Origin of the sequence: Gordonia sp. McavH-238-E (assembly GCF_022348225.1) — a bacterium.
Lineage (GTDB): Bacteria > Actinomycetota > Actinomycetes > Mycobacteriales > Mycobacteriaceae > Gordonia > Gordonia terrae.
The window spans coordinates 57,672-100,315 of sequence record NZ_JAKRFE010000018.1 but is presented as its reverse complement, the minus strand read 5'-3'; the positions used below and the strand labels follow the sequence as shown (position 1 = coordinate 100,315).

Here is a 42,644-nt window from a genome sequence, read left to right as displayed (position 1 = left end):
TGGCTGCCGGCGCGCGCGGGGCGGGGGAGTGCCGGGTTCACCGGGACGCTGGTCGGAGCCGCGGGGGACCCCGCGGCCGTCGGGTCCACCGTCGTGCGGGGGCCGCACCGGGCGTCGCCGGGCACCGGGCTGCTCCGGGCCGCGCAGATCGCCGGGCATCGGCTGACGCCCATCCGGACCCGGCCCCGCCGGACGGCGCGTCTGCGAACGCCGGCGCGGGCCGTCGGGTGGTGAATCCACTGGTGAACGGTCCCTTTCGAGGTCGACACATCGCGACGGGACGTCGACGCGACAGGGGTCACGCCTGAGGATGCCGATGCTGATGTGCAGGACGAGTCAGGTGTTGTGTGCTCTCGTCAGGCTACTGAAGTGATTCCGGAATTCGAGAACGCAACGCCGGGCGGGCGAGTAGCCGTCGTCACGTACGCGATCCGGGCCGGGTGGAGGACGTTCCCCGGGTCCGGCACGATGGGGCCCATGCGTGTCACGCCGAGCAACCCCACCGTGTACATCGTCGGCGCCGGCGGACAACTCGGAACGGCCCTGCAGGATCGCTCGGCGGGGGTTCCCGACACCGTCGTGCGACCGCTCACCTCGGCCGACATCGACATCGCCGACCCGACCTCGGTGGCCGCCGCGCTCGGCGACCTCGCCCCCGACGACGTGGTGGTGAACTGCGCGGCCTACACCGACGTCGACGGCGCCGAGTCCGACACCGATGGCGCGCGCCGCGTCAACACCGCCGGGCCCGAGGTCCTCGCCGCCCGGACCGCCGATGCCGGCGCGTGGCTGATCCACGTCTCCACCGACTACGTGTTCCCCGGAACCACCGACGAGGGAGGCCGGCCGTCGGCGGGCGACGGATACGAACCCGACGACGTCTCCGGCACCCCGGCCACCGTGTACGGCCGCACCAAACTGGACGGCGAGCGCGCCGCTCTGTCGGCGGACCCGCAGACCACCGTCGTGCGGACGGCGTGGGTCTACACCGGCGGACCCGACAGCCGCGACTTCGTCGGCACGATGCGACGGCTCGAACAGTCGCGGGAGACGGTCTCGGTCGTCGACGACCAGCTCGGGTCACCCACCTACTCGCACGACCTCGCCGACGGACTCTGGGAACTCGTCGCCGGCGGGGCGCGGCCCGAGGTCGCCGGCGCCGTCCTGCATGCGACGAATTCGGGCAGCGCCACCTGGTTCGCCGTCGCACGCGGGGTGTTCGAGGAGATCGGAGCGGGGCCCGACCGGGTCCGGCCCACGACGACTGCCGAGTTCCCGCGCCCGGCGCCGCGCCCGGCCTACTCGGTGCTGTCCGGACGGTCCTGGACGGCTGCCGGACTCACCGCGCTCCGTCCGTGGCGACACGCGCTGCACGCGGCGATCGCCGCGTCGGACGCCGGCACCGGTTCGTTACCCTGAGCGGCGTGTCTGTTCAGCCAGCCGTGGTGACGGTGACCTATTTCTCCGGCGATCACCTCGTGACCTTCCTGCGTAGTCTCGCCGCGGTCACCGACGTCATGCCGCAGGTCGTCATCGCCGACAACGGTTCGGAGGACGGCGCGCCGGAACGGGCCGAGCAGGAGTACGACACGGTCACCCTCGTCCGGACCGGCGGCAACATCGGATACGGCGGCGCGATGAACCGCGGTGTCGCCGAGATCGACCCCGATGTCGAGTTCATCCTCATCTCCAACCCCGATGTCGAGTGGAAGCCGGGTGCCATCGAGGAGCTGATGGCCGCGGCGCAGCGGTGGCCGCGCGCGGGCTCGCTCGGTCCGCTGATCCGCGAACCCGACGGGTCGATCTACCCGTCGGCCCGCCGGGTCCCCGACCTCGTGTCGGGCACCGGACACGCGATCCTCGGCACGGTCTGGAAGTCCAATCCGTGGACCGCGGCCTACCGTGCCGACGACGAGACCCCGTCGGAGCGTGCGGTGGGGTGGCTGTCGGGTTCGTGTCTGCTCGTTCGGCGCGAGGCGTTCGACGCCATCGGTGGCTTCGACGCCCGCTACTTCATGTACATGGAGGACGTCGACCTCGGCGACCGGCTCGGCAAGGCGGGCTGGCAGAACGTGTACGTGCCCACCGCGGAGGTCGTACACACCAAGGGGCACAGCGCAGGTCGGCATCCGGAGAAGATGCTGCCCGCGCACCATCGAAGTGCCTACCGGTTCCAGGCGGACCGCAACCCGGGGCCCTGGCGCGCGCCGCTGCGACTGGCCCTGCGGATCGGGCTGGGCGTGCGATCCCGGCTGGCCGTTCGTGCGGCGCGCCGCGCGTCGGCGAGCGAAAACGACGGCTGAGTGTTGAAGTGAACACCGAACGTCAGTGAACACCGAAGGCCGGAGTGGCCTCCGGTCACCTCGAGGAAGGAACCGATCCAGTGGACAACTACACCGTGCGTGAGTCGGTGGAAAGACAGTCCGTGGGGGGATCGGACGACATCAGGGAGGACGTCGAGGCCGTCATCCTCGTGGGCGGCAAGGGAACCCGTCTGCGTCCGCTCACCTTGTCGGCGCCCAAGCCGATGCTGCCGACGGCCGGACTGCCCTTCCTCACCCACCTGCTGTCGCGTATTCGCGCGGCGGGGATCCGCGACATCGTGCTCAGCACCTCGTTCAAGGCCGAGGTCTTCAGCGAGTACTACGGCGACGGTTCGAAACTGGGCCTGCGCATGCGTTACGTCACCGAGGACGAGCCGCTGGGCACCGGCGGCGGCATCCGCAACGTGCTCGACGAACTGACCGCGAGCACGATCGTGGTGTTCAACGGCGACGTCCTCGGTGGCACCGATGTCGGTGACGTCATCGACAGTCATCGTGCCGCCGACGCCGACGTCACCATCCATCTCGTGCGCGTCAGCGACCCGCGCGCGTTCGGCTGCGTGCCCACCGACGGCGACGGTCGGGTCACCGCGTTCCTGGAGAAGACGCAGGACCCGCCGACCGACCAGATCAACGCCGGCACATACGTGTTCAAGCGCGAGGTCATCGAGTCCATCCCGTCCGGACTGCCGGTCTCGGTCGAACGTGAGGTGTTCCCCCGACTGCTCGCCGAGGGCGCTCACGTCCATGCGCATGTCGACCACGCCTACTGGCGGGACATGGGTACGCCCGAGGACTTCGTCCGCGGCTCGGCCGACCTCGTCCGCGGGATCGCGCCGTCACCGGCCCTGGGTGACCGTCGCGGCGAATCCCTCGTCCACGAGGGCGCGGGCGTCGGCCCGGGTGCCCTGCTCATCGGCGGAACCGTGGTCGGTCGGGGCGCCGAGATCGGCCCGCGTGCCCGTCTCGACGGCGCGGTCATCTTCGACGGCGCGGTGATCGAGGCCGGCGCGGTCGTGGAACGGTCGATCATCGGCTTCGGTGCCCGCATCGGGCCGCGCGCGCTGGTCCGGGACACGGTCATCGGCGACGGCGCCGACATCGGCGCGCGCTGCGAGTTGTTGCGCGGTGCGCGGGTGTGGCCGGGTATCGAGATCCCCGACAACGGGGTCCGGTTCTCGACGGACGTCTAATCCGGCCGGTGAGTCCGCCTAGCGGATCTTCGCGGCGGCGAGCACTCCGGGCCCCAACGGGATGACCACCGGCAACAGCTGTTCGTCGTCGGCGATCAGCAGTGCCGCCTCCCGGGCGGCCGCCGTCGGCGGCTCGGTACGGGCGGGATCGCCGACCGTGCCGTCGGCGGTGGCGTTGTGGACGACCACCACCCCACCCGGGCGGAGCATCCGGACCGCCTCACGGACGAATCGGGGCAGGTCGAGCAGGGGCCCGTCGACGAAGACCAGATCGTAGGACGCGTCGGACAACCGCGGCAGGACCTCGACGGGGGTGCCGTTGATGAGCCGGGTACGACCGGGGGCGATGTCGGCGCCGGCGAAGGACGCCCGTGCGGCCCGGTGGTGTTCGGGTTCGGGATCGATGGTGGTCAGCACGCCCTCGGTCGACATGCCGTTGAGCAACCAGAGGCCGCTCACCCCGGTGCCGGTCCCGATCTCCACGACGGCATGTGCGTCGGCTGTCCGGGCGAGCAGGGCGAGCAAGGCGCCGACCGCCGGGGAGACCGGCGTCGCGCCCAGTTCCTCGGCGCGGGCGCGGGCGGCGATGACGGCGTCGTCCTCGACGATGGCCGACTCGGCGTAGGCGATCAGGTCGGGGCGCGCGGACGGCGTTGACTCGGTCACGCGTCGAGGTTAGTCCGAGCCCGCGGCCGAACCGGACGCGGCACGCCAGACCTGCACGAATCCGCTCGCAACCGGACGGCCGACGCATCCTCAGGCAACACTCAGGCGCCTCATACGGCGGCCACACTCGGATAGGAGAGGGTGAGAGCTGTTCCGGTTGGGACAGTTCCCGGGAGGTCGGTGTGAACGCCCGGCAGTTCGGGAATACCCAACCGGAGTCACCTGTTCGACTTCGGTGAGTGCTTGGGTCACCGGGTGCGTGTTCACGAGAGAGGAACCGACCACCGACCATGATCGATCCCCGCGAATCCGCCGATGCCGTGCCCGCGGGCACCGCAGGTTTCGACGCCACCGGCGATGAACTGCTCATGCCGTCCTGGGACGACCTGGTACGCGAACACGCCGACCGCGTCTACCGTCTGGCCTATCGCCTGTCGGGCAATCAGCACGACGCCGAGGACCTCACGCAGGAGACCTTCATCCGGGTCTTCCGCTCGCTGTCGAACTACCGTCCCGGCACATTCGAGGGCTGGTTGCACCGCATCACCACCAACCTGTTCCTCGACATGGTCCGCCGCCGCAGCAAGATCCGCATGGAGGCGTTGCCCGAGGAGTACGACCGCGTGCCGGCCGACACCCCCGATCCGCAGCAGATCTTCGACGCGACGAACCTCGATCCCGACCTGCAGCGCGCCCTGGACACGCTGGCGCCCGACTTCCGCGCCGCCGTGGTCCTGTGCGACATCGAAGGGCTGTCCTACGAGGAGATCTCGGCGACGCTCGGCGTCAAGCTGGGTACCGTGCGCAGCCGCATCCACCGCGGTCGGCAGAGCATCCGCGACGCCCTCGCGGCACAGGGCCACACGAGCAGCCGGTCGGTCGCGATCGGCTCGCATTCCTGAGTTCGGTGTCGCGCCGCCGCGCGTCCCGGGAACCCTGCTCCGCCCAGCTTCGTTGTGAGTCTCGGATAAGCTGAGATGTTGCCTGTGCCGCTGCGCACAATGCCGACGACGTCCCCGGTCCGCCGAGGAGTGCGCGTTCGGCGGACGGCATCGGATGCCGCCGGTCGGTACCGTGGCAGAAGAGCAGCAGGCCCAGTGGCAACACAGGATTCATCGTGCGGCGGTTTCGTCGTGGAGAGGGGTGAACGACGATGATGGACGGCGATCGCGGGCGTCCGACCGGGAGTGGCGGTGTCGAACCACCTACCCCCAACCTCCGTCGTCGGCGGTCTTCCTGGACTCCCAGCAGGTGGAACACCTGGAGTCCGGCTCCCTCGTCATTCCTGCCCAATCGGGGCTACCGTGCGCCGGGAACGGCCGGCGGGCGCGGCTTCGCACCCACCGAGCACCTGGCCCCCGAGGCGGTCGCGGCCTTCGTCGACGGTGAACTCGGCATGTCCGCGCACGCGCGCGCCGCTCACCACCTCGCGCTGTGCCACGAGTGTGTGGCGGCAGTGGAGGCGCAGTCCCTGGCCCGCACCCGTCTGCGCGAGTCCGGCCGCGTGTCGATCCCGGACTCCCTGCTCGGTCAGCTCTCCCAGATCCCCACCCGCGAGATCGACATGACCTCCGGACGACCCCGCCCGACGGAGTTCGGGCCGACGGTGTCGCCCGACGCGCCGACCGACGGCATCCCCGCGGCCCGTGGCCGCGCCTTCCGCCGCCGGGGCCGGTGAACGTGGCCCCCAACGCCGATTCTCCCGACGCCGACTCTCCCGATCCCGGTGACGCGCAGTTCGCGCGTCGGGCCGAACCGCCCGAGTCGCAACGGCTGACGCCGTCGAGGCCGCGGCACGCACCCGTCTCGCCGACGACCGCGCAGGTGTTCGGCCGGCCGTCGGGTGTGCGTGGTTCGTTCGCCACCTCAACGGACGGTCGGTCGCCCGAGCCCCAGGTCGCGGCCCCGGACCCGGTACTCGCCGAGGCCTTCGGTCGGCCGGCGGGGTCGACCGAGACCCTGCAGCGGGATCCGCTCGCGACCTACGGGCAGACCGAACAGCCCCGGACGCCGGACGACCCGTGGCGCGACCCGGAGAGTCCGGCCCGGCTCGACGCACCTGCGCTGGCCACCGGGGCACCGGAGACCCCCACCGACGCCGGTCCGAAACTCGGCGTTCGCGACATCCTGCTCGGCAAGCGCCTCAGCTGGGTGGCCCTGGCGACGCTCGCGGTGATCGCCTTGCTCATCGGACTCGTCGGCGGCCTGATGGGCCGGTACACCGCGGAAGTGGCCGCGCCGCTCACCAGCGACACGGTCGAGCTGTCCACCGACGACACCGGCGGCGACGCCGGGCCGCGGTCGTCGGTTGCCGAGGTGGCCCGCGCCGTGGAGAAGTCGGTCGTCGCGATCGACGTCCGCGCCGCCGGTGCCTATGCGACCGGGTCGGGATTCGTCATCGACAAAGAGGGTTACATCCTCACCAACAATCACGTGATCTCGATGGCCGCGAACGACAAGAGCGCCAAACTCGAGGTCGTCTTCTTCGATCGCCAGCGCGTCCCCGCGCGGATCGTCGGACGCGATCCCAAGACGGACCTGGCGGTGCTGAAGGTCGACAATGTCGAGAACCCGACGGTGTCGGTCCTCGGCAGTTCCGGCGACCTCCAGATCGGTGAAGAGGTCGTCGCCTTCGGATCGCCGCTCGGACTCAACCGAACCGTGACCAGCGGCATCGTCAGCGCGACCGATCGTGCCGTGGCGCTGACCCCCGATGCGGAGTCCGACACCGACGCGGTGATCGACGCCATCCAGACCGACGCCGCGATCAACCCGGGCAACTCCGGAGGCCCCCTGGTCAACGCCGAGGCCCAGGTGGTCGGGATCAACACCGCGGGACGCCTCGGCGCAGGCGGCGGCAACATCGGGCTCGGTTTCGCGATCCCGATCGACGAGGCCAAGCCCATCGCGGAAGCGCTGATCCGTGACGGCCGCGTCAACCATCCGCAGATCGGGGTCAACGCGAGTTCGGTCCGCAACGAACGGGTCCTCGGAGCGCAGGTCCGCAACGTCGTGGCCGGCAGTCCTGCCGAACGGGCGGGGGTCCGCGAGAACGACGTGATCACCTCGTTCAATAACCGCCCCATCGAGAGCGCCGACGAGTTGAACGTCGCGATCCGGACCGCGAACATCGGTGAATCCGTCCCGTTCCAGTACTGGCGGGCGGGTCGGACGTTCAGCGGTACCATCACACCGGCGAGCGACTAACCACACCAGCGCACAAGTCAGGACGAGGCACATGTTCAGCAGCATCGGATGGGGCGAGATCGCGATCCTGGTGGTCGCGGCGCTGGTCATCCTCGGCCCCGAACGCCTCCCCGGTGCCGTCTCGTGGACGATGCAGTCGCTCAAGAAGGTCCGCGAATACGCGACCGGTGCGAGCGCTCAGCTCAAGGACGAGCTCGGTCCCGAGTTCGACGATCTGCGCAAACCGCTGGCCGATCTGAACGAGCTCCGGGGTATGACGCCGCGTTCCATCGTCACGAAACATCTTCTCGACGGCGACGATTCGCTGTTCCGTCTGAACGAGAGCGCGACGACGGTCAATCGGAACACCACCCCGGCGGCGCCGGAGATCAAACCGGTCTCGGCGCCGCTGTCGTTCGAGAAGCAGGATTCCGCCGACAGGTCCGACTCCGCGACGGGCAACCGCGCCGCCCCGGACCGCACGCCGCGCACGGGGTCGCGTCCCGCCGCAGCGGACTGGGACGCGACCTAGGCGAACCGGTCAGGCGTTCCGGATGGTGTCGAGTCCCAGACTCATCCCGGCCAGACCGCGCTTGCGCGCCGCCAGCTTGCCGGCGATCGCGCGCAGTGCGGACCCCGAGGCCGATTCCGGCGCCGACAGCACGACCGGGACCCCGGCATCGCCACCTTCGCGCAGGGCGGTCTCGAGCGGCACCTGACCGAGCAGGTCGACCTGAGCGCCCACGGCACGCGTGAGGCGTTGTGCCACCTGCTCACCGCCGCCGGACCCGAACGGTTCCATGCGGCTGCCGTCGGGCAGTTCCAGCCACGACATGTTCTCCACGACACCGAGGATCTTCTGCCGCGTCTGCAGGGCGATGGCCCCGGCGCGCTCGGCGACCTCGGCCGCGGCCTGCTGCGGGGTCGTCACGACCAAGATCTCCGCTCCAGGGATGAGCTGGGCGATGGAGATGGCGACGTCGCCGGTGCCCGGCGGCAGGTCGAGGAGCAACACGTCGAGGTCGCCCCAGTACACATCCGCGAGGAACTGCTGGAGAGCGCGATGGAGCATCGGGCCACGCCACGTCACCGGGGTGTTCCCGTCGGTGAACTGTCCGATGGAGATGAAGCGGACCCCGTGGTTGATCGGCGGCATGATCATGCGCTCCACCTGGGTGGGCTTGGCGTCGCTGCCGAGCATGCGGGGAACCGAGTGACCGTAGATGTCGGCATCGAGGACGCCGACGCTGAGCCCGCGCTCGGCGAGTGCTGTCGCGAGGTTGACGGTGACACTCGACTTGCCGACGCCGCCCTTGCCCGACGCCACCGCATAGACGCGGGTGAGCGAACCGGGTTGGGCGAACGGGATGACCGGTTCGGCCTTGTCCCCCCGGAGCTTCTTGCGCAGTTCGGTGCGCTGCTCGTCGTCCATCACGTCGAGTTCGACGCGGATCGCGCCGACGCCCGGGACGTCGGCCACGGCTGTCTCCACGCGCTGCGAGATCTCGGTGCGCATCGGGCAGCCCGACGTCGTGAGGTACACGCCGACGTCGACACTCGCGTCGTCGTTGACGGTGACCGACTTGACCATCCCGATGTCGGTGATCGGCTTGCCGATCTCGGGATCCTTGACCTTGCCCAGAGCGGCGCGAACTGCCGATTCCGTGGGCGCGACTCCTGTTGTCATCTGGTCCAGACTACCGGCGGCACCGACGACGCCCGGCGGAGGTCCTCCGATCGCGGTGTCAGCGAACCGGAACCGGCGCGCCGGAAGCGCCCGGCCGGTTCGGTCCGGCGTTGCCCGCCGGGGCCTGCTTGGTGGCCGGAGCGTCCTTCTTGGTCGGCGGGGGTGCGGGCTGGCCCGGGAACAGCGGCGGGATCGACGGCAGGCAGACGATGATGCACGGCTGCGGCGGCGGGCTCGGCCGACGCGAGGAGGACGACGAGGACGACTCGGACCCGGGTGTGCTCGGCGTGCTCGGCTTGCTGGACTTGCTCGAGCTGCTCGACGGCTTGCGCTTCATCTCCGGGATGGGGTTCGTCGGCATCACGCCCGTCGCATACGCCCCGGCCCAGCCGAGCACGTTCGCGACGTACTCCATCGAGCGGTTGTAGCGCAGCACCGCCGAGACCCGGGTGCGCTCGTTCATGATGTCGGTGACACCGGCGCACAGGTACCGGCCGGCCGAGTAGGTGGCGTCGAAGATGTTGTTCGGGTCGGGTTTCCCGTCCCCGTTGGCGTCGGAGCCCCACGCGGCCCATGTGCTCGGGATGAACTGCATCGGGCCCATGGCGCGGTCGTGTCCGGCGTCGCCGTCGATGCGCCCGCCGTCGGTGTCCTTGATGACGGCGTTGCCGGCCAGGGAGCCGTCGAGGACCGGGCCGGCGATCGGATTGATGGTCGTACCGTACTGATCGACCGAGCCGTTGCTCGCGTGATTGGACTCGATCCGGCCGATGCCGGCGAGCAGGAACCACGGGAGCTTGCACTGGGGGCTCTCGGCCGCGACGCGGTTCGCGGCCAGCTTGTAGGCCTGGAGGACCACGCCGGGGATTCCCAACGGACCCGACGGGAGATCGGCGGCGAGCCGGAACTGTGGTGCCGGCAGGGCGGTCGCGGGCTTCTCCGGCGGAGGTGCGAAGCCGAGCAGGGCGACCGGTGAGCCGGCGACGACCTCGGCCAGCACCGCGGGGGCAGCCGGTTCGGAGACGGGTGCGGCGACGGTGCCACCGGAGGCGCTCGATGTCGCGGTGCCCAGCACCAGCGCACCGACCAGGCCACCACCCACGGCGAGAGTCGCGGCGCGGCGGGGGAAAGAGGACGGACGACGCGGTCCGCGGCGGCGGCGGACGATGTCGAGGGGCCTCATCGACGGCTCCCGTCGCCCGACACGGCCCCGGGACGCTGCCCGGTCATGTCCACTCCGTTGTCAACACACACATCTGCCCCCGAGAACGCGGCGATCACCACCCGCGGCCCGGTTCGAGAGCCGCTCGCATGGATGCACCGGACGAATCCGTCGTGTCGTGGTCGACACCGGGATCCGGTCCGAACTGTGACCCACCATACATATGGGTCTGACGTCCCAGACACGAACTCCACTTTTGGTGTCAGTGAACCCATCGCGCCGACGGGCTCCGGGTGTTACGTCGGGGCCGGTGCACTCCGGAGTCAGCGCGAGCGGTCGCGCGGACCCGTACCGGCGGGCGGCTCGTCGTCGGACGTGGCGCCGAGTCGGTCGGTGAGTTCGTCGAGCAGGTCGTCGAGTTCCTTGCGCAGGTAGTCGCGCGTCACGGTGTCACCGACCGCGAGCCGGACGGCGGCGAGCTCACGTGCGAGGAACTCGGTGTCCGCCTTCGTCTGGGCGGACCGCAGCCGGTCCTCCTCGAGCGAGACTCGGTCACGGTTCTCCTGCCGGTTCTGGGCCAGGAGGATCAGCGGGGCCGCGTACGCCGCCTGGGTGGAGAACGCGAGGTTGAGCAGGATGAACGGATACGGGTCCCATCTGATCGACACCGCGACCAGGTTGAGCGCGATCCACACGATCACGACGACCGTCTGGATCGCCAGATAGCGCCCGGTGCCCAGGAACCTGGCGACCCGCTCGCTGTACATCCCGACGACGTCGGAGTCGAGATTGAACGAGATCGTGCGACGGGTGCTGGGGGTGTCGAGTTTGCGTCCCGGTTCGCTCATCGGATGACGTCTCCGACGGGCTCGACGGCGTCCTCGGGCTCGGTCTCGCGCCAGTCGCGCGGCAGGATCTCGTCGAGGAGGTCGTCGACACTCACCGCGCCGAGCAGGTGCCCGGCCTCGTCCACGACGGGTCCGCAGACCAGGTTGTAGGTCGCGAAGTATCTCGTCATCGTCTCCAGGGAGTCCTCGGGGTGGAGTTGGACGAGGTCGGTGTCCAGGATGCCGCCGACGAGATGGGCGGGGGGCTCCCGGAGCAGGGCCTGCAGGTGTACGCACCCGAGGTACTTCCCGGTCGGCGTCGCCGTCGGCGGGCGGACGACGAACACCAGGCTCGCCGCGGCGGGCGTGAGGTCGGGATTGCGGACGCGGGCGAGCGCCTCGGCGATGGTGGTCGACGGGGTCACCACGATGGGCTCGGAGGTCATCACACCGCCGGCGGTGTCGGGGGAGTGCAGGAGCAGGCGCCGGAGCGGTTCGGACTCGACGGGGTCCATCTCCTCCAGGAACGCCTCGGCCTCGGTGTCGGGCAGTTCGCCGAGCAGATCGGCCGCGTCGTCGGGGTCCATCGCCTCGAGGATGTCGACGGCGCGGTCGCGACCGAGCGCGGCGAGCACCTCTTTCTGGTCGTCGGGCGGTAATTCCTGCAGCACGTCGGCGAGCCGTTCGTCATCCAGGGCCGAGGCGATCTCGTCGCGCCGTTTCGCGGGCAGTTCGCGCAGGGCGTTGGCGACGTCGGCCGGCCGCATGCCCTCGAACTGCAACAACGCCTGTGCCACTCCCTGTCCCGGGAGGTTCAATGCGCTCTGGGTGATGCCCTGCACGCTGGACCACTCCACGACCTGGGTCTCGTGGCGGCGTCGGAGACCGCGGCGGCCTGCGCGGATCGCGACGCGGGAGACGACCCAGTCGCGGGTCCGGGTCTTCTCGATGCCGAGGTCGATCACCGTCACGTCGGCGTCGGCGAGTTCGGGTAGGTCCGGATCGACGACCCGGACGTGGGTGTCGAGAACCTGCCCGATCGCCAGCGCCTCGCCGGGCCGCAGATGGAGCCGGCGGAGGCTGACGGTGCCGGTGTTGAGGGCAACGGCCTGCGGCTCGATCGCCGTCACGCGCAGCATGGGAACGAAAATCCTACGCCGGGTGGTCAATTCGACCGCCAGACCGAGGACGCGCGGTTGTTGTCCGGACATGCGGATCGAGATCACCACGTCGCGGACGCGACCGATCGATTCACCGTCGGGACCAAGGACGGCCAACCCGACTAATCTGGCCACGAACACCTTGCTCACCGACGACATGGGAGTAAGGGTAGTGCCATCGGTTCCGTGGAGGCCGACGGCAGACACCGAACGCCCACCGGTGGGAGACGAGTCTCACGGTCGAGTCCCACCGCAGCAGTCGCACAACAGGGAAGGCCCCGACATGACCAATCCCATGCGCCCGAGCCGCGAGACGCCGGGCCTGCCCACCCCGCCGAAGGGCTGGCCGATCGGTTCCTACGGAACCTACGCCGAGGCCCAACGCGCGGTGGATTTTCTCTCCGACGAGAACTTCACCGTGCAGGACGTCACCATCGTGGGCGTCGATCTCATGCAGGTCGAACGAGTCATCGGCCGGTTGACATGGGGCAAGGTGATCGGCGGCGGGCTGGTGTCCGGTGCCTGGCTCGGCTTCTTCTTCGGCTGCCTGGTGGCGCTCGTGTTCACCGGTTCGCCCATCGCGCCCATCCTCGTGGGCATCGTCGGCGGCATGGTCTTCGGTGTGATCTCCGCGACCATTCCGTACGCGGCCACGCGCGGCCAGCGTGATTTCGCCTCGACGATGCAACTCGTCGCGGGACGCTATGACGTGCTGTGCGACCCGAAAAGCGCAGAGAGGGCACGCGACATGCTCACCCGTCTGACCTTCTGAGCCGACGTCCCCCGCTCGGACACGGTGGGATCACAATCGCTCGCGGAGTGGCACGCCCATGCCGAATGTGTTGCATGTCACGAATCCTCACGTATAGCGTTGCACTTCGGACGCTCACGGCGGAGCACCTGGTGCGCCCGCCGCGTACGACATCGAGGAGGCTGCGTGCGGAGCAGGGTCAGGACTGACGGATCTACCAGACGCGTGAGACGGAAGGTCCTCGCCGCGGCGGTGGCAGCGGCGGCCATGCTGCCCGTGCTGTCCGCATGCGGCTCGGGATATGAAGCGGGCGTACTCAATTTCTATCCGCCGGCCGACGGCGCGGACACCTTCGCCGAGATCGGCGACAAGTGCTCGGCCGATTCCGGCGGGGCGTACAAGGTCGTGACGACTCCGCTGCCCAAGGGTGCCGACGATCAGCGTCTGCAGCTCGCACGACGCCTCGCGGGCAACGACAGCGGTCTGGACCTGATGGGTATGGACGTCGTGTGGACCGCCGAATTCGCCGACGCGGGCTGGATGGTGCCGGTGCCCGACGACATGGCGGCGGAGATCTCGGCACGAACCCTGGGCGGCCCGCTCGACACCGCGGTGTGGAAGACCGACGACGACGAGCGTGAACGGCTCTACGCCATCCCGTTCTCCACCAACACCCAATTGCTGTGGTACCGGCCGGATGTCCTCGCCGAGGACGTCGACCGACGCCGCCCGGCGTCGACGTGGAACGGCATGCTCGAGGACGCGCTCGTCAGCGGGCGCAACGGCGGCCCGACCTACATCATGGTGCAGGGCAGGCAATACGAGGGCCTGATGGTGTGGTTCAACTCGGTGCTCGCGAGTGCCGGCGGCCAGATCGTCGATCCGCAGGACCCCGACAAGGTCACCCTGAACGACACCCCTGAACACCGCGCCGCCACGGTGCGCGCCCTGGAGACCCTCAAGCGCGTGGCGACCGCACCGGGGGCCGATCCCTCGCTGACCAACTCCGACGAGGGCGCCGCGCGACTCGGGATGGAGAGCGGAGAGGCTCTGTATCAGGTCAACTGGCCGTTCGTCTTCGCCGGCATGCGCGAGAACGCCGTCGCCGGAAGCGTCGCCTTCCTCGACCTCACCCAGTACGCGAACCTCTACGCCGACACCGCGAACCCGCCGACGGCGGCGCAGGTCGTCCCGCTGAACCGGGAGATGCGGCGGGTCTTCGACTTCGCGCCCTACCCGGGCTTCGAGGGACTCCCCACGAAGACGACCCTGGGCGGCATCAACATCGCCGTCGCCAGCACCTCGAAGCAGCAGGATCTCGCCTTCCAGGCCGCGGAGTGCATCACCAGCGAGGCGGGGCAGAAGGCGTTCTCGTTCAGCGCCGGACCGCCGCCGGTCATCGAATCCATCTACGACGACGCCGATTTCCGGCTCGCCTACCCGATGGCCGACGAGATCAAGCGGCAGCTCGAACCCGAACACGCCGCGCTGCGCCCGAAGTCGCCCGATTACCAGGCGATCTCGACGCTGCTGCAGGCCAAGTTGAGTCCGGTCGGCGCCTGGGAGCCGGAGGCTCTCGTCGACGAACTCGCCGAAGCGGTCCAGAAGGCCATCGACGGGGAAGGGCTGATCCCGTGAGCGACAACACGACACCCGGAGACGACGAACGGACCGGCGACCGGCCGGGCCGTGATGTTTCGGGCGAGGACACGCGGTTCCGCGCCGGACGTCATGCCCTGCCCGACGACGCCCCGCCGCAGACCGGCCCGATCCCGATCGTCGGTGACACGCCGCCGGTGCAATCCGACCAGGTGTGGACCCCGCCGCCGGGCGGACGGCACGACGCCGCGCCGGTGAGCGGTCCGGCGGGCGCACCCGCTCCGGCCGCCGGTCCGGCTGCTGCCACCGCAGCCGGCACGACGGCGGTCGCCGAGCGTCCGCGAGCCGACGACGCACAAGCCGCACCGCGCAGGCGCAGCGAGGGCAAGGCCGCCGAGCGTCGACTGGCCTTCTGGCTCGTCGCGCCGGCCGCGCTCATGATGATCCTGGTCACCGGTTACCCGATCGTGTACGCGGTCTGGTTGTCGCTGAACAAGATGAGCCTCTCGGCCCCCGGCGAACGCGAGTTCGTGTGGTTCGCCAACTACGCGACCGTCCTCACCGACAACTACTGGTGGACCGCCTTCGGTGTCACGGTCGGCATCACGGTCGTGTCGGTGATCATCGAGCTCGTGCTCGGCATGGCCATCGCGCTCGTGATGCACCGAACGATCTTCGGGCGCGGCACGATTCGTACCGTCGTCCTCATCCCGTACGGCATCGTGACGGTGGCAGCGGCGTTCTCGTGGTACTACGCCTGGACACCCGGCACCGGATATCTCGCGAATCTGCTGCCCGACGGCAGTGCTCCCTTGACCGAGCAATGGCCCTCGCTGGCGATCATCGTCCTGGCCGAGGTCTGGAAGACGACCCCGTTCATGGCCCTGCTGCTGCTGGCCGGACTCGCGCTCGTGCCGGACGATCTGCTCAAGGCGGCCCAGGTGGACGGTGCCGGAGCGTGGACGAGGCTGTGGCGCATCATCCTCCCGCTGATGAAGCCGGCGATCCTGGTGGCGCTGCTGTTCCGCACACTCGACGCGTTCCGCGTGTTCGACAACATCTATGTCCTCACCAGCGGGTCCAACAACACCTACTCGGTGTCGATGCTGGGTTACGACAATCTGTTCGGCGCCTTCAATCTCGGCGTCGGTTCGGCGATCTCGATCCTGATCTTCATCTGCGTCGCGATCATCGCGTTCGTGTTCATCAAGGGGTTCGGCACCGCCGCACCGGGTTCCGACGACGAGGGGAGGTAAGCCGTTGAATACGAGCGGAAAGTCCAAGGCCTGGTGGTCGATCGCCAACATCCTGGTGATCCTGTACGCGCTCATCCCACTGCTGTGGATCATCAGTCTGTCGTTCAAACCGGCAGGCAGCGTGACCGACGGGCGATTCTGGCCCAGTGAGTTCACACTCGACAACTACAAGAACATCTTCGAGACGAGCGCGTTCACCTCGGCGTTGATCAACTCGATCGGCGTCGGACTCATCACGACGGTCATCGCGGTGATCCTCGGGACGATGGCGGCCTATGCGGTGGCGCGCCTGGACTTCCCGGGCAAGAAGCTCCTGATCGGCGCCGCTCTGCTGATCGCGATGTTCCCCCAGATCTCGCTGGTGACCCCGTTGTTCAACATCGAGCGACGACTCGGGTTGTTCGACACCTGGCCCGGCCTGATCCTGCCCTACATCACGTTCGCGCTGCCGCTGGCGATCTACACCCTGTCCGCGTTCTTCCGCGAGATCCCGTGGGAGCTGGAGAAGGCCGCCAAGATGGACGGCGCCACGCCGTGGCAGGCCTTCCGCAAGGTCATCGCACCCCTCGCGGCGCCCGGCGTCGTGACCGCGGCGATCCTGGTGTTCATCTTCGCCTGGAACGACCTGCTCCTGGCGTTGTCCCTGACGTCGACCGAACGGGCGATCACCGCGCCGGTGGCGATCGCGAACTTCACCGGAAGTTCGCAATTCGAGGAACCGACCGGGTCGATCTCGGCCGCCGCGGTGGTCATCACCATCCCCATCATCATCTTCGTGCTCTTCTTCCAACGTCGAATCGTGGCCGGCCTGACCTCCGGCGCCGTGAAGGGATAACCCATGGCAGACATCGTTCTGGACAACGTCTCCAAGCAGTATCCCGACGGCTCGACGGCCGTACACGGGGTCGACATCGAGATCGCCGACGGCGAGTTCGTGATCCTGGTGGGACCGTCGGGCTGCGGCAAGTCGACGACGCTCAACATGATCGCGGGACTCGAGGACATCTCGGGGGGTGAACTGCGGATCGGCGGTGAGCGCGTCAACGAGCGCGCGCCGAAGGACCGCGACATCGCGATGGTGTTCCAGAGTTACGCGCTGTACCCCCACATGTCGGTCCGCGAGAACATCGCCTTCCCGCTGACCCTCGCGAAGATGCCGAAGGATCAGGTGGCCGCGAAGGTCGACGAGGCCGCGCGCATCCTCGACCTCGGGCAGTACCTAGACCGCAAGCCCGCCAACCTCTCCGGTGGTCAGCGGCAGCGCGTCGCGATGGGACGCGCGATCGTGCGGTCGCCCAAGGCGTTCCTGATGGACGAGCCGCTGTCGAATCTCGATGCGAAGCTCCGCGTGCAGATGCGCACCGAGATCTCGCAGCTGCAGCAACGTCTGGGCACCACCACGGTCTACGTGACCCACGACCAGACCGAGGCCATGACCCTCGGCGACCGCGTGGTCGTCCTGCGCGGCGGGTACGTGCAGCAGATCGGCACACCGCAGGAGCTGTACAACAATCCGACCAACGTGTTCGTGGCCGGCTTCATCGGTTCGCCCGCGATGAACTTCCTGTCCGGTCGCCTTGGCTCCGACGGCATCGAGACCGCGATCGGCACGATCTCGCTCGACGACCACCGTGCGGTGGTGTCGCGTGCCGGCGACGTCGGCAGCGGCGGGGACGTGCTGATCGGCATCCGCCCGGAGCATCTCGAGGACGCGTCGCTCGTCGATTCGACGACCCGCGGTCAGGGGGCGACGTTCACCGCGAACATCGATGTCCTCGAGTCGATGGGGTCGGACATCTACGCCTACTTCAGCGTTGGCTCGAGCCGGGCGTCGAGCGATGCCCTCGCGGAGCTGTCCGCCGACTCCGGAACCGATCTCGGCGGCAATCAGCTCATCGCACGACTGTCCCCGGACTCGAAGGTCACCCGCGGCAGTTCGGCCGAACTGTTCTACGACGCCTCGAAGATCGCGGTGTTCGATCAGAGCTCGGGAGCATCGCTGCGGGTTCGCTGAGCCGCGTCCTCCCGGCGGAGGGTCACCGCTTGCGCCGCCGGGAGTGGTCGAGCAGCTCGTCGAAGACGTGCTCGTCCCAGATGTGCCTGCGCACGAGGCGATAACGCTCGCAGGCGACCCACATGTACAGCTCGGCGTCGCTCTCGAGGTCGGGTCGGATACCCGCGCGCCGGGCCATCCGCACGACCGGCAGGAACTCCTCACCGAACCAGCGCCGGGCGGTCTCGGCGCGGCTGAGGAACTCGCCGATCTCCTGGCTCAGACGGAATCCCCAGGCCTCGACGTTCTCGGCGAGTTCGGCGTAGTCGAACGGGAAGCTGAGCCGGATGGCGTCGGCCTGGGCGCCCTCGAGCGGTACGCGCGACAAGAACAGCCGACGATGGTCCTTGAGGACCAGATCGGATGTCCCGGTGATGCCCTCGGGGGAGATGCGCGTGTGGATGAGGGTGACGTAGGCGTCGATCGTGGCCCAGTTCCGCGCGATCGCGATGGACACGCGGTGGTGGCCGTCGATGACGAAGTGCATGGACCCGATCCGGTAGAGCTGCACCGGTGGCACCGACTCGCCGCGTCGTTGCGCTGCGGCCAGGCGCTGCCAGCGTTCACGCCCACGCGACGAGGTGGGCCGGAAGTAACGGTCGAAGTCCTTCGTCCGGTCGACGCTGCCGACGATCGAGGACACCTCGACCACCTGGAGCCCGAGTGAGGTCTCGCCGGTTCGGCCGAGCGCGGCGACCACTTCGTCGAACGGCAGGATGGTGTTCACGTCGGCCGGCTGACGCATGAACCACTGCGCGAGACGTGCTCGTTCGGCCTGGCGCCGCAGCCGGGCGAAATCGTTCTCGGCGTCGGCGTCGGGAAAACCGGTGTCACGCGCCATATCTGCGCCTCACGATCTCGACGTCCCGGGTCACGGGATCGATGTCGAACTGACAGAACCCGACGACGTTCATCGACGTCGTCGACGACCCGATGGGCAGATCCGCCGGCCGTTCGCCGTAGGGATGGACATGCCCGTGGATCAGCAGCGCGGGCTGCAGGGACCGCACCAGGGGGTGGAAACAGTCGAAACCCCGGTGGGGGAGATCGTCCCGGTCGCCGACGCCGCGCGCCGGGCTGTGGGTGAGCAGGATGTCGGCGCCCCGTGGCGGCGACAGGGCGGCGGTGCACCGCAGGCGGAGCGAGCGCAGCCGCTGCTGGGTGTCGGTGTACTGGTTGGTGCCCCCGTTGTACCGGCGGCTGCCGCCCAGACCGCTGATGCGGAGCCCGGCGACCGAGACGGTCCGACCATCGGCGTTGACCGCACCGCAGGGGCCGGGGTCCTCGACCGGGAGGCCTGCGCGGGTCCAGCCGGTCCGGCCGCGCCGGTACCCGCGTAGGTCGCGGTCGTGGTTGCCGGGGACGAACACGCACGGCGAGTCGCACAGCGACGACAGGATCTCGAGGTATTCGAACGGCAGGTCGCCGGCGCCGAGGATGAGGTCGGGACGGGATTCGATCCCCACGCCGAAGGTGAGGGAATCCACCACCTCGTCGGCGACCGCCAGAACCCGGACCATTGCTCCAGGCTAGAGGAGCGCCCCGGACCCGCGCGCCGGAGTCGGTAGCCTGTCGGGTGTGAGCGAAGCCGTGACAGAGGTCGTCGGACGATTCCTGGAAGACCGGCTGGGGGAGACGCCGCAGCGGGCGTCGGTGACGTTCCTGGGCGTCGAGCCGATCGACGTCCTGCGGTTCGCGGCCGCCGATACCGGTGATCGCCCCACGGTGGTCTACGTGACGTCGGGGTGTGCGCGGCATCCGATGTCCGATCCCACCGACCTGCACGCGGATCCGGTCCGCGGACCCCGTGCCGAGCTCGTCGTGCGCATGTCGTCGGGGACACCGCTGCCGGGCCTGCACAAACGGATGGCGACGCTGGCGGCCGCGCCGGCCGTCGAGGGCCTGATCATCGCCGCCGACGCACTCGTCGATCTCGGCGAACCCCTCTGGGACGGTTCCCCGTTCACCGCGGTACTGCTCGAGGCCGACGAACTCGGCATCGTCGAACTGCCCGAACCGATGGACCCGGTCACCATGCTCCGGGCCATCCCGATCACCGCCAACGAGGCCGCCTGGGTGCGGCTGAAGGGGGCCGACGCGCTGCGGGAGGCGTGGCGGGAGGCGGGTATCGACGTGACCAGGCCCGACCGGGCGTCGGCAACTCCGGCCTGAGACGTCTCGAGGAGTTCCGGCCTGCTCGTGAATCGGGCGAACACATCCGTTCCGAGGTTTCGGAACGGATGACAGAGGGAACGTCTGAGCATCGAGAGCACGGCTGGTCTGAGAAGGTGAGGGCGCATGGAGTCACGGGGAGCAGGGACCATCGGCACGACAGACGGGCGGTGCCACGCGTGACCCTCACATCATCGTCGCTGCCCACGACGACCGCCCCCCGGCCCGAGCTCGATGTCTATCTGCCGCAGCAGGACACCCAGTTGCTGATCGACACCCTGCGTTCCCGCGGCGTTGCGGGAGCCCGCGTCCTCGACCTGTGCACCGGCAGCGGCGCCATCGCCCTCGCGGCGGCCCGGGCGGGTGCGACCGAGGTGACCGCGGTGGACGCGTCCGCCGAGGCGGTTGCGTATGCGCGACAGGCGGCGGCCGAGGCCGGGGTGCGCATCGAGGTGGCCCACGGCGACCTCCGCCGTCATCGGGGCCGGTACGACGTCGTCACCTGTAACCCGCCGTACGTACCGACCCCGCCGGAATCCGAGGCGGCCCTGCATCCGGCCGGACCATCGCACGCATGGGACGCCGGCCTCGACGGCCGGGCCGTCCTCGACCCGCTGTGCGCGCACGTTCCGGACCTGCTGGTGCCCGGCGGCACCTTCGTGCTCGTCCATTCGGAATTCGCCGACGAAGAGGCCTCGCTGCGTGCCCTCCGTGCCGGTGGCCTGACCGCCGAGGTGGTGGCCGAACGGGTCATCCCGTTCGGCCCGGTTCTCTCGGCGCGTGCGGGCTGGATGGAGGAGATCGGGATGCTCGAGCGCAACCGCCGCATCGAGCGACTGGTCGCGATCGTCGCGGTCGCGCCCGGCGAATACGGTTCGGCGGGTGGGTCGGCGTGAGCGGCGACGCCAAGCGCAACGCGGTGCGGGTGATCCGCGGTGGTCCGATGCTGGTCTCCGGACCCGTCGACATCGAACTCCCGGACGGCGCAAAGGTCGAATCGGACCGGTTCATGGTCGCCGTGTGCGCCTGCGGGCGCAGCAAGACCTACCCGCTGTGCGACACCAGCCACCGCAAGAAGCGTCGACGGACGGACTGACGCCCCGGACGAGCGGGCGTCCCAGGACCGCGGTGTCTCGCCGCGCGCGGTGTCGGGTGTCAGATGCCGGGGAAGGCGCTCTCGCCGCGCTCCCAGGCGGACAGGACATGACGGTCGAGCGCGTCCTCGACGAACAGGAAGGCGCGGATCCCGAAGATCACGTCGGCCTCGGTGTCCGGTTCGCCGCGGATGAGATCGCCGACGACGTCGGTGCGCAGGATCTGCTCGTGAACCGCGTCGGCCTCGACGTGTTCGCGGTAGAAACGTCGGCAGGCCTCCGGCGCGTCGAGCTGCTCCAGGCCGGCGAGCAGGCGCTGGGATCCGGGGGGCGAGGTGATCTCGGTGGCCGCCAGATGACCGACCGCGGCACCCCGGTACCGGCGATGGAGTCCGAACAGTGACATCAGGTTGACCGGCGTCAGCGCGACGCCGGGCACGGTGTCGAGGTACCCGAGGTAATCGGCGCGGAGATCGGAGGCCCGCAGCAGGTCGGCGAAGAGTTCCTGATGGACGGCGTCGCCGCGGCCACCGCCGAACTCGTCGAACTCGACCGCGACGAAGGCGGCTTTCGCGTGGCCCCGGAGACGCGGGATCGCCCACGCGTGCGGGTCGGCCTCTTTCAGGTGATAGAGCGAGCGCATCGCGAACAGCTGGCGGTACTGCTCCCACGTGCCGGCGTCGCGGAGTCGGTACGAGGCACCGTCGCCGTCGGGGTTCTCGATGCAGAGCTCGTCCATCTCGTGGTCGGCGGAGTCCTCGGCGGCCGCCGCCGGCACGTCGCGGTGCAGGGCAGCGAGGAACGACCGCTCGAGCGCCGCCCGGATCGTGAGCAGCGCGGGATTCCATTCCCACTCGGTGTCGGCATCGACGAAGCCCACGTAGTGCATCTCGTAGCAGAGGTAGAGGGCGAGCTGCAGGTCATCGCCGTACGGGTCGGCGTCGTCGACCGGCAACTCGGGGACCGACGCTGATGCGGGGTCACCCCGGAGGAGATCGATGACGGTGGCCGACAGAGGTCCGCGCGCACCCGGCAACAGCGGTCGCCGGAAGGTCGTGTCGTGCTCCGTCGAAACGTCGACCATCGGGTCAGCTGACACCTGTGCGTCCTCCTGTCGTCTCCGGGCGTCCGAGCGCGGACTCTCCCGGATAACCGATTCGGGCACGGGACAAACCTCGGCGCTGGCGAGACGGTCGTGATCGTCGTCCCAGCATAGGCCCCGCGATCGGATCAGCTGATCTCCGCGCGCAGCGACTTGTCCAGCGAGACGCGGACCAGCGCGGCCGCCAGGGCCTCCGGACGTCCGTCCGCGAGGTCGGCGAGCCGTCCCGGATCGTCGGGTAGCCCGAGGTCGCGGGCCGCGGCCAGTGCGCGTGTGTCGAAATACGGTGTCGCCCACTCCCACACCGACTGGACCTCGCGCAGGAAGATGTCGGCCCCGACCGGGCCGATACCGGTGAACCCCTGGAGCAGTTCTGCCGCGCGGCCGGGGTCGGCGCCGGCATCGTCGGCGAGACGACGCAGATCACCGTGATACTCGTCGAGGACCCGCTGAGCTGCCTCGCCGAGGCGGGTGGCCGTGCTCTCGTCGTACCGGACGTAGTGGCCCCGACCCAGGGCGTCGACGAGGCTCTGCCACTCGGCTCGGGCCATCTTCTCCGGCGTGCGATAACCGGCCGCGAACAGTTCGCGTGCGGCCGCGACGGCGATGTCCGCGGAGATCCTGGTGCTGAGAAGCAGGGCGAGGACCAGCAGCTCGAACAGCGGGGATGGGGTGTTCTTCAGTATGATGCCTGCGTCGTCGGCATAGGTACGGCCGGCCCGGTCGAGCAGGATGCGCGCCGTGTCGCGGGCGTGGTTCGTGCGGGTCATCGCGAACGACTACCCGTCGTGTCGGCTGGGCAATCCTCCGGTCGGGCGTCTGGTCACGCGGGGGTGATCACAACCAGTGACTGCGACGGAAGACCACGAACAGGCCGGCGCAGAGCGCGACCAGGCAGCCGAGTACCACGGGATAACCCCATTCCTGGTGGAGCTCGGGCATGTGGTCGAAGTTCATGCCGTAGATGCCGGCGACCATGGTGGGTACCGCCGCGATCGCGACCCAGGCCGAGATCTTGCGCATGTCGGTCGACTGCTGGATGCCGACCTTGGCCGCCGCGGCCTGCAGGAGCGAGGTCAGCAGTTCGTCGTACTCGAGAACGCGATCGATGACGGTGGTGAGATGGTCGCTGACATCCCGGAACTGCCGTCGGATCTCTTTGGGCACCAATGGGTTACCGCTCGCTGTCAAACTCTGCAGCGGTGTCGCGAGCGGTGTCACCGCGCGCCGTAGTTCGAGCACTTCGCGGCGCAGGAGATAGACCGGGTCGATGTCGAGCGAGTGACCCTGTCGGCCGAAGACGACCTCCTCGATGGCCGCGACGTCGACGTCCATCCGCTCGGTGACCGCAAGGTAGCTGTCGACCACCTTGTCGGCGACAGCGTGCAGGACCGCGGTCGGGCCGAGGGCGAGGCGATCGGGATGGGTTTCCAGGCGGCGCCGGAGCTCCGACAGTTCGGTGTGCTCGCCGTGCCGGACGGTCAGGACGAAATCCGGTCCGGCGAAGACCATGATCTCGCCGGTCTCGACGACCTCGCTCGCCTTGGCCATCGTCTCGTGCTCGACGTACTGCACGGTCCGCAACACCAGGAACTGGGTGTCGTCGTACACCTCGAGTTTCGGTCGTTGATGTGCGTGTACCGCGTCCTCGACCACGAGCTCGTGAAGTCCGAACGTGGCACCGACATCGGCCATCTGCGCGTCGTCGGGGGCATGGAGACCGACCCACACGAAGCCCTCGCCTGCAGCGCGCACCCGAGCAAGACCCTCGGTGTAGCTGACGCGCCCCGGCTGCCGGTGACCGTCGATGTAGACGGCGCAGTCCACGATCGCACGCGCCACCGGGACGCGGATCTGCGGGAGCGGTCGGCGGTCGCGGCGCGGTGACAACCCGCGCGGACCGGGCCGGGGGAGCGAGGGCACGGCTGCCGATCTTACCCGGGCGCCTCGTTCGATCCCCAGGCTCCGCTGCAGATACGGTGGCGGGGTGCCTGAACGTCTTGTCCGCAAACGTCTCGTCACGGTGGCCGGCCTCCTCGTCGTCCTGGCGGTGGTGCTCGCCGGCTGCGCCGACGATCCGTCGACCCCGCCGCGCGGGCTGGTGATCGGATCGTCGGACGAACCGGCGATGCGGGTGATGGCCGAGGTGTACGCGGGGGCGCTGCGCAACGCGGGCTCGGTGGTGTCCGACGACCAGCTCCGCGGGGACATGCCGACGCTGCTGGACGAGATGGATCGAGCCGAACTCGATCTCTTCCCGGGCTTCACCGGGGAATTGCTGACGATGCTCTCCCCGTCGTCGTCCGCGATCGGCGCCGAAGACGTCTACCGCGACCTCAATCGCTCACTGCCGCAGGGAGTTTCGGTGGGGGACGAGACTCCGGTGTCGGCGGCCCCACAGATCTTCGTGTCGACGACCCTCGCCGGGGACGTCGGCGCCACCGGTCTCGCCGACTGTGCCCGGCTGCCCGCGGGCCTGCCGGTCGCCGCTCTCGGTCAACCGGACGCGGCCACCATGCGGGCCTTCGCCGATGCGGGGTGCGCGTTCGGTCCGGTCGAACTCGTCGCTTCCTCCGAGGACGTGCTCCGCCGCGCCGCAGGCGGCACGGCGGTCGGCCTGCTGACGCCGCTCGAGATCGCCGGGGAAGACGCCGACGGCACGTCATCGGAGGTACAGGCGCTCCGGACGTCGCAGGGGGGCGGCGACACCGCGGACAGCCCCGGCACCCCGGCCACCGACGCCCGGCCCGCGGGCGCCGAGCAGGCCGTTCAGACCGGTCCGCGGGCGGAAGTACTCGTACCGGTGTTCCGGTCAGCGGCGCTGAACCGCGACCAGGTCAAGGCGATGAACAAGGTGGCAGGTGAGATCACCACCGCCGACCTCGCCACCATGTCCGCAGAGGTCGACGGCGGGTCGGACCCACGCGAGGTCGCCCTCGCCTGGCTGGGCGAACACGGCCTGTAGACACGACAGCGCCGGGACGCCAACACGCCCCGACCGCGTGTTGGTGCCCCGGCGTCGCCGTGATTCTCCGGCCCGCTCGCTTCGCTCCCGGCGCCGTGTCCATTCGGCCCGCTCGCTCCGCTCCCGGCGCCGCCGTGCGCCCGGCTGGTGTCAGCCGGCCTTCGACAGCGCCCAGCCGGTCAGCTTCGCCGACACCCACTGGTACTTCGACGCGACGAGGCGCACTGCGAGATCGAGGACCTTGGCGTCGGTGCCGACCAGGATGCGCGCCTTGTTCTTGCGCACGCCCTCGATGATCACGTCCGCGGCGTCCTCGCTCGTCATACGGGCGAGGTAGCGATCGAACAGTGCGGCCGTGGCCTTCTGATCGTGGTCGCCGGACACGGTCGCGTTGCGGGCGATCGCGGTCTTGATGCCGCCGGGGTGCACACAGGACACCTGCACCGGATGCTTGGCGACGATCATCTCCTGGCGCAGCGCCTCGGTGAACCCACGCACCGCGAACTTCGCGGAGTTGTAGGCGGCCTGCCCCGGTTCGGCGAGCAATCCGAACAGCGACGACGTGTTCACGACGTGACCGTCGCCGGAGGCGATCAGGTGCGGCAGAAACGCTTTGGTGCCGTTGACGACTCCCCAGTAGTCAACGTCCATCACCCGTTCGATGTCCTTGAACTCGGTGCGCTCGATCTCGCCGTGGTGAGCGATACCCGCGTTGTTGAACACGACGTTGACCACGCCGAAGTGCTCGGCAACGGTGTCGGCGTAAGTGAGCACGGCTTCGCGCTCGGCGACGTTGAGCAGCTGCGAGTGGACCTCTGCGCCCGCCTCTTTCACCAGCTTCTCGGTGACGGCCAGACCGTCGGGGGTGACATCGGAGATGGCCAGCCGCGCACCGCGACGTGCCAGCTTGACCGCGATGTCACGGCCCATTCCCGAACCGGCTCCGGTGATCACGACGACCTTGCCGCGAAAGTCCTTCATGTCTTGTCTCCTGTGGTGGGTTCGGTCGGTCAGGCGTTGGCGGTGGCGGGCGCGGCGACGTCCTCGCCCGCGGCGGAACCGGCCGGTGCCGCAGGTGCGACGGGGCGCCGGGCGCCGCGGGTCACATCGTAGGCGGCGACGTCGAAGGACCGGGTCGTCTGCCGGAAGGCGAAGGTGAAGCCGGGCCACAGCGTCGTGATGTTGCCATTGGCGTCCTTGTACCAGGAGGCACATCCGCCGTTCACCCACACGCTGTTGCGCAACTTGTGCTGGATGCCGGCGTTGAACTCCTGCTGAGCGGAGAGTTTCACCTCGGTCCGGGTGATCCCTTGGGCACGAGAGGTTTTCAGGTAGTCGACGAGGTAGTTGAGCTGCGACTCGATCATGTACACCATCGAGGTGTGGCCCAGTCCGGTCGACGGACCGACCATCAGCATCATGTTCGGGAAGCCGTGGACGAACGAACCCTTGTAGCCCTGCATGCCGATCTCGTTCCACACCTGCGCGAGGCTGCGGCCGTCCTTGCCGATGATCTTCTCGAACACCGGGGAGTCGGTGACGTGGAATCCGGTGGCGACGACGATCACGTCGACCTCGCGCACGGTGCCGTCCCGCGACACGATCCCGGTCGGCGTGATCCGGTCGATGCCGTCGGTCACGAGGTCGACGTTGGGTCGGGCGAGGGCCGGGTACCAGTCGTTGGAGCGCAGGATTCGCTTGCAGCCCACCTGGAACGTCGGGGTGGCCTTGCGGCGCAGTTCGGCGTCGCGGCCGATACCGCGCAGGATGTTGGCGCGGCAGAGCAACTCGACGGGCTTGAGCGCCTTGGGCGAGTAGGTGAGGCCAAATGCGACGACCTCGTTGGCGGCGTAGATCCCGCCGCGGACCGCGGACTGGTAACCCGGGACGTTCTTGTAGGCCCAGTGTTCGACCGAGCTGTACGCCCGCTCGGTGCGCGGGACGATCCACGGTGCGGTGCGCTGGTAGACGTCCAGCCGGCCGGCGACCTTGGCGACCTCGGGGACCAGCTGGATGGCCGATGCGCCGGTACCGATCACCGCGACGCGCTGGCCGCCGAAGTCGTGGTCGTTGTCCCAGCGGGCGGAGTGCACGATCTTGCCCTCGAAGGACTCGATGCCCTCGATGTCCGGGAGGTTGGGCTCACACAGCGGGCCGACACCGCCGACGAGGACCCGCGCGCGCACCTGGTCGGTCTTCCCGTCCTGCAGCGTGTCGATGATCCACCGGCCCTCGTCCTCGTTCCACTCGGTCCGGGTCACCTCGGTGCCGAAGCGGGCTTTGGCGGCGATGCCGAACCTGTCGGCGACCCCGTTGATGTAGTCGTGGATCTCGGGCTGGTGCGAGTACGACCGCGACCAGGTGGGGTTCTTCGCGAACGAGAAGGAGTAGAGCTGCGAGGGCACGTCGCACGCAGCGCCGGGGTAGGTGTTGTCACGCCAGGTCCCGCCGAAGTCGCGGCCGCGATCGAGGAGGACGAAGTCGTCGAAGCCGTTCTGCTTGAGGCGGACCGCGGCGCCCAGACCCGAGAAGCCGGCACCGATGATGGCGATCTCTACATCGTTCGTTGTCATGGTGTCACCATAGGGTGGTACTGAACACGTGTCAATAGCTATTGAACAAGACTCAATAGGAGTAGGCTGGCCGGGTGGCCAGAGGACGAGGAAGTGAACCGTGTCGGTGGTGAACGCCAAAGGGGTGAACGCCAAAGGGGTGAACGCCAAAGGGGTGAACGCCAAGGTGATCAACGACAAGTCGATCGACGCCGAGGGCGATGACCGGCGCACCCCGCACAAGCGCACGCGGATGAGTCCCGAGGCGCGACGCGACCAGCTGATCGAATACGGCCTCGCCATGGTCGGGGACCGGCCGCTCGAGGAGATCACCATCGATGCGATCGCCGATGCCGCCGGGGTGTCCCGGGCGCTGCTGTTCCACTATTTCGCCTCCAAGCAGGAGTTCCACGTCGCGATTGCGCAGGCGCAGGCGGACCGGATGCTCGCCCGCACCGAGCCCGATGCGTCCCTGGGCGATCCGATAGCGATCCTCTCGGCCTCGATGGCCGCGTTCGTCGACTACGTGAGCGAGAACCGCACCGCCTACACCGCGTTGATCCGTGGTGCCTCCAGCTCCGACGCGGCGATGCGGGAGGTCTTCGACCGGACCCGAGAGGTGATGGTCGCCCGGGTGCTCGACCACGCGCCGGTTTTCGGGGTCGAGGTGACCCCGGTCGTGGTGATGAGCGTGCACGGCTGGATCGCGTTCGTCGAGGAGACGACGATCCGCTGGCTCACCGCCGAGACGCCCGATGCCGGGACGATCACCCGGGACGAACTGCTCGCCCTGATCACCGCCGCGCTGCCGGCCCTCGCGGCGGCGACCATCGGGTAGGGGTTCAGAGGCCGACGACCCGCGCGGTGTCGGACCCGCCGCCGGGTTCGACGCCGTTGGCGTCCGCGAGGTCGACGCCGGTGCGCAGGGTCCGGATCAGTTCGTCGGTGAACGCGCGGATGGTGCGGTGGGCGGTCAGCGTGTCGGGGTGCCGGGCGCGCAGCGCCAGCCCGTCGCCGGTGCGCGAGATCCAGAACTGCGCATCGTCGGCGGTGGTCGCGTTCGAGATGTGGTGGGCGTCGATGACCCGATGGCGGTCCGCGCCGGGGAGCAGCCGGTAGTCGACGTAGGACACCATGAAGATGTCCGACCGGGTGCGGCGCAGTCCGCCCATCGCCTCGATGACCTGCGGAACGGGTACTTCGCCGAGCGTCACGGCCCGGCGCAGCTCGGGCCCGGTGCGCCGGATCGTCTCGATCAGGTCACCGGTACTCACGACCCGTAGTGGCGCATTGGTGGTGAACCACCCGATGGCAGTGCGCCACTTCTCTTCCCGACGTGTGTGCATCGGGAACAGCAGCGGCAGTTCGGGTCCGCCGCCGCAGCGCCGTACCGCGTCGGCCATCGCGGCCAGGGTTCCGCCGAACACGCTGGCGCCGTTGCGTCGGCACAGCTCGGCGAACAGCTCCGTCGCCGCCGGCCCGAGCAGCGTGCGCACCTCGGTGGCCTGTGCCGCGACGGCGCCGGGTTCGACCCCGAGGTCCAGGGGAAAGGTGGGCAGGGCGCCGTCCCGGTCGTCGAAGAAGCGGAGCCAGGCGCGCATCCGGGGATCGGTCGGTGCGACCGTGGACGCCTGTGACTCGGCGGCGCAGAAGTCGACGAAGCTCCCGCTCATCGCGGTCTCCGCGGGATCGAAAGATGCTCCGTGGCAGCGATATCCCTCATACAGGCGATGCAGGTCGTCGATCACGATGGAGATCGAGTAGGCATCCACGTGGCAGTGGTCGAAGCCGCAGATGATCGTCGACGCGTCGGCGCGGTCGATCGCGGCGAACAGGTACGCGGGATGGCCGAAGGGGTGACACGCACGATCGAGCGTGTCGCGAAGCCGTTCGCGCAGAACGGTGTCGGAGGTCGTGTGGATCACGGTGTCGGCGCGGAGTACGAGGTCGTCCGGGTCGTGGGAATGCCGCCGGACCCCCTCCGGACCGGCCGAGAACGACGACCGCAGGGTGCCGTGTCGCGCGACGAGAGCGTGGTAGGCGGACCCGAGCGCCGCGCGGTCCACCCGGCCGCGGACGGTGAACGCGGCGGCCAGCCAGGTGCTCGACTCACCGGCCGAGGCCAGGTGCACGGTCTGGTTGAACGACGGTGGGACATCGGAGATCTCGGACCGGGCGGTCGAGGTGTCCACGGACCAGGACAACAACTCGCCCGCAGGCGGGCAGTAGCGATCGATGGTGGTGACGTGCACTCGTCCTCACGCTCCTCTGCGCAGGGCCGCGGCCGCGGCCGGGTCGGATGGCCCTGATGTCGCCGCCGGCCCACGGATCTGCCGGTCGCCGGCGCGCGCGATGTCGGCGATGACCGCGCGCAGATGGTCGTAGTAGGGGCGCGCCACGGACTCCGCGAACGGGGTGCCCGGGATCTGGCTGCCCAGGTAGAGCTCGTCATGGTCGCGGTTGATCCACGCCGACGCGTTGGCCGTCCGGCCCTCCCCGGTGAACAGCGCACCGCGCCGGAAGGCCTCCCGCGACGCACCGGGGAACCATCGGAAATCGATGTAGGAGAGCAGGTTCGGGGCGGTGATGATCGCATCCGGGGTGGCGCCCGCGGCGGCGATGGCGGCGAGCGCGGCCGCCACCGGCACCGTCGCGAGGTCGCGCGCGTGCCTGCGGGCCGTGTGGGCCGCCGGGATCAGCTCGGCGAAGGTCGACGCTCCGGCCAGGGCGAACGCCACCGGCGCGAAGGTGCAGAACCACCCCTGCGACGTGGCATACCCGTCGAGAGCGGCGCGGGTGTTGAACACCGTCATGCCGTAGTACTCGTCGGCGCCGGCCAGCTCTCGGTCGGTGATCGCGATGGCCGCGTAGATGCCGTCGATGAAACGGCCGCCCGCTGCTCGGCACGCGGCGTCGAAGGCGGTGATCCCGGCGCCGTCGAGGAGCGAGACCTCGACACCGGTCACCTGTGCGGTGTCGCCCGGAGCCAGGCCCAGGTCGAGGGGGAACCGCGGCATCTGCAGGTCGTGCCTGCGGAAGATGTCCTGCCAGGCCCGGGTCTGGGGGGAACCCGCCAGATGCTGCGCGGTCGACTCCGCCTCGGCCGCGGCGTACGTGAAGTAACCCCCGGCGGCCGGAGCAGGCTCGGCGGGCACCGCATGATCGGGCTCGTCGCCTCCGACCAGTTCCGCATAGATCTGCGCGATCTCGTCGAGCGCCAGGGCCTGTGACGCGCCGTCGGAGAGGGCGTGATCGCACGCCAGGAAGAGGGCGAAACCGCCGGGCCGGCTGATGGCTCCGAAGGCGAATCCGGGAAAGGCGTCGCTGGAGGTCTCGCGGTCGAACCGGTCGATGAGGTACGGGTGCACATCGTCGGCCGTCTCCAGTCGGCGGTCGACGTGCCCCTCGAATTCGACGGCGGCGGGATCGACGAGGTGGGCGGTGACGTCCCCGTCGTGGCATTCGAACCAGGTGCGCAGCACCTCGTGACGCTGTACGAAGCGAGTCAGGGCGGTGCCCAGTGCCGCGGTGTCGAGGTCGCCGTCGATCTCGGTGCCCGATCCCAGGTATCCGCGATGCGTGCGCCCCGCGGCCCGGGCGACCGCTGCACCGCGCACGTGGTTCTCGGCCAGGAAGGTGACGGGTGTCGCGTGGACGACCGCGCTCGCGGCGGCTTCGCGGCAGACCTCGGTCGGATCGAAGCGCACGGCTGTTCCCGGTTGCGGCCGCCAGTTGCCCATCGCCGTGATTCTCATCGGGTTTCCTCCTCGATCATGCGGGTCGGGCGTCGTCCATCGCGGCGGGGCCGGCGAAGGGCGCGCAGGTGTAGGAGGACAGGGGCAGGGCGGTGCCCTCGGTCGCGAGCGCCTGCAGGATCGACGAGTAGGTCGTGATGAGGTCACGGATGCTCGCGTCCGCCGGATCGTGGCCGGGGTGTCGTGCGGACACCGTGATCCCGCCGGGCACCCGTGCGATCCAGAGGTAGACCTCCCGGTCCGATCGCGACCCGCCGCGCAGGATCTGCGCCCTGGCCGCATCCCACTCGTCCGCCCCGGCGACGTGACGGATGTCCAGATACGACACGACGAACTCCGGTTCTCCTCCGACGCCCAGCAATTCGACGACGCGCTGGTAGGGGAACGACGGCAGGTGCCGGACCGCGTCGATCGCGGACGCCGTGGCGGCCAGGGCGTCGTCGAACGTGCCCGCGCCGGAGAGGTCGATCTCGAGCGGAGCCAGCCCGACATACCAGCCCACCGATCCCGCGTACCGGGCCTCCGATCGTGTGTGCATCGGCATGGTCAGTCGTAGCGTGTCGCGGCCGGTGAGGGTGCGCAGGGCGACCGCGAGGGCGGCGAACACGGCCGTCTGCGTTCCGTGTCCGCCTGCTCGGGCCGCGGAGCTCACGAAAGTCGCCAGGCGGTCGGTTGCCACGTATTCGGAGATTCCGCGCTGCCGCGGTGTGCGCGCCAGGTCCCGCGTCTGCAGGTGTGGGCGGACCAGCGGGAGGCCGATTCCCGGGGCGTTCGCGGAGTCGTCCAGGAATGTGCGCCATCGCGTGACGGCCGGATGCTCGGCGGTCATGCCGAGCCCCACCGCCCGGTCGTGGACGCTGAAGTCGAGATGACTTCCGACAGCGGTCATCTCGGTGGACGTGCCCATCCGGGACGAGGTGTACAGGCGACGGATCTCGGTCATGCTCAACAGGATCGAGTACGCATCCATGATCACGTGGTCGGCGGCGAAGGCGACGGTGACGCCGCGCGACGACTCGATGGTGGCCACGAGGCAGTGCGGCCAGCGTGTCGGCGCGAGTCCGGCGTCGAAGGTCTCGATGAGGAACTCGCGGACATCGTCCCCCGAGTCGAAGTCACCGGCGACCTCGGCATCGACGCCGAGATGGGCGCCGCGGTAGGTGCGACGCGCATCGGCGCTCGTCGGGTCGGACGTCGAGTGAAGCGCTTCGTGGCGCGTGAGCCACCGGCGCAGGCAGGTGTCGAAGCGTTCGACGTCCAGATCGTTCTCGATCTCGAAAATCGCTCCCAGCCAGGAGTGTTCGTCCGAGGCGCCGTTGGCCGATCGCTGTATCGACGCCGACTGATCGTAGGTGAACGGGCGTGGATCCGGTTGCCAGCCCGAGGGATCCGTATGTGTGGTCGGCGTCCAGATCGTCACCGTCCCGGCAGGTACGGGGTAGTCGGACAGCTCGGTGAACTTCATGCGCGGTGGTCCATTGCGTCGGTCATCCGTTCCCGGGCCGCGACACCATGCCATGCCGTTCTCGGCATGGCCCCCCGGCCCATGAGTTCTGATCTGTGACAACAGGAATCGCGCATACCACGATGCATGCGCGCGGCCCCGGACGACGCCTTCCGGAGGAACTCTCCGGGACCGAGCGCCGTGTCGACACCGCCTGTGTCTGTAGCGAGCCTAAGTGCATGCGACGGGCGCGTGCAGTGGCACGGGCGCGTGACGTTCATCACCGAGGGGCAGTGTCGGCGTCGACGATCCGGGCCGAAGAACCAGGGAAGTGAATTGTGTAACTTCATGTTTCGCTGAACGGCCGTTGCTCCATGAGGTCGGTGCCGAGTCTGATTGCGTTCATGTAAAGAACTGATGACAAGCCGCCGCCGTGCCCGGGTCGCTGCACCCAGGAATGCGTAGTCAGACGCCATGTCGACGAAAAACGTTGTCGGGCAGCGCCGGATATCGTGATCGGTGCCGTTGCGGCACCCGGAACGCTCACCTACCGTGGGGCCGAAGTCGACCACACGCATCGGGGGTGCCATGTCCACGACCGTCCCGGCCATCGAGGCCCGCGGTCTGACCAAGGAATTCGGCGGCGCACGGGCCGTCGACGCGGTCGATCTCGTCGTACCCGCCGGCGGCGTCTTCGCGCTGCTGGGAACCAACGGCGCGGGAAAGACCACCACCGTGCGCATGCTGGCGACGCTGCTGCGCCCGGACTCCGGCGACGCCCGCATCTTCGGGCACGATGTCGTCGCGGAGGCGACGGCGGTCCGGTCGCTCATCGGGGTCACCGGCCAATACGCGTCCGTCGACGAGGATCTCACCGCCCGCGAGAACCTGATGATCTTCGGCCGACTGATCGGCTCGTCGCGCCGCCGGGCACGCGTCCGGGCCGACGAACTGCTGGACGAGTTCGGTCTCGGCGCGGTCGCGACCCGGCGCGTGGGGCACTTCTCCGGCGGTATGCGCCGTCGCCTCGACCTCGCGGCGTCGCTGATCACACGTCCGCGCCTGCTCTTCCTCGACGAGCCCACCACCGGGCTCGACCCCCGCACGCGGGCACAGATGTGGCAGACGGTGCGCGACATGGTGGCGCGCGGATCGACCGTCCTGCTCACCACCCAATATCTCGACGAGGCCGATGAACTCGCCGATCACATCGCGGTCATGGATCGGGGCCGGGTGGTCGCCGACGGGACGGCGGACGACCTGAAGGCCGGCGTCGGCGACATGAGTGTGCGACTCGAGCTCGCCGACGCCGACGATCTGACGGCGGCGGCCCAGGTGTGTGCGCCGTTCACCTCGAGCGGGGAGCCGACGATCGCTCGCCGCGAGGGGGTCCTCGTGCTGCCGATGGCCGACATCGACCCGCTCGCCGACATCCTCTGTGCTCTCCGCGCCCGTGGGCTCGCACTCACGTCGGTCAACGTGGTCCGGCCGACCCTCGACGAGGTGTTCTTCGCGCTGACCGACGGAGGCGACCCCACCCGAACCGCACCGGCTGCAGCGGAGATCGATTCGACGGGAGTGCGGGCATGAGCACCGGTTCGCTGCACACGAACTCGCTTGCCGCCGAGCCCGCGCCCGAGCCCCCCGACCGGGTCCGGCCGACCGCGGCGGTGATGCAGTCCCTCACGATGACGCACCGGGGTCTGCTGAAGATCAAACACAATCCGCAGCAGCTGTTCGACGTCATCGTCCTGCCCATCGTGTTCACGGTCATGTTCTCCTCGATCTTCGGCGGGGCGATCGCCGGGAACGTCGTGGGATATCTCCCGCTGCTGATCCCCGGGGTACTGGTCCAGGTGTGTGTCGCGGCGTCGGTGGTCACCGGCGTCCAGTTGCGCGAGGACCTCGATCGCGGGGTCTTCGACCGGTTCAAGTCGCTGCCGATCGCGCGCATCGCACCACTGGCCGGCGCGCTGATGGCGAACACCCTGCGCTACGTGGTCGCCTCGGCCATCACGGTGTGCGTCGGGGTGATCATGGGATACCGGCCGGCGAGCCCTGTGGGTGTCGCGGTCGCGTGCGTCCTGATCGTGGTGGTGGCTTTCTCGTTGAGCTGGATCTTCGCGCTTCTCGGCGTGCTGCTCGACAAGGCGTCGACCGTCCAGGGTGTCTCGATGCTCGTGCTGATGCCGATCACCTTCGTCTCCAACGCGCTCGTCCCGGTCGACACCATGCCCGGGTGGATGCAGGCCTGTGCGTCGGCGAACCCGGTCTCACATCTCGTGACGGCGGCGCGCGGACTGGCCGCCGGCGAGAACGTGGGGACCGACATCGCCTACACGCTTCTCGGCGCGGCGGCTGTCCTCGCCGTGGTGGTGCCGGTGACCCTGCGGACCTACATGCGGCGGACCTGAGTGTCCGCGCCGATGACCGATCGATCAGCGCGAGGAGCAGACACCATGAGCACGCCGATCACCTTCTCGGTGGTGGTACCGGTCTACAACGAGGAGGACACGATCGGCGAGTGTCTCGCCCGGTTGGCGGCACAGTCCGACCGGATCACCGAGATCGTGGTGGTGGACAACAATTCGACCGACGGCAGCCGTGCGGTGATCGACGCCTGGCGTTCGACTCACCCGTGGATCCGCGTGATCGACGAGGCCCGACAGGGGCTGGTGTACGCGCGGAACTCCGGACTCGATGCCGCGACGGGAGATCTCGTCGCCCGCATCGACGCCGACACCCGGGTGCCTCCGGACTGGGCGAGCACGATCGTGGAGTTCTTCGCCGCCGACGTCGGGGAGGACTGGGCGGCACTGTGCGGGCGAGGGGAGGCCTACGACGTGCCCCTGGCCGGACGATTCGACCGGTGGAAGACCCGCCTGCACCCGCTGAACCGGTTGCGGCGCGAGAAGCCCGTGACCGAAGTGCCGGTGCTCTACGGCTCGAACATGGTGCTGCGGCGCACGACCTGGGCGGCGATCCGGGACCGGGTCAGCATGCGCCGGAACATCTTCGAAGACGTGGACATGGGGCTCTGCGTGAGTGACGCGGGCGGGCGCAACGCCTTTCTCCGCTCGCTGACCGTCGGGGTGTCGCCGCGTCGGATGGAGACCGGCATGGTGCCGTTCGTCCACTACATGAGCTTCCTCCCGCGAACGTTCCTGCTGCATCGGCGCTTCGGGCTGGCAGCCGGCGCGGCGGCGGTCTATGTGCCCGCGATCGCGGTCGCGCACGCGATGCGTCTCGTCGTGCTGCGGTCCTATGACTCCCGGACGGGTCGGATCGATCCGCGAAACCTGCTGCGGGGCGGTGGTTCCGATCGTGTCCTGCCGTGATCGCGGGAGTCCGCCCGCCCCGGGATCAGCCGGCGCGCCGACGCGTGGCCGGCGTCGAGACCGTCTGTTCGACGATGTCGGCCGCCGACCGTATGGCCTCGGCAGGGGGTATGAGCCGGTCGCGGAGATGGGCGGATCGCCCACGCGTGTCCGCGTCCAGGATTCGGTCGAGTGTCCGGGTCAGCGACTCCGCGGTCACTCGTGCCATCGGCAACGTGGCGCCCACCCGCGCGCTGCTCAGGGCCCGTCCCCAGATCGGCTGATCGGCTCCGACCCAGGTGACCAGGGTGGGCAGTCCGGCGCGCAGGCCCGCCGCCACCGACCCGGCGCCGCCGTGATGGACCGCGGCACGGCACCGCGGCAGTACGGCGTCGTGATCGACGTGCCCGACCACGCGCACGGCGTCCCCGGATGTCGATGCGTCCGAGACGGATTCGCTCGACATGAAATCGCTCCAACCGCCCGAAACCAGCAACCTGATCCCGAGCCGCCGCGCCGCGGTTCGGAATGCGTCGGCCAGGCCGTCGGGGTCGGCCGGCAACATGCTGCCGAAGCCGACGTACACCGGGGCGTCGCCGGCGTCGAGCCAGTCGGCGAGGCTTCCCGGTCCCGACTCGTCATCGAGTCCGGCATCACCCACCCCGGCTCGTTGCGGTGCGGCGAGAGTGAAGAATCCGACCAGCGGCCGACGCCGGCCCCACTGCGTCGTGAGGCTCTCGAAGAGGGCCGGATCATAGGCCTGGATCTCGGGAACCCCGGTGCGGGAGATGAGTTCGGCGTAGGGGCGGGCCAGGGGGGACAACCCCAGGTCGGATCGCAGGGTGTTCTCGGCCGAGCGGGTGGCGAGCCAGAGGGCTCGCTCGGCGACCCGCCAGCTCAGGTCATTGATCGCCGCCGGCGCATCGATGCCGAGGTGGGCGAGCAGGGACACCGAGCCGTTGCGTCGAATGGGGCAGTAGTGCAGCGGGATGTGGGGGATCCCGAGGACCGCCGAGACATTGTGGGCGCGTTCCTGACCCGCGCTGCTCGCGACGAGCGCATCCGCCCCGTCGGCGAGTTCGAGCAGGCGTTGCTGCATCACTCGGCCGCCGCGCACCGACATGGCCGACACCGCGCGCAACCGGGTGCGCGGGTTCTTGGACCGCATGTCCTCGCGTACCAGATCCGAGGCCAGCAGGTCGCGCGTGCTCGCACCGTAGGCCTCGGTGGGAATGCCTGCGCCGCTGCCGAATCCGACCAGATCGGGTGGCGCGGCGAGGGTCACCCCGTGGCCGCGTCCCAGGAGTTCGGCGGCGAGGGCGACGGCCGGCTGGACATCGCCGCGGCTGCCGTTGACCGCGATCACGAACCTCAACGTCGAACCCCTCGCGTGTCGGTGTGGTCGGATGGGCGACCGATTCTAAACACGACCGGTCGCCGCGGCGCGCGGCCCGAGACGCGGATCACCGGGACGGTGTCATGAGGATCTCGTTCGTCATCAACGGAACCCGCGGGGACGTCCAACCGGCATCGGTGCTGGCGAGGGCGCTCGCACTCCGTGGCCACGATGTGCGTCTCGCGGTGCCGCCCAACATGGTCCGGTCCGCCCGGACCTGGGCGGACGGCGCTGTGCGGCCGGAGGTCGTGCCGCTCGGCCAGGACACGCGTGCCCACCTCGAGATGGTGGCACGGGCCCGCGCTCAGGCTGGGCGTCACCCGCTGCGACGTCTGCGCGTCCTGCTGTCGCTGCGAAACGCCGGATGGGACCACCTCGTCACCGACATGGCAGCGGTCGTCGACGGAGCGGACGTCATCGTGACCGGGTTGATCACCGAGCAGCCCGCGCTCGCCTTCGCCGAATCGGCCGGTGTCCCGTTGGTGTCGATCCACCACGCCCCCGTACGCCGCAACCACCGGGTCGGCCCTGTTCCCGGCCGGCTTCCGGGCGGCCCCCGTGCCGTCCGCGCGCAATGGGTCGCCTACGACGCCGTTTTCGGGCTGCTCACCAGGCGACGGGAGCGTCGCCTCCGCGCCGCACTGGGTTCGACCGGGACGTCAGAGCCCTACTCCGCTCGACTGCGGGCGGCGGCGGGTCGGGAGTTGCAGGCCTACGACCCGTTGTTCGGAGTGCCCGACGACCGGTCCGGACCGCACGATCGGTTGTGGGTCGCCGACTCGACGGCTCGCCCGCGACCGACGGTGGGGTTTCTCGGGTTGCCCGTGGACTGTCCGGTCACCGGCTCCGACGCACTCGCGTCCTGGCTCGACGCCGGCGACGCCCCGGTCTACGTGGGTTTCGGCAGCATGCCGTTGCGGGGAGAGGAGAGCATCCTGCGCGCCGTCGCAGAGCTCGGCCGCCGGCTCGGTCGTCGGATTCTGGTCTGTGCCGGCTGGTCCGAACTGGGCGCCGAGGTGCGCAGCGGTGTGGAGTCCGACGCGGTGCGGGTCGAGACCCAGGTCGACCACCGCACGGTCTTCGGCCGGTGCGCGGTCGTGGTCCACCACGGGGGCGCCGGGACCACCGCGGCCGTGCTGCGCGCCGGCCGGCCGTCGGTGATCTGCTGGTACGGCGCGGATCAGCCGTTCTGGGGTGCCGAACTCGAACGGCTGGGTGTCGGCGTGTCGATGCCGATGGCCCGTGTGGGACGTGACCTGGACGTGGATCGGCTGTGCGATGCCGTCGCGGCGATGCTCGACCCCGCGGTCGCCGATCGGGCCGCGCGACTGACGACGGTCCTGGTGAGCGAGGACGCGGCGCTGGTGGACGCCGTGCACGCGGTCGAGAGTTCGGTGACAAGCTCATGCACGAGGGAACCGTGTTCGCGGGGACCGCAGACGCGTAGCGGAACGAAGGTGGACGTATGACGACGATGCAGTCGCACGCGGGAGGACGACCCGAGGGCGAGCGGGCGGCCGGGGCAGAGCGGGGCGTGCGTGGCCTCGCGACACGCGTACGCGCCGAGGGGTCGGCGATCCGGGGCGACCGGCTGACCTCGGAAGACGCCCCGTTCTGGTTCGTCACACCGGCACTCGGCTGGTCGGTCGTGCTCCAGCTGGTCTGGGTGTTCGACGAGGAGGTCTCGATCGAGGCACTCACCGCGATGAACGCGGCACTGGCGCGCGGTCGGCTGAACCGCATGCTCGTCGTGCCGGATGTCCGCGGGGCGCGTCCGCGCTGGGTCGACGCGCCCGACGCACCCGGACTGGCAGCCGACAGCCAGCCGGTGTCGGAGACGGAGATCGACGAGTGGGCGACCGCCGAGATGTCCGCTGTTCCTCTCGATGCCGAAGGTGGACGGTGCTGGCGATTGCGGTCGGTCCCCACCGCGGACGGCGGCACCGTGGTCTCCCTGTGCGCCCTGCACGTGGTCACCGACGGTCGTGGCATGCTCGCGGCCGCAACCGAGGCCGCCGAGGCCTCGGCGGTGCCGCTCGACCCCGCGTCCGGTCCCGGGGCCGCGGCGGCCGACGAGCCGACCCTCCCGTCGGTTTCGTGGCGTCGCCGGCGGGCCGGCGATGTCGTGGATGTCGGGTCGCAGGTCGTGGCGGTCGTCGCCGGACTCGCCCGGGCGGCACTCGAACAGCGCAAGGCCGGCGGCCCCGAACCCGACCCGCGCCCGGCCCGGCCCCCGATCGCCGAACGGTCGCCCGCCGCCGAGTTCACCTGGGCCACCGCAACCGTGCCGGCGGCGGACTTCGACCGGGTCGCCGCCGAACACGACGGCACCGCCAACACCCTCTTCATCGCCGTGGTCAGCGGCCTGTTGCGCTCGAGTGGCCATGCACCGCTGCCGAATCCGATCAAGGTCGGGGTTCCGGTGGACCGTCGCGAGAGCGAGGCGGACACCAGGTCCAATCCGATCGCGGGCGTGTCGGTGTACCTGACCGACGAGCCGGTCGCCGGCGGCGACCTCGGCGGCATCAGGTCCGCGTGCAAGGCGGCCTTCGTCCGCCTGTCCGAGGGCCGGCGGGCCCCGCACATCCATCTGCGACCGCTGGCCTGGTTCCTGCCGCCGGCCGTGATCGTCAAGATCGTCAGCGCCGGCAACGGGATTCCCGACGCGGTGATCTCCAACCTCGGTGACGTGCCGCCCGCGGCGACGGTGCTGGGGGGCAGGCTGGCGCGCAAGATCGCCTTCCGCGGAATGGCGCAGGGCATCGACGCCTCGGCGGGACAGCGATTCGGCGACGGGGTCCAGTCGTGGCTCGTCCGCACGCGGGACCAGGTGACGTTCACCGTGCTCGGCTGCGACGAGTCGAGTTTCTCCTCCGACGCCGTCGTCGCGGACCTGCTCGACCGTGAACTGACGGCGTGGGGGCTGCCCCACGAGATCTGGTGACCCTTCGAACCCGGTGATACCGAGGAGAACACATGACTGCAACGGTGACCGACATCCCACCCGCCCAGGTGCTTCGCGTGACGGGCCCCGACGAGTCCTACCTGCTCGTGGCGGAACTGTTCGGGATGGGTGCCCCGATCCAGATCACGTGGGTCTTCGACGACGATCCGGGGGATGAGGCGATCGACTCGCTGCGGGCCGGCCTCGCGGCCGGACCGCTGCACCGTGCCGTGTCCCGCCGTCGGGTCCCGTTCGCCCGCCACCGCTGGGTTCGGTCGCCGCATCCGGCGCAGGCCGGGCGGGTGGAGGTCGTCGACGCCGACAGGGTCGGGGAATGGGCCGATTCGGTGCTCCGCGCGAGTCGTCTCGATCCCGTGCACGGGTCCGGATGGCAGCTCGACTCGGCGCGGATCACCGGCGGCGGCCGTGCGGTGTCGTTGCTCGCCTCCCACATGATCACCGACGGCCACGGTCTGTACCGGCTGGTGGCCGACGCGGCGGCAGGGCGGACCGCGAGCCTTCCCACGACCGGCAGCGGACGCTCCTGGGACGCCGTGCGCGCCGATGCCGCCGACGCCGCGCTGTCGATACGGGCCGCCGCGCGATCCGTGGGGATCCTGCTCCGCGAGGCCCGGGCGGCGCGGTCTGCCCGCTCCGGCGACGACCAGGCCGATCCGCGGTCCGCACGAACAACCCCGAGGCGGGTCCCACCAGGGTCCGACCCGGACACGACGCTGGCGACGGTCGACCTCTCGGCGACCGAGTGGGCCGCGCGCGCCGCGGAACACGGCGGCACCGGAAACTCGTTGTTCACTGCGCTTCTGGCCGGGATCGTGCACCGTTCGGGTCGTCCGCTCGACGGCCCGATGACGGTGTGCATCGCGGTCAGCACGAGAGACGGCGACGACGACCACCGCGCCAACGCATCGGGCGGGGTGTGGGTCCGGATCGCCGATCCCGTCGAACCGGGCTCCGACCTCACCACCATCCGGTCGTCGAGCAAGCGGGCCTTCGTCGAGTACGCCGAGTCCGGTGGCGATCAGGCAGCCGACAACCTCCAGCCGATCGTTCGCATGTTGCCGCGGCGACTCATCGGCCGGCTGATGCGCGCGATCCCGGGACCCGACACGACCGTGTCGAACCTGGGGACGACCCCGGAGTCGGCGTTGCGCATCGGCGGCCGCACCGCGTCCCGGTTCGCCATCCGAGCGGTCATGCAGGGCATGCCCGCGCAGGAGCGGCGGGTACGCGGTCCGGCGATCGCCGCCTGGGCGGTCACCTACGGCGACACGGTCACCCTCACCTTCTTCGGCATCGACCCCGACCACTTCGGCGACGCCGGGCGGTTGCGCACCCTGATCGCCGACGAGCTGACCGCCTGGCGGGTCGGGCACCGGTTCTGGTGACGGCGCACCACATCTCGATCGTCCTGTACGGCAGTCGGGGCGACATCCAGCCGGGGGTCTGTCTGGCCCTCGAACTGCAGGCGCGCGGCCATCGCGTCAGCGTCCTCGTCCCGCCGAACCTCTCCGGCCTCGCGCGGGCCACCGGGGTCGGGGACGTCCACGAGATCGGCCTCGACTCCGATGCGGCATGGTCGTCGGATGGCGCGCGGTCGGCGCGCTCGAGTCGTAACCCGCTGGCGCGGATCGCATTCGCGCTGCGCACCGTCCGAGGCGGATTCGACGCCCTCGACGCCGACCTCGAGCGTCTGTTCGTCCCGGAGTCGGCGCCGCTGCACGGCACCGGTCTCCTCGTCGCCGCGCCACTGTGCCAGGACCGCGTGATCGCGGTGGCCGAACACCTGGGCGTCCCGCTGACCGTGCTGCGATACGGCCCGATGTCGGAGAACGGACTCATCGGTGCCGTGCCCGGCCTCACCGAACGATGGTCACCGGCCGCCAAGCGCCGGTCCTGGCGCGTCGCCGACCGGCTGACCTGGGCCGCGACCGGCTGGAACGAGAACCGCTTCCGGCGCCGGATCGGACTCCGCCCGAGCCGCGGGCCGCTGCCGTGGCGTCTGGTCGCCGACCGAACCC

Annotated in this window: 41 protein-coding genes (1 of these 41 only partly in view); 25 read left to right on the top strand and 16 right to left on the bottom strand. The window is 69.7% G+C overall.

From position 1 onward, the window contains the following. The 4 genes from MHN80_RS22295 to MHN80_RS22280 form a co-directional block, all read left to right on the top strand. Nucleotides 1-234, top strand: a 234-nt coding sequence (locus MHN80_RS22295) for a hypothetical protein (protein WP_239403693.1), incomplete at its 5' end; no start/stop codon positions are given. Between the two features lie 234 nt (nt 235-468). Next, on the top strand, nt 469-1,419 hold the full coding sequence (rfbD, locus tag MHN80_RS22290) for a dTDP-4-dehydrorhamnose reductase (protein WP_239403700.1): 951 nt from the start codon (nt 469-471) through the stop codon (nt 1,417-1,419). A 5-nt stretch (nt 1,420-1,424) separates the two neighbouring features. Then, the gene (locus tag MHN80_RS22285; protein ID WP_172622050.1) at nt 1,425-2,303 is read left to right on the top strand and encodes a glycosyltransferase family 2 protein; all 879 of its coding nucleotides are present in this window, start codon (nt 1,425-1,427) and stop codon (nt 2,301-2,303) included. Between the two features lie 80 nt (nt 2,304-2,383). Continuing rightward, nucleotides 2,384-3,517 carry a sugar phosphate nucleotidyltransferase gene (locus tag MHN80_RS22280; protein WP_004020311.1) on the top strand — a complete coding sequence of 378 codons (1,134 nt, stop codon included), beginning with the start codon at nt 2,384-2,386 and terminating at the stop codon, nt 3,515-3,517. An 18-nt stretch (nt 3,518-3,535) separates the two neighbouring features. Here the strand turns inward: MHN80_RS22280 and MHN80_RS22275 are convergent, their stop codons facing one another. Beyond that, nucleotides 3,536-4,183: an O-methyltransferase gene (locus MHN80_RS22275; protein ID WP_004020312.1), complete on the bottom strand. Its 648-nt coding sequence runs from the start codon at nt 4,181-4,183 to the stop codon at nt 3,536-3,538. Nucleotides 4,184-4,473: 290 nt separating this feature from the next. Between MHN80_RS22275 and sigE the strand changes: the two genes are divergently transcribed. The 4 genes from sigE to tatB all read left to right on the top strand — a co-directional run bounded on the left by sigE (nt 4,474) and on the right by tatB (nt 7,901). Then, complete coding sequence (gene sigE / locus MHN80_RS22270) at nt 4,474-5,085, top strand: RNA polymerase sigma factor SigE (RefSeq protein ID WP_004020313.1); 612 nt, start codon at nt 4,474-4,476, stop codon at nt 5,083-5,085. Nucleotides 5,086-5,336: 251 nt separating this feature from the next. Next, on the top strand, nt 5,337-5,861 hold the full coding sequence (locus MHN80_RS22265; protein ID WP_051987056.1) for a hypothetical protein: 525 nt from the start codon (nt 5,337-5,339) through the stop codon (nt 5,859-5,861). Next, nucleotides 5,858-7,390 carry a S1C family serine protease gene (locus MHN80_RS22260; protein WP_239403692.1) on the top strand — a complete coding sequence of 511 codons (1,533 nt, stop codon included), beginning with the start codon at nt 5,858-5,860 and terminating at the stop codon, nt 7,388-7,390. The genes MHN80_RS22265 and MHN80_RS22260 overlap by 4 nt, the downstream gene beginning before the upstream one ends. Nucleotides 7,391-7,421: 31 nt before the next feature. Beyond that, nucleotides 7,422-7,901: a Sec-independent protein translocase protein TatB gene (gene tatB / locus MHN80_RS22255; protein ID WP_239403691.1), complete on the top strand. Its 480-nt coding sequence runs from the start codon at nt 7,422-7,424 to the stop codon at nt 7,899-7,901. 9 nt (nt 7,902-7,910) lie between these two features. Here the strand turns inward: tatB and MHN80_RS22250 are convergent, their stop codons facing one another. The 4 genes from MHN80_RS22250 to MHN80_RS22235 form a co-directional block, all read right to left on the bottom strand. Continuing rightward, nucleotides 7,911-9,056: an Mrp/NBP35 family ATP-binding protein gene (locus MHN80_RS22250; RefSeq protein WP_004020317.1), complete on the bottom strand. Its 1,146-nt coding sequence runs from the start codon at nt 9,054-9,056 to the stop codon at nt 7,911-7,913. A gap of 58 nt (nt 9,057-9,114) precedes the next feature. Next, nucleotides 9,115-10,239, bottom strand: coding sequence for a lytic transglycosylase domain-containing protein (locus MHN80_RS22245; protein WP_239403690.1), 1,125 nt, complete (start codon nt 10,237-10,239; stop codon nt 9,115-9,117). A 302-nt stretch (nt 10,240-10,541) separates the two neighbouring features. Next, entirely contained in the window at nt 10,542-11,066 is a 525-nt protein-coding gene (locus MHN80_RS22240) for a DUF1003 domain-containing protein (RefSeq protein ID WP_239403689.1), read from the bottom strand. Continuing rightward, nucleotides 11,063-12,364 (bottom strand): magnesium transporter MgtE N-terminal domain-containing protein, encoded by a 1,302-nt coding sequence (locus MHN80_RS22235; RefSeq protein WP_101819021.1) that lies wholly within the window; start codon nt 12,362-12,364, stop codon nt 11,063-11,065. Before MHN80_RS22235 ends, MHN80_RS22240 begins: the two co-directional genes overlap by 4 nt. A 124-nt stretch (nt 12,365-12,488) precedes the next feature. Here MHN80_RS22235 and MHN80_RS22230 point away from each other — a divergent pair, with 124 nt between their 5' ends. From MHN80_RS22230 to MHN80_RS22210, 5 genes are all read left to right on the top strand, one after another. Continuing rightward, nucleotides 12,489-12,977, top strand: a complete 489-nt coding sequence (locus MHN80_RS22230) for a general stress protein (RefSeq protein WP_064571539.1) — start codon at nt 12,489-12,491, stop codon at nt 12,975-12,977. A 204-nt stretch (nt 12,978-13,181) separates the two neighbouring features. Then, nucleotides 13,182-14,594 carry an extracellular solute-binding protein gene (locus tag MHN80_RS22225; RefSeq protein WP_239403688.1) on the top strand — a complete coding sequence of 471 codons (1,413 nt, stop codon included), beginning with the start codon at nt 13,182-13,184 and terminating at the stop codon, nt 14,592-14,594. Continuing rightward, complete coding sequence (locus MHN80_RS22220; RefSeq protein ID WP_308219795.1) at nt 14,591-15,811, top strand: sugar ABC transporter permease; 1,221 nt, start codon at nt 14,591-14,593, stop codon at nt 15,809-15,811. Before MHN80_RS22225 ends, MHN80_RS22220 begins: the two co-directional genes overlap by 4 nt. Nucleotides 15,812-15,815: 4 nt before the next feature. Continuing rightward, entirely contained in the window at nt 15,816-16,646 is an 831-nt protein-coding gene (locus tag MHN80_RS22215) for a carbohydrate ABC transporter permease (RefSeq protein ID WP_004020325.1), read from the top strand. Between the two features lie 3 nt (nt 16,647-16,649). Next, nucleotides 16,650-17,825 carry an ABC transporter ATP-binding protein gene (locus tag MHN80_RS22210; RefSeq protein ID WP_004020327.1) on the top strand — a complete coding sequence of 392 codons (1,176 nt, stop codon included), beginning with the start codon at nt 16,650-16,652 and terminating at the stop codon, nt 17,823-17,825. A gap of 22 nt (nt 17,826-17,847) precedes the next feature. On the opposite strand, the gene MHN80_RS22205 is transcribed toward MHN80_RS22210, so the two are convergent. Both MHN80_RS22205 and MHN80_RS22200 read right to left on the bottom strand, forming a co-directional pair. Beyond that, nucleotides 17,848-18,705, bottom strand: a complete 858-nt coding sequence (locus tag MHN80_RS22205; protein WP_064571538.1) for a hypothetical protein — start codon at nt 18,703-18,705, stop codon at nt 17,848-17,850. Beyond that, nucleotides 18,695-19,384, bottom strand: coding sequence for a metallophosphoesterase (locus tag MHN80_RS22200; RefSeq protein WP_004020329.1), 690 nt, complete (start codon nt 19,382-19,384; stop codon nt 18,695-18,697). Before MHN80_RS22200 ends, MHN80_RS22205 begins: the two co-directional genes overlap by 11 nt. Nucleotides 19,385-19,442: 58 nt before the next feature. On the opposite strand from MHN80_RS22200, the gene MHN80_RS22195 reads away from it, so the two are divergent. From MHN80_RS22195 to MHN80_RS22185, 3 genes are all read left to right on the top strand, one after another. Beyond that, nucleotides 19,443-20,036 carry a suppressor of fused domain protein gene (locus tag MHN80_RS22195; RefSeq protein WP_004020330.1) on the top strand — a complete coding sequence of 198 codons (594 nt, stop codon included), beginning with the start codon at nt 19,443-19,445 and terminating at the stop codon, nt 20,034-20,036. 179 nt (nt 20,037-20,215) lie between these two features. Next, nucleotides 20,216-20,932: a HemK2/MTQ2 family protein methyltransferase gene (locus MHN80_RS22190; RefSeq protein WP_239403687.1), complete on the top strand. Its 717-nt coding sequence runs from the start codon at nt 20,216-20,218 to the stop codon at nt 20,930-20,932. A 47-nt stretch (nt 20,933-20,979) separates the two neighbouring features. Continuing rightward, complete coding sequence (locus MHN80_RS22185) at nt 20,980-21,132, top strand: CDGSH iron-sulfur domain-containing protein (RefSeq protein ID WP_239403698.1); 153 nt, start codon at nt 20,980-20,982, stop codon at nt 21,130-21,132. 59 nt (nt 21,133-21,191) lie between these two features. Here MHN80_RS22185 and MHN80_RS22180 read toward each other — a convergent pair whose 3' ends face one another. The 3 genes from MHN80_RS22180 to MHN80_RS22170 all read right to left on the bottom strand — a co-directional run bounded on the left by MHN80_RS22180 (nt 21,192) and on the right by MHN80_RS22170 (nt 24,155). After that, nucleotides 21,192-22,214, bottom strand: a complete 1,023-nt coding sequence (locus MHN80_RS22180; protein ID WP_239403697.1) for an iron-containing redox enzyme family protein — start codon at nt 22,212-22,214, stop codon at nt 21,192-21,194. Nucleotides 22,215-22,360: 146 nt separating this feature from the next. Further along, the gene (locus tag MHN80_RS22175; protein ID WP_239403686.1) at nt 22,361-23,002 is read right to left on the bottom strand and encodes an endonuclease; all 642 of its coding nucleotides are present in this window, start codon (nt 23,000-23,002) and stop codon (nt 22,361-22,363) included. Nucleotides 23,003-23,069: 67 nt separating this feature from the next. Continuing rightward, nucleotides 23,070-24,155 carry a magnesium and cobalt transport protein CorA gene (locus tag MHN80_RS22170; RefSeq protein ID WP_101819016.1) on the bottom strand — a complete coding sequence of 362 codons (1,086 nt, stop codon included), beginning with the start codon at nt 24,153-24,155 and terminating at the stop codon, nt 23,070-23,072. A 64-nt stretch (nt 24,156-24,219) separates the two neighbouring features. On the opposite strand from MHN80_RS22170, the gene MHN80_RS22165 reads away from it, so the two are divergent. Next, complete coding sequence (locus tag MHN80_RS22165; protein WP_239403685.1) at nt 24,220-25,197, top strand: glycine betaine ABC transporter substrate-binding protein; 978 nt, start codon at nt 24,220-24,222, stop codon at nt 25,195-25,197. Between the two features lie 150 nt (nt 25,198-25,347). Here the strand turns inward: MHN80_RS22165 and MHN80_RS22160 are convergent, their stop codons facing one another. Together MHN80_RS22160 and MHN80_RS22155 are read right to left on the bottom strand one after the other, a co-directional pair. Next, complete coding sequence (locus MHN80_RS22160) at nt 25,348-26,178, bottom strand: SDR family oxidoreductase (RefSeq protein WP_101819014.1); 831 nt, start codon at nt 26,176-26,178, stop codon at nt 25,348-25,350. A 29-nt stretch (nt 26,179-26,207) separates the two neighbouring features. Beyond that, entirely contained in the window at nt 26,208-27,770 is a 1,563-nt protein-coding gene (locus tag MHN80_RS22155; RefSeq protein ID WP_064571535.1) for an NAD(P)/FAD-dependent oxidoreductase, read from the bottom strand. A 232-nt stretch (nt 27,771-28,002) separates the two neighbouring features. On the opposite strand from MHN80_RS22155, the gene MHN80_RS22150 reads away from it, so the two are divergent. Further along, a complete protein-coding gene (locus tag MHN80_RS22150; RefSeq protein ID WP_231896026.1) occupies nt 28,003-28,587 on the top strand; it encodes a TetR/AcrR family transcriptional regulator in 585 nt (194 codons plus the stop codon). A gap of 4 nt (nt 28,588-28,591) precedes the next feature. Here MHN80_RS22150 and MHN80_RS22145 read toward each other — a convergent pair whose 3' ends face one another. The 3 genes from MHN80_RS22145 to MHN80_RS22135 are packed head-to-tail and all read right to left on the bottom strand — an operon-like array spanning nt 28,592 to nt 32,969. After that, nucleotides 28,592-30,001: a condensation domain-containing protein gene (locus MHN80_RS22145; RefSeq protein WP_239403684.1), complete on the bottom strand. Its 1,410-nt coding sequence runs from the start codon at nt 29,999-30,001 to the stop codon at nt 28,592-28,594. A 6-nt stretch (nt 30,002-30,007) separates the two neighbouring features. After that, complete coding sequence (locus tag MHN80_RS22140; RefSeq protein WP_239403683.1) at nt 30,008-31,504, bottom strand: condensation domain-containing protein; 1,497 nt, start codon at nt 31,502-31,504, stop codon at nt 30,008-30,010. 16 nt (nt 31,505-31,520) lie between these two features. Next, a complete protein-coding gene (locus MHN80_RS22135; RefSeq protein ID WP_239403682.1) occupies nt 31,521-32,969 on the bottom strand; it encodes a condensation domain-containing protein in 1,449 nt (482 codons plus the stop codon). 567 nt (nt 32,970-33,536) lie between these two features. Here MHN80_RS22135 and MHN80_RS22130 point away from each other — a divergent pair. The 3 genes from MHN80_RS22130 to MHN80_RS22120 are packed head-to-tail and all read left to right on the top strand — an operon-like array spanning nt 33,537 to nt 36,286. After that, nucleotides 33,537-34,538 carry an ATP-binding cassette domain-containing protein gene (locus tag MHN80_RS22130; RefSeq protein ID WP_239403681.1) on the top strand — a complete coding sequence of 334 codons (1,002 nt, stop codon included), beginning with the start codon at nt 33,537-33,539 and terminating at the stop codon, nt 34,536-34,538. Beyond that, nucleotides 34,535-35,362 carry an ABC transporter permease gene (locus MHN80_RS22125; protein WP_239403680.1) on the top strand — a complete coding sequence of 276 codons (828 nt, stop codon included), beginning with the start codon at nt 34,535-34,537 and terminating at the stop codon, nt 35,360-35,362. The genes MHN80_RS22130 and MHN80_RS22125 overlap by 4 nt, the downstream gene beginning before the upstream one ends. Before the next feature lie 45 nt (nt 35,363-35,407). Continuing rightward, nucleotides 35,408-36,286 carry a glycosyltransferase family 2 protein gene (locus tag MHN80_RS22120; protein ID WP_239403679.1) on the top strand — a complete coding sequence of 293 codons (879 nt, stop codon included), beginning with the start codon at nt 35,408-35,410 and terminating at the stop codon, nt 36,284-36,286. 25 nt (nt 36,287-36,311) lie between these two features. On the opposite strand, the gene MHN80_RS22115 is transcribed toward MHN80_RS22120, so the two are convergent. Then, nucleotides 36,312-37,631, bottom strand: a complete 1,320-nt coding sequence (locus MHN80_RS22115) for a glycosyltransferase (RefSeq protein WP_239403696.1) — start codon at nt 37,629-37,631, stop codon at nt 36,312-36,314. Between the two features lie 113 nt (nt 37,632-37,744). On the opposite strand from MHN80_RS22115, the gene MHN80_RS22110 reads away from it, so the two are divergent. The 4 genes in view from MHN80_RS22110 to MHN80_RS22095 are tightly spaced (at most 32 nt apart) and all read left to right on the top strand, a layout consistent with a single transcriptional unit that may run on beyond the window. Next, nucleotides 37,745-39,130, top strand: a complete 1,386-nt coding sequence (locus tag MHN80_RS22110) for a glycosyltransferase (protein WP_239403678.1) — start codon at nt 37,745-37,747, stop codon at nt 39,128-39,130. Further along, nucleotides 39,127-40,605 carry a hypothetical protein gene (locus MHN80_RS22105; protein ID WP_239403677.1) on the top strand — a complete coding sequence of 493 codons (1,479 nt, stop codon included), beginning with the start codon at nt 39,127-39,129 and terminating at the stop codon, nt 40,603-40,605. The genes MHN80_RS22110 and MHN80_RS22105 overlap by 4 nt, the downstream gene beginning before the upstream one ends. Before the next feature lie 32 nt (nt 40,606-40,637). Then, nucleotides 40,638-42,011 (top strand): hypothetical protein, encoded by a 1,374-nt coding sequence (locus MHN80_RS22100; protein WP_239403676.1) that lies wholly within the window; start codon nt 40,638-40,640, stop codon nt 42,009-42,011. Continuing rightward, nucleotides 42,008-42,644: the start of a glycosyltransferase gene (locus MHN80_RS22095; RefSeq protein WP_239403675.1), read on the top strand. It continues 662 nt past the right edge of the window; 637 of the gene's 1,299 nt are visible here — the first part of the coding sequence; it begins with the start codon at nt 42,008-42,010; the stop codon falls past the right edge of the window. The genes MHN80_RS22100 and MHN80_RS22095 overlap by 4 nt, the downstream gene beginning before the upstream one ends.

Coding starts and splice junctions, on each gene's coding strand:
- MHN80_RS22155 (WP_064571535.1), bottom strand. CDS start 27,770: ATGACAACGAACGATGTAGAGATCGCCATCATCGGTGCCGGCTTCTCG.
- MHN80_RS22140 (WP_239403683.1), bottom strand. CDS start 31,504: ATGAGAATCACGGCGATGGGCAACTGGCGGCCGCAACCGGGAACAGCC.
- MHN80_RS22180 (WP_239403697.1), bottom strand. CDS start 22,214: ATGGTCGACGTTTCGACGGAGCACGACACGACCTTCCGGCGACCGCTG.
- MHN80_RS22160 (WP_101819014.1), bottom strand. CDS start 26,178: ATGAAGGACTTTCGCGGCAAGGTCGTCGTGATCACCGGAGCCGGTTCG.
- MHN80_RS22200 (WP_004020329.1), bottom strand. CDS start 19,384: ATGGTCCGGGTTCTGGCGGTCGCCGACGAGGTGGTGGATTCCCTCACC.
- MHN80_RS22150 (WP_231896026.1), top strand. CDS start 28,003: ATGAGTCCCGAGGCGCGACGCGACCAGCTGATCGAATACGGCCTCGCC.
- MHN80_RS22235 (WP_101819021.1), bottom strand. CDS start 12,364: ATGTCGTCGGTGAGCAAGGTGTTCGTGGCCAGATTAGTCGGGTTGGCC.
- sigE (WP_004020313.1), top strand. CDS start 4,474: ATGATCGATCCCCGCGAATCCGCCGATGCCGTGCCCGCGGGCACCGCA.
- MHN80_RS22175 (WP_239403686.1), bottom strand. CDS start 23,002: ATGACCCGCACGAACCACGCCCGCGACACGGCGCGCATCCTGCTCGAC.
- MHN80_RS22230 (WP_064571539.1), top strand. CDS start 12,489: ATGACCAATCCCATGCGCCCGAGCCGCGAGACGCCGGGCCTGCCCACC.
- MHN80_RS22240 (WP_239403689.1), bottom strand. CDS start 11,066: ATGAGCGAACCGGGACGCAAACTCGACACCCCCAGCACCCGTCGCACG.
- rfbD (WP_239403700.1), top strand. CDS start 469: ATGGGGCCCATGCGTGTCACGCCGAGCAACCCCACCGTGTACATCGTC.
- MHN80_RS22110 (WP_239403678.1), top strand. CDS start 37,745: ATGAGGATCTCGTTCGTCATCAACGGAACCCGCGGGGACGTCCAACCG.
- MHN80_RS22245 (WP_239403690.1), bottom strand. CDS start 10,239: ATGAGGCCCCTCGACATCGTCCGCCGCCGCCGCGGACCGCGTCGTCCG.
- tatB (WP_239403691.1), top strand. CDS start 7,422: ATGTTCAGCAGCATCGGATGGGGCGAGATCGCGATCCTGGTGGTCGCG.
- MHN80_RS22210 (WP_004020327.1), top strand. CDS start 16,650: ATGGCAGACATCGTTCTGGACAACGTCTCCAAGCAGTATCCCGACGGC.
- MHN80_RS22125 (WP_239403680.1), top strand. CDS start 34,535: ATGAGCACCGGTTCGCTGCACACGAACTCGCTTGCCGCCGAGCCCGCG.
- MHN80_RS22265 (WP_051987056.1), top strand. CDS start 5,337: ATGATGGACGGCGATCGCGGGCGTCCGACCGGGAGTGGCGGTGTCGAA.
- MHN80_RS22135 (WP_239403682.1), bottom strand. CDS start 32,969: ATGAAGTTCACCGAGCTGTCCGACTACCCCGTACCTGCCGGGACGGTG.
- MHN80_RS22105 (WP_239403677.1), top strand. CDS start 39,127: ATGACGACGATGCAGTCGCACGCGGGAGGACGACCCGAGGGCGAGCGG.
- MHN80_RS22250 (WP_004020317.1), bottom strand. CDS start 9,056: ATGACAACAGGAGTCGCGCCCACGGAATCGGCAGTTCGCGCCGCTCTG.
- MHN80_RS22205 (WP_064571538.1), bottom strand. CDS start 18,705: ATGGCGCGTGACACCGGTTTTCCCGACGCCGACGCCGAGAACGATTTC.
- MHN80_RS22130 (WP_239403681.1), top strand. CDS start 33,537: ATGTCCACGACCGTCCCGGCCATCGAGGCCCGCGGTCTGACCAAGGAA.
- MHN80_RS22100 (WP_239403676.1), top strand. CDS start 40,638: ATGACTGCAACGGTGACCGACATCCCACCCGCCCAGGTGCTTCGCGTG.
- MHN80_RS22120 (WP_239403679.1), top strand. CDS start 35,408: ATGAGCACGCCGATCACCTTCTCGGTGGTGGTACCGGTCTACAACGAG.
- MHN80_RS22185 (WP_239403698.1), top strand. CDS start 20,980: ATGCTGGTCTCCGGACCCGTCGACATCGAACTCCCGGACGGCGCAAAG.